We start from the raw sequence: 57,671 nt of genomic DNA, 5'->3' as shown, positions 1-57,671 counted from the left end.
GCGAACCGCAGTGCGGATGCTTTCAGGAACGCTGTCCAGATTGGAGATCAGATCCTCCAGGCTCTTGCTTTGCAGTTCAGGAGCGCTCTCCAGAGCTGCGTTTAAGTTCGTTACATATGTGTTATGGTGACGATCATGGTGAATTTCTACTGTCAGTGCATCAATGTGCGGTTCCAGTGCGTCTTTTGCGTAAGGAAGTTCTGGTAATTGAAATGCCATAGTAAAATCCCTCCTGGTTATATGGTTGGGTAAGTGTTCCTATGTAATAATACCCTCGACAGTTATATTAAACCGCATTCAGCCTATTTTATCAACATTTTTGTTTGTAAAATAGCAAACTGGGCAATACGGCCTGGTAGATAGCATGTCCAAAAACCCGATTGGAATACACAATACATAGGTAATAAGAGGTAAATTGTGAACTTTAAAATGTAAACGCTTTATATACAGCGCTTACATGAGAAAAAGGGATGTATTCCGTCAAAAAGTATGGTTTAATGGTCAAGGAAGCAGAAATTTCGGCTTTTTTGTCGTCTGCTATAATCTGTCATGTCTATGACATGACGAACTTGAGGGCATACACCCTTTTCCTGTTCTTCATTTCATATATAGCAGATCGTATGCATTTTTATCATAATGCCTTGTGATTAACACCATGATAAGAAATTTAAGGATTTATGTAAAAATGACGGTGCTGTCTCAATTTTTTTATTATGCTTACGAAAAGGGAGATATTACTTATGCACGTTCGTTCCTTTCAATTAAGTGATGTGAACTCAGTAACGGCACTCATGCAAATTGCCTTGTCAGAGGAGTGCTACAAAGAGACGGTGAGTGCGTTTGCCCGTCAGCTTTCGTGGGATTCCGGTTTGATCATCGTTGCAGAAGAAGAGGGAGAGATCGTTGGTGCTTTGATCGGCACGATCGATCAGAATGATGGTTGTTACTATCGTATCGCTATTCACCCGGATCGTCGTCGGATGGGAATCGGCAAGTCGCTTGTGGAGTCCATGGAGCAGCGTTTTCAGCAACGTAAGGTTAGCCGTATTTGGGTAGCAGGGGACAAGCATAACAGTGCGGCCATGCCTTTGTACGAAGCGATGGGCTATGGAGCAAGCCAGATTTTACAGGCTTTTCAGAAGCTGAGTATTTTGGCGCCTCATTAATCGGGAATCGAAATAAAGAGAATTGAATAACATTAAGTATAATATTTACATTTAGAGCATATCTGAGTAACCGTTGCAATCGGGTACGGGATATGCTTTTCTATTTATAACAGGGTTGAGGAGGTTTAATTATGGACGCTTTGGCTCCTTCGTCAGGCCCGCTTCCCTCGCCGGAAACGTCCAAACAAGCAGGCCGCTCTGGTTACATACGCGATTGGTTAGTCACTCTGCTGATCGCCATGGTCGTCTTGCTGCTTCTGAACCTGTTCGTATTTAACTTGTCCACGGTCAGAGGACATTCGATGCAGCCGACGCTAATGGAAAGCCAGCATTTGTTCGTTAACAAACTGGTTTATAATTTTCATGATCCGGGCAGGGGGGACATTGTGATTTTAAAAGATCCTGATTCCAAGCTGTCGAGTCCAAGATTTTTAGTGAAGAGAGTTATAGGTATTCCCGGAGATGTAATCCGAGTTGAGCATAATCAATTGTATGTGAACGGTGAGCTACTAAATGAACCTTATACTAACTCTGACGTGGAGGATGGTGATTATGGTCCCTTTACGGTGGAGCCGGAGCACTTTTTTGTCATGGGGGATAATCGCCATACTGCAGCAAGCAAGGATAGCCGCTATTTTGGCAGCATTAAATCTCAAGATTTACTGGGACGTGCAGAATTTATATTTTGGCCCATATCTGAGTGGAAATGGCTATAGAGTAACTATAGTCTGAAATCAATGCGGAACACGTCCAAACCGATCAGGACCATGACGGAGCAGGCGGTTACCGATGAGGAAAGGAAGAGGATGATGAAAGAAGTGATGGTATATACCGACGGTGCTTGTTCGGGAAATCCGGGCCCTGGGGGCTGGGGGATCGTTTTGCTATATGGGGAGCATCGTAAGGAGCTGTCAGGTGCCGAGAAAATGACGACAAACAACCGTATGGAGATCAAGTCCGTGATAGAAGCGCTAAAGCTGCTCAAGGAGCCTTGCCATGTGAAAGTACACAGTGACTCTGCCTATGTCGTCAATTGCTTTAAACAGGGCTGGATTAAGAATTGGCTTCGTAATGGCTGGCGCAACAGTAAAAATCAGCCAGTGGAGAACAAGGAACTATGGGAAGAACTGTGGGAACTGATGGGTAAGCATGAGGTTGAATATGTGAAGGTTAAAGGGCACAGTGACAACGAACTGAATAATCGCTGTGATTTTCTGGCGACCAGTGCTGTTAAAAATTTACGGTAGCATCTGCTGCTATTTTCTGTTGAAATTTGAGATATGGGAATTTTGCAAATCCTCATATCTGTAATGATAAAAAGTGGAAGAGAGGTGAGTATCGGATGCAACGCGGATTGACTCAGGCGGCTGCCGGAACCGCTTCGACTTGGGCTGCGCTCAAGCAGGAAATTATTGAGGCAGCTCCAGGGCTGGGTATCGACTCCATCGGGTTCGCATCCGCCGACCCCTTTCTGTCTCTGAAAGCTATATTGGAAGAGCATCGTGCGAAAGGCTATGAATCCGGCTTTGAGGAGCCAGATATTGATAAGCGGATCTACCCGGAGCTGTATGGCTCACAGCCTGCATCTCTGATTGCTATTGCGGTGGCGTACCCTTCTAAAATGAAGGACCCGCCGAAGTCGGACAAGGGGAAGTACCGTGGTATTTTGGCGCGTTCAGCCTGGGGGAAAGATTATCATCTGGTACTACGCGAAGCGATGGGAAAGCTTGAGGCTTTTATAAGTGAGCGGGTGCCTGATGCCATATTGAAAAACATGGTGGATACCGGAGAACTGTCGGATCGAGCTGTTGCGGAGCGCGCAGGGATTGGTTTTAGCGGCAAAAATACGATGATGATTTCACCGACGCTGGGATCATGGATTTATCTAGGTGAGCTGTTGACGAACATTCCTTTCCAGCCAGATGAACCGGTAACGGATGGTTGCGGCGAGTGTACCAAATGTTTGGATGCCTGTCCTACGGGCGCGCTTGTGGGTCCTGGACAGCTGAATGCCCAGCGGTGTGTGTCCTTTTTGACGCAAACGAAGGGCTTTCTGGATGAGGAGTTTATGCGGAAGATAGGGAATCGGCTGTACGGATGTGATACCTGCCAAATGGTATGCCCCAAAAATCGGGGTCTCAACTGGGATCACCATCCCGAGCTTACACCCGATCCTGAAATTGTGAAGCCGTTGCTGCTGCCGTTACTGGATTTGAGCAACCGTGAATTTAAAGACCGATTCGGTCAAAGTGCAGCGGCTTGGCGGGGGAAGAAGCCCATTCAACGCAATGCGGTCATTGGACTGGGCAATTTCAAGGATATCAGCGCGGTGCCCAAATTAACGGAGGTTTTATTGGATGATCCGCGTCCCGAGCTGCGAGGCACGGCGGCGTGGGCTTTGAGTCGAATAGGAGGGGAAAACGCTATGACAGCGATCAAGCAAGCATCAGAGAAGGAACAACATGAGCAAGTACGCGAAATGATCGCGCAAGCGCATTCCAAACTAGAGGAACAAGAGCAGGCAGAACAGCAAAAGGCGTCTGAATTAATGATTGAGGACTCGCAGGGTCCAACTACGATTTATTATGATGAAATGGAGACACCTGTGGGCACGTTGACGCTGTGCGCTACAGATCGGGGGCTGTGCCGAATAGACTATGGCGTTTTTCATGCGAGGGAAGCACTGCTTCAGCAATGGGCCCGGACATGGATTGGGGAATATGTCTATGTGCAGGAACCTGACAAACTGCGCGAAGCCGCAGATCAACTGCGTGAATATTTTGCGGGAGAACGACGGGAATTTAGTATAGCCTATGATTTGAGAGGGACTCCTTTTCAAGAACAGGTATGGCGTGCACTGCAAAATATTCCGTACGGGCAAAGTGTGTCCTACAAAGATATTGCGGAATCGATCGGCCGAGCCAAGGCGGTACGTGCTGTTGGGGAAGCAAATAATAAAAATCCGTTACCCATCCTGTTTCCATGTCATCGGGTATCGGGTGAAAACGGAAGTTTGGTCGGTTATGCTGGAGGCTTGCCAGTCAAGACGAAGCTGCTGGATTTGGAGAAACAATAAGGACATATGTTTGCAAAAAGTGATTTGCTAGCTGTCCCATGTTTTGCTATGATAGGTTCGTGCAATTCAAGATGTTTCATATAAATATACAGAGGTGACGACTTCGTGGTGTGGAATATTGTCATTCCGATTATTACCCTGATTGCTGGTTTGGTTGGGGGATTTTTCATCGGTGCTTATTATCTTCGTAAACAGCTTGAAAAGATGCAAAACGACCCTGAAACGCTGCAAAAAATGGCCAAACAGATGGGTTACAACCTGAATGGGAAACAAATGCAAAAAGCCCAGCAGATGATGAAGAACCAACAGTTCTCCAAAAATCAGCCTGGTCCGCGTAAAAATCAGGGCCGTCGGAAATAATGAGCAACGTGAGCACGGATGCCGCATGAGGTTGCTGCATAGAGGAGGATTACTGTGGCTGGCGTAAAAGATTATATTAACCGCAAAGCTGCGGATAACCGGGATAAAATCGAGTACCATGTGGAGCAGATTTTACAACTGATCGGTGAGGACCCCAAGCGTGAAGGGTTATTGGAAACACCGGCACGCGTTGCGCGCATGTATGAGGAAATATTTGCGGGTTATGAGGTTGATCCCCGGGATGCGTTGGGTGTGACATTTGACGAGAATCACGAGGAGCTTGTGATCGTGAAGGACATCGTTTATTACAGCCAGTGTGAACACCATATGGCTCCTTTCTTCGGAAAAGTGCATATCGGCTATGTACCCAGCGGCAAAATTGTAGGACTGAGCAAGCTTGCACGTCTGGTAGAGGCAGTGACCCGCCGATTGCAGGTACAGGAGCGTATTACTTCACAGATCGCTGATATTTTAAATGAAGCAGTCTCCGCTCACGGGGTTATGGTGGTCGTGGAAGGCGAGCACCTGTGCATGTGTGCAAGAGGTGTCAAAAAGCCTGGTAGCAAAACGGTAACGTCTGCGGTACGTGGTACGTTTCGTGATGATGCAGCACAGCGCGCAGAATTTCTGTCGCTGCTCAAGGATTGATCGAACATCGCAAGACGTTTATGTGATGAACAAAAAAAGGGTGGTTTACGCATAGGCGTAGCCACCTTTTTTTGTTAACATCAGAAATAGAGACGACGGGATAGCCGCCTTAAAATACAATTAGCCTATGGATAACAGTTATTTTTACAGATAGGGGATAACGTATGGAGAATGTACATAGATCAACAGAAAAAACAACAGCTTTGCCTGAGTTGCAGTGGTTTGAAGCGCCACTCGCGGCCACTCAGGAGGACGTTTTGTCTCCGCTGGCTTGGGAGGAGCTGGCCTGTCGGCAAGTAGGGAAAGGAGCTGCACCCATTTTGCATCTATGGCGGCATCCGTCAGCGCTTGTGATCGGTCACCGGGACCGCAGGCTTCCCTACGCCCCACAGGCGATGGAGCGAGTGCGCAGCGCGGGAACCTCGGTATGCGTACGCCCCTCGGGTGGAGCAGCCGTCATGCTGGACAGGGGGGTGCTGAACCTGTCCTTGATCCTGCCGAATCCACAGCGGGCCATCAGCCTGCATGAGGATTTCCGGCTCATGGCAGCGCTAATTGCCGATGCGCTGGTTCCGTGGTCTGGCGAGGCGCAGACCGGAGAAATTCCCGGGTCCTTCTGTCCCGGGGATTACGATGTCAGCGTCCGAGGCCGCAAATTTTGCGGCATTGCACAGCGGCGCCAAGCCAAGGCGTATATCATCACAGCTTTCGTGATGATTGAGGGCAGTGGTGTAGAGCGTGCACAGGCGGTACAGGAGTTCTACACAGAGGCAGCCGGGGACACGTCGGCAGGCGTGCAGCAGCAGGATTACCCCCGGGTGAATCCAGCAACAATGGGTAGCCTGGCAGAGCTGGCTGGAGTGCCGTCTGTTGAGGCGTACACGGCATCTCTGCGCCGTATCGTTGAGAGCCGGACAGCCGTTTTACCTGCCGCTGGCTGGCTGGTACAACCGGAAGAATTGACCGAACAAATGGCAGCACTCAGAGAGCGATACGATTTGCAGGTGTAGTTTTTCTTTAGCTTAGAAGCTTAGAAGGGTTGCCATCTCAGTTTGGAGGCTTGGGTATAGCGCTCTGCAACCTCTGGCCAGTTAACGACATGCCACCAATCTTCAATGTATTTGTTGCGTTCGGCCTGATGCTTTAAGTAATATGCATGTTCCCATACATCTAGCGCTAGCAGCGGAATGGACTCCCATTGAGTCAGATTCTGGTGCTTTTCGGCCTGCAAAATTTCAAGTCGTCCCGCGCGTGGACTCCATACCAGGATAGCCCAGCCGCCACCCTCGACCTTTTCGGCTGCTGAACTGAATTGCTTTTTGAATGCATCGTAGCTGCCAAAATCCTTTTTAATCTGTTCAGCCAGCGGTCCGCTTGGGTTTCCACCACCTTGTGGACTCATGATCGTCCAAAAAAGAGTATGCAGATAATGGCCTGCGCCGTTGAATGCCAGTTCCCGTTCCCAATGCTTTACGAGGTCAAAATCACCTGTTTTTCGAGCTTCTTCCAGCTTCTTTTCCGCTTTATTCAGGTCATTCACATAGCTCAAATGATGCTTGTTATGGTGAATACGCATTGTTTTCTCATCAATATACGGTTCAAGCGCATTATAGGGGTAAGGGAGCGGCGGTAGCCGATGTCCCCCAATAGGAACCGACCGGCCGATTGTGGTTTTTTCCGTTGCCGAAGGTTGCGCCTGGCTGGACTTGACGCCTTTAGTCGTCCATGCGCCTTCTCCCCTTATGTCTGCCTGCCGTTCTCGAAGTTCTTCCTCTGGGTAATTCTCACCCTCTGTAGCTACATGATACAACCTAGCAGCCCTTGCGATGGAGCCAGGTTCCTGAAAGGGGGTTGTCGAGATCAGGAAATATTGGCTTTCATGTGCCGCGTGTAATACAACTCCGGCGGATTTTGGTTGCTGACGCAATGCATGACTGTGCTCGCTTAGCAGCCCGAGCTGCCGTACATACTCCTGTGACTGACGGTTTGCGGTTTGCAGCAAATCGTCCAGTCGACGATTTAATTCTTGTGAGTCAAGCTGAGAGTTTGAGGCTGACTCTGACAATGGCATTTTTACAGATGATGATGTGTCTAATCCCCTTGACTGTTTAGAATGTTCAGTGAATTCGTGTGTATGTGCTTGTGGAGCAGCTGACATCTGTTTCCATTCCTGATGCCACGCCTGATCTGCCGGATCGAGTGCGCTCCGTTGCTCTTCAAGCAACTCTATGGCGGTGCGTTCCGTCTGTTCGAATACAGTCCGCCAATCATCCAGCAGCCGTACATAAGTAGGCTCCAGTCCCTCGGTAGCGGATTTAATCACTTCCACATGCCAACTTTCCTGCTGCTTCCAATGCCGAATTTCCTCCAGCACACGTAAGGGCAGGAAAGACCCATAAGTACTCAGCATCGTATTTTACCTCCCGTATCCCACTATGGCTATCCGGCCGATCTGGCAGATCTGCCCTGGATGCATACGTACCCAGTATATTCACTGTCTCATCGGAAATATGTCTATGAACTCCCTTAATCCGGTCACATCTGTTAGGTAAAACAATGAATACCCATGGAACACGAAAAAGAAGCCCAGCTACGGCACGGGTTAAGTGTCCATAGACAGGCTTCTTCAAGGGGAAGAATAGAATATAGTTCTTCGAAAAATAATTTTTTACTTCGTATTCGTTTGTTTGTGGGCATCAGCGGTGGTTTTCTTGTCCTCCAGCTCCTGTACACTGCTTAGAAACGTCGATACCCGTCGCAAATATTCACGCGGGTGCTCTCTGAAAATAAGCTCATGTATCCCGTTTTTAACAATCCATACACTGGAAAGCGGGTTGGTTTGATTGGCAGCGAGCTTTTCCGCAATAGGATAAGGAGCTTTTTCATCCTGTGTACCATGCACAAACATGATCGGGAACGGGTAGTTTTCCTTTTTAACCTCCTGATATGGAATCTGATGCAAGCTGGTGCCGTTCAAAATTGGAAACAGCAACTCCAGAATTTCCAAAGACGGATGTCTTGGCAGATTAATTTGATTGTGAATGTTATGGTACAGCGTATCCGGTTCCAGCAGGAAGGTGCTGTCCAAAATCATTGCGTCCACATCTTTGGTTTGCAAGCCCGCCTGAAGAGCGGTGCCTGCTCCCATGGAGAAGCCCCATACGATAATCTCCGATGAGCCGCGTTGCTTCGCAAGCTGAATTGCTCCGAGGAGCTGTTGGGATTCTGCTTTGCCTCCGGTTGCGACTGCTTTGCTGTTTTGTGACGCAAATCCATAATCGAACATGACCACATTAAAGTTCAAACTGTGGGCATAATGCGCCAGATCATACATGGGAATCCAGCTTTCTTCGCGGTTAGCCCCATAACCATGGCTGAAAATAATCGTTTTCCGCGATTGATCCGCCGGGATATACCAGCCTTGTACCATGCGGCTACCATCCTTGGCAGGGAAGCTAACTTCCTCATAAGGCATGCTTTTGGCCTGCATCGGATTAGAGTACAGCGGTGCAACGGTGGGATTCGTAAGTACCCATGCGATGTAAGCATGCAAGGCAATAAAACAAAACAACAGAAAAAAGACGACCGACAGCAGCAGAGCAATCACAACGTGCTTGAACCGCAGCAGACGGGGATTAAAGAGTGGGGTGGACGGCTCCTGAACAGCGGTCTGTAGCTGAGCGTTGCGCTGGGATGTCGAAATCATGTAAGAGCCTCCTTATATAAAATTGATCTTCGTTTCATAGAATTTAGGTATAATTCCACTTGAAAATAGTAGTGTAGATCCGTATAGATACCTATTATCGTATGATGGGGATTATCCAAAGTCAACGCCTGAACCGGAAAAGTAAAAATGATGCAAAGAATTGTCGATGTTTGTTCTCGTTCTGTAATATGGTTGTCACAAAAACATCGGTTTACAGTAGCCGCGACTATTCTATATAATTTATGTAACCATGTTTCATAGTGTGAAACGAATATGGATACAAGAGGAGCGGTTCACGATGGAAGACCGTAAATTAACCGTTCGCGCTGTAGAGCGTGCACTTGATATACTGCTGTGTTTTACCGCAAATTCGGATCTTGGCCTGACGGAGATTGCCTCCAAAATTGGTCTACATAAAAGCACGGTTCATCGGCTGCTGACTACGTTGGAGGATCGGGGCTTTGTCGTTCGGAATGCCGAAACGGAAAAATATCGACTTGGCTTCCGTATTTGGGAGCTATCCACGCATTTGTCCCAAAGTGACGAGCCGGCGGTGTTGTTACAACCTGCAATGGAAGGACTACGTGACCGTCTGGGCGAGACGGTCAGCTTGTACTTACGGGACGGCAGCATGCGTATTCGCATACAAGCCGTGCAGAGCAATCAGGCGATCCGCAGGGTTGCGCCTGTAGGTGCGCGTATGCCGCTGGCTGTAGGGGCCTCCAGCAAGGTGCTGGCGGCCTTTATGCCGCCGCAGGAGCTGGAAGCCCTGCTAAGCGGGGATGAATGGCCGCCCTCAGTAGACCCGGAGGTCTATAAAGCTCAGCTGCAGGACATTCGCGAGAAGGGCTATGCGACCAGCTATGAAGAACGGGAGCCAGGGGCTGCTGCTGTGGCAGCGCCAATTGTGAACCGGAAGGGACAGGTCACTGCGGCTTTATCTGTATCTGGCCCGGTCAGTCGACTTGCACCCGAGACGCTACATGACTTTGCTCCGATTTTGATCGAAGCGGCGAAGGAAATGGGGCTTATGCTTCCGTAATAAGAATGAACACAGTTGAAGCAAGCAGAGTGATTTGATGGAGAACGTCTCCTTGGTAAAGGGAACCTAAAAGGGTTGCCAAAGCCATAAATTTGAAGTAGTCTGGTAAGGAAGGCGGGATGTCTGTTATATCCGCCTCATGTGAATAAAGTATCACAGTTACTGGGGGAGCCTGTAATGCCGGGCTGAGATGGAATCGTGCAAGATTCCGGACCCTTTGCACCTGATCTGGATCATACCAGCGTAGGGAAGTAATCGGCCATTGAAATGTATACGCGGCTGCTGTCTACGGTGACGCATTGGAATATCATTATTCCACATGCGTACTGTCTGGATAGCTGCCTCGTTAGATTAGCCGGTTCCCTGGGGAACCGGCTTTTTTGCATAGATCAGCGCCACCCTGGGAATGGTTCCGGATCGGTGTGTCATTTCATCGAAACGGGAGGAATGGACAATGAAGCCGACAGAAGCAGAAGGAACAAAAGGAACAGAATTGAAATCAGCAGAAGTAAGATTGGTAGGAACAAAAGAAGTTGAGGTAGAGAAGACAAACGGGGAGCAAGCCAGTGGGGTAACGCCCTTTCCAGGAAGCCGTAAGGTATATATTCAAGGCTCGCGGCCGGACATTGCCGTGCCAGAGCGCGAAATTGCTCTTCATCCTACACATACGCCGCAGGGCACGGAGCATCATGAGCCATTGCGTGTATATGATACAAGCGGTCCCATGACCGACGAAGCCTATCAGGTCGATATCCGTCAGGGCCTGCCTCCATTCCGGCGAGCTTGGGCCCTGGAACGGGGCGATGTGGAGGCTTACGAGGGACGCGCCGTCAAGCCGGAGGATAATGGACTGAAACCTGGCTCCAAACGGGAGACAGTGGAATTTCCCGGCGTGACCAACCGTCCGCTTCGTGCTTCGCAAGGGCGTACAGTGACGCAAATGCATTATGCGCGGCAAGGGATCATTACGCCCGAAATGGAATTTGCGGCGATCCGCGAAGGGGTGGAGCCTGAGTTTGTACGGCAGGAATTGGCGGCTGGACGAGCCATTTTGCCTTCGAATATCAATCACCCGGAAAGTGAGCCAATGGTCATTGGGCGTCATTTTCACGTGAAGATCAATGCGAACATTGGTAATTCTGCGGTTACCTCCTCCATCGAGGAGGAAGTGGAGAAAATGACTTGGGCTGTGCGTTGGGGCTCGGATACGGTTATGGACCTGTCCACAGGCCGTAATATCCATACAACACGTGAATGGATCATTCGGAATTCTCCTGTACCGATTGGGACTGTGCCGCTGTATCAGGCACTTGAAAAGGTAAACGGTGAAGCAGAAGCGCTGACGTGGGAGTTGTATCGCGATACGCTGATTGAGCAGGCGGAGCAGGGAGTGGACTACTTTACAATTCATGCGGGTGTATTGCTGCGGTATATTCCGATGACGGCGAATAGAATGACGGGAATTGTGTCCCGGGGTGGGTCAATCATGGCAGCCTGGTGCCTTGCGCACCATCAGGAGAATTTTTTGTATACACATTTTGAAGAAATTTGCGAAATTATGAAAGCCTATGATGTGGCCTTTTCTCTCGGGGATGGTCTACGTCCGGGTAGTATCTATGATGCGAATGATGAAGCACAGTTTGCAGAGCTGGAAACGTTGGGCGAGCTAACGCAAATCGCATGGAAGCATGATGTTCAGGTCATGATTGAAGGGCCGGGACATGTCCCTATGCATAAAATCAAAGAGAATGTGGATTTACAAATGGAGATTTGTAAGGAGGCTCCTTTCTATACCTTGGGACCGCTCACGACGGATATTGCCCCCGGATATGATCATATTACCTCAGCCATCGGGGCGGCGATGATCGGTTGGTTCGGGACGTCCATGCTGTGCTATGTTACGCCCAAGGAGCATTTGGGTCTGCCCAATAAGGATGATGTCCGTGAGGGTGTCATTACCTACAAAATTGCGGCACATGCTGCCGATCTGGCGAAGGGGCATCCACGAGCGCAGCAGCGGGATGATGCTTTGTCCAAGGCGCGCTTTGAGTTCCGCTGGCGGGATCAGTTCAATCTGTCGCTTGATCCCGAGCGTGCCTTATCCTACCATGATGAAACGCTACCGGCAGAGGGCGCCAAGGAAGCACATTTTTGCTCGATGTGCGGCCCTAAATTTTGTAGTATGCGTATCACTCAGGACATTCGCGCCTATGCAGCGGATAAGGGGCTGGACACTCAAGAAGCAGTAGCCGCGGGGATGCGCGAGAAGGCAGAGCAGTATCGGGATGGAGGTCAGTAAAACGAACGTGGGAGTTTAGGGACAAATGAATTAAAAAAGCCGTGGTTCTCTACAGTCGATGTAGGAAACTACGGCTTTTTAGCTTATGTAAAGCGGATCATGCAACCGGATAAACGGCGCCTTATTTTTTACCCATTTTTTCATTTAAAATATCCTGAAAGCTGAGCTTCTTCTCCGAGCTATCTTCTTTCTTCTGCATACTCACCGCGTTGGCACGTTGGTATTGGTGGTGAAAGGGCATCAGGGTGTGGACGGTTAAGTTCATTGTATTCATGTAGGTCATTCCTCCAATTCCATATTGTCAAATTCAGATTGAGTTGCTTAGGACGTCTGTATAGGACTATTTGTATGTACTTGATGTCGTAATGCTATGTAGGTTGCTTGGTAATGTTTCAATCATTATACCCACATTTTTTCAAAGTAAAACGCTTTTGACATAAAACAGGAAGATGGTCATATGTGTCCAAAATGTTGATTAGGAGGATGGTCGTTTTAGAGGAAAATGTGCCTAGGTCTAAAACAAGGGCTAGAGGCCCGTTTTCTTAGTTTAGCAGTCGGGATTGTGTTATTTTGTCGAATAACCTTGTAAAAGGACAATTTTGCGGAATCCAAGTCAGGATTGAGGCAGTCTGGTGGCGAATTAAAGTGTCAAAGTTGTATTGACTTTATGTTTGGTAGTAGATACCATGAACTGGTTGTCAGCGTATTTTGACAACAAGAGTCAGCCAATCCATCTGGCGATTCATCCTTTGAAATGTTAGAGAAAGGATTAGAGCATATATGAAAAAAAGTATTGCAGATATTGCATTTATTATTCTGGGTGCATTTTTTTTCGCACTAGCTGTTAATCTGTTTGTGATTCCGAATGAGTTTGGGGAGGGGGGCGTTACTGGCGTCACGATCATCCTGTACTACCTGTTTCAGTGGTCTCCCTCGATCGTCAATCTGGTGATTAATGGCTTGCTGTTGATTGTCGGATATAAATTTTTGGACAAGAGAACGACCCTGTACACTATAATTGCGGTCGCCTTTAACTCGCTGTTTTTACATTTAACGGTCAACTGGCGGATTGATTCGCATGAACCGACGATTAATGCTGTATTTGCCGGAGTTTTGGTGGGGGTCGGCATTGGCTTAATCGTACGGGTAGGTGGCACAACGGCAGGAACGGTCATTTTAGCCCGGATTGCCAACAAGTATCTGGATTGGAATATCAGCTATGGCCTGCTGTTTTTTGATTTGATTGTCGCGTTCTCTTCTTATTTTATTATTGGTCCAGAAAAATTGATGCTAACTATCGTTATTTTGTACGTTGGTACGAAGGTGATGGACTTCATGATCGAAGGACTGAACCCGAAAAAAGCAGTCATGATCATTTCGGAGCACCAAGATAAAATTGCCGAGATGGTCATTACGAAAATGGATCGTGGAGTTACCGTGCTGTCAGGCCACGGATATTACACTAAAAATCCAAAAGAAGTGCTGTATATCGTCATTAGTAAACAAGAGGTGTCAGCGCTTAAAAAGATAGTGAAAGCCATCGACACAGCAGCGTTTATCACCATTCATGACGTGCGAGACGTGTTCGGAGAGGGTTTTCTGGATATTTCGAAGTAACTCGCATGCGCGAAGGTAAGGTTATAAGAGAACATAGTTGGAAGTCGGTCCTGAGGGATCGGCTTTTTGTTTTTGTGATGTTTCTTCCATTTTTGGTATTGGAAAATATGCATAATAAAGAGAAATCACTCAATTCCTGTTATACGGAGGGTTTGGCGGGATGAAAAATAAGGGTAATTATGACGTAAGTTTCCTTGGCTGCTTTCGAATGAAAGCGCTTGGAAGAAAACGCATCGTATCTCTGCTTATATTTGGATAGCCTTTGGCTTAATCGGGATCGCTATAGGATTAGGACAAGAAGTTAATGTGTATATGGTGCTCGTTTCTTGTTTGCCGACGATGATTAGTTTTATTACTTCTCTCTTTCTAAGCCATAGGTATAAAAATATAGACTGCTGATATCTGTATAATGCAGATCGATTTAGCATATTAGGGGGATTTCTATGAGAAGTAAATTAAATTTTTCTAATGTATTGTCTTTTCTTATTTCTGTTTTGCCTTTCATTATCTACCTTTTCATGTATCCGAGAATGCCTAGGAATGTAGCAATCCACTACAATTTCAATGATGTGGCTGACCGTTTTGTTGACAAATCCTCCCCTGAGGTATGGTTGTTGTGTGGAATTAGCCTCATATCTTTTATAATTATGCTAACGCTTCAACCCTATCTCAGTCGTCAGTTCAAGAGCGAAGAAGGCTCTGTAATCATGGAAAGCCTGCCTGGTCTCTTCACACTCCTTATAACCCTAGTGTTCTCAGTTCTCGGCATATGTTTCCTTTTAAAAGCTTAAAGCATATAAAAAATCCCCTCTCAATTCGCAGTTTCCACTGCATTTGGAGGGGATTTCGTTATTTATACGCTCTTTACTCTTGAATCATCTGACGCAATACGGTTTGCAGAATACCACCGTTGTGGTAGTAGTCGATATCGACAGTGCTGTCCAGACGGGCAATGACCGGGAATTCGAACTTCGTGCCATCCTCGCGTTTAGCCACAACCGTAAGCTCTTGACCAGGCTTCACGTCATTGTTAATGCCGAGGATGTCAAAGGTTTCGCGGCCATTGAGGCCCAAGCTGGACCAGCCATAACCCTCCTGGAATTGCAGAGGCAATACACCCATGCCGACCAGGTTACTGCGGTGAATCCGCTCGAAGCTTTCGGCAATGACAGCCTTAACGCCCAGCAGAAGCGTACCTTTGGCCGCCCAGTCACGAGAGCTGCCTGTGCCGTATTCCTTACCAGCAATGACGATCAGGTTCTGATCGGCTGCCTGATATTTCATGGATGCATCATAGATGGACATTTCCTCATCCGTTGGCAAGTATTTGGTCACGCCGCCCTCGGTGCCTGGAGCCACATTGTTGCGGATACGGATGTTGGCGAATGTACCGCGCATCATGACCTCGTGGTTACCGCGACGTGAGCCGTAGGAGTTGAAGTCCTTGCGTTCCACGCCATGCTCCTTCAAATACAGTCCTGCGGGGCTGGAAGGGGCAATGTTGCCTGCTGGTGAGATATGGTCCGTCGTGACCGAATCATTCAACAGGGCAAGCACACGGGCATTACGGATTTCCTTGATATCTTGTACGCCATCCTGAAGTCCTTCAAAGAACGGCGGGTTTTGAATATAAGTTGAGTTTTCATCCCATTCATACAATTCGCCTTCAGGAACCGGAATGGAGTTCCATTTTTCGTTGGCAGTAAATACATTTTCGTATTTGCGACGGAACATATCCGGGCTGAGAGACAGGCTGATGGCTTCCTTGATTTCCTCGGAAGTGGGCCAGATGTCTTTCAGGTAGACTGGTTGATTGTCCTGATCGTAACCGAGAGGATCATTCACCAAATCAATGTTCACTGTGCCTGCCAGCGCATAAGCGACAACCAGTGGCGGTGAGCCGAGATAGTTGGCTTTGACCTGCGCATGCACACGGCCTTCAAAGTTCCGGTTGCCGGAAATAACTGCGCCAACCGTCAAATCATTGTCTGTGATGGCTTGACTCACTTCGTCAGGAAGTGGGCCGGAGTTACCAATACAGGTTGCGCAGCCGTAGCCAGCTACATGGAAGCCGAGGGCTTCGAGCGGTCCGATTAATCCGGCTTTTTGCAGGTATTCCGTCACGACGAGGGAGCCTGGTGTCAAGCTTGTTTTAACATAGCCTGGCTTTTTGAGCCCGCGCTGTACTGCTTTTTTGGCCAGCAAGCCCGCACCGAGCATAACGCTTGGATTGGAGGTATTCGTGCAGCTTGTGATCGCCGCAATAACGACTGCTCCTGTACCCAACTCGCTGGTGGAGCCGTCCGGATGGGTCAGCGGAATCTTCTGTGCGATTTTTTCATCGCTCAGTCCATAGCCGCCTTTGTCCACCGGGGTACGGATAATGCCTTCAAACGTTTCTTTCATGCGGCTAAGCTCAACACGGTCCTGCGGACGTTTGGGTCCGGCGAGACTCGGTACTACCGAAGCCAGATCAAGCTCAATCGTATCGCTGAACACAGGGTCCGGTGTATCGGATGTGCGGAACATGCCTTGGGCTTTGTAATATTCCTCTACGAGGCTTACTTGCTCATCAGAACGTCCGGTGCTGCGCAGGTAGGCTAGCGTTTCCGCATCGACCGGGAAGAAGCCAATCGTTGCGCCGTATTCCGGTGCCATGTTGGCAACTGTCGCACGGTCAGCCAAGCTGATGTTTGCCAGACCAGGCCCGTAAAATTCCACGAATTTGCCGACTACGCCTTTTTTACGCAGCATTTGCGTAACAGTGAGCGCCAGATCGGTGGCAGTAGAGCCTTCCGACAGGCTGCCTGTCAGTTTGAAGCCGATCACATCGGGAGTGACAAAATACAGCGGCTGCCCCAGCATACCCGCCTCTGCTTCAATCCCGCCGACACCCCAGCCTACAACACCCAGCCCGTTAATCATCGTGGTATGGGAGTCTGTTCCTACGAGGGAATCTGGAAAGACGACCGTTTCACCGTCAATGGTTTTGGTAGCGGCAACGGAGGCGAGATACTCCAGATTGACCTGATGGACGATACCGGTGGATGGCGGAACGGCCCGGAAGTTGTTGAACGCCGTTTGCGCCCAACGCAGAAAACGGTAACGCTCCTCGTTGCGTTCAAACTCTACATTAATATTGTAATCCAGCGCATCACGGGTACCGAAAGCATCGACCATGACCGAGTGGTCGATAACGAGATCGACGGGAACGAGCGGATTGATTTGCTTCGGGTCCCCGCCTGCTTTTTTCACCGTATCACGCATAGCTGCCAAATCGACAACCACCGGGACACCGGTAAAATCCTGTAGCACGATGCGTGCAGGAATGAACGGAATCTCCTTGTTGGTGTCCCGATCCTCAGCCCAGCCTGTCAGCTGTTGCACATGTTCTTCTGTAATGGCGCGACCGTCAAACTGTCGAACCGCGGCTTCCAGCAATACTTTAATGGAGAAAGGCAGCTTGGCGATACCGCCTTTTCCTTGTTCCTCCAGTGCCTTAAGACTGTAGTAGCGATAAGGCTTCCCGTTAACTTCCAGACTACGGGCGATGGAGAATTGATCTTTTCCTGACATAAGTATTACCTCCTTGAAGTGGATGCTTGGGGGAAAATAGGGATGTCGTTTTTTCGACGTCTTGCACAGTTGGTTTAAATTGGTTGCGTTCTCAATTACATCTTCAGTGGTTCATAACGTGTTAGAGGTTGAGATGAATGTAATTTGTTTCATTAGATGAAACATGATTTCAAAATGATTGCTTTTGGATTAAGTATACCGTTTTCAGACGGTTCCGTAAAGTTTTTTTGGCCTAAATGATGCGTTGCAGATTGGAAAATAAAACGTTCCGCTCCCTCGCGTTTCGATGTTCATACCAAGCTTTAGAGATTCATACTTATAGATAGAGAGCATTTCAGACCAGAGAGGCAAGAAAGGAAGTTATACATCATTCCGGTTATCCCCGGAAAAGGATAGCGGGACGAATATGGAGGGATTGGGATGGGGGAGCGGGAATGGAAACAGGCCCTTTTTGCTTACGTGAATCAATACAATCGCAGTGAAGTGAATGGTGTACCGCAGCCGGATGAGTATCTGGAGGTGGGTCAGCGGATGGAACGAGCAGCACGTGCGGCCAGATTGGAGCAGTGGTACAACGAACGGGATGCTGTTCCCCTACGCAGCGAGACACGCGCCAAGCCGCTACGAATCGTGCAGGATACCCCGGATGAGGCTGTGGTAGATGTACAACTGCATGTCCGACTCTTTTATGAGAAGGGTGGGATGACTCACCGGGAGGATCGGATTGAACGGGAGCGTCTGACGTTCACACGCGAGGGTGAAGCCTGGCAGGTAGCGAGAATTGAGCGCGATCCGGCAGAAAGGAAGCCAGCGGGAGGAGAGGTTCCATTTGAACAGGCTTCGTTTAATCAAGGAGGAAATCTGCCGCTGCTGAATCGCGGTGTGCTGGGCTTCGGCTCATCAGCACGTCCCAGCCGATATCGCCGCGAAGAAGCAGCGGCCTATGCAGATCAGTGGTGGGATAGCTTCAATCCGGAGTTTGAAGGTTTTGATGTGGATTGCACCAATTATATCTCGCAATGCCTCTTTGCAGGGGGAGCACCGATCCACTATACTGGTAAAAGAGAATCGGGCTGGTGGTATAAAGGACGGGTCGCCGGAAATGAGCTGTGGAGCTACAGTTGGGCAGTTTCCAACAGTCTGGAGCGGTATTTGGGCTCCAGCTCATGGGGGTTAACTGCTGAGCAGGTGAGTCGCCCAGAGCAGCTCATGCTGGGGGATGTCATTTTTTACGATTGGGATGGTGACGGAACCTTCCAGCACAGCACGGTGGTCACGGCCTTTGATGCGGGCGGCATGCCGCTAGTCAATGCACATACGGTAAGCTCCAGACATCGTTATTGGGACTATAAAAATTCGTATGCGTGGACGGACAACACGGTATATCGCTTTTATCACATCGCCGACTATTTTTAAATGAGATGGTGGATAACAGGTACAGTGATGCAAATCAGTCACAATGACGAAAGCAGGAAAGCGGAGGATAGGCATGGCAAATCAAAAATTGACCGTAGGGCTAGTGTACGGTGGCAAATCGGGCGAACATGAGGTTTCGCTGCAAACGGCGTATGCGGTAATGAACGCTTTTAACTATGAGAAATACGAGATTATTCCTTTTTATATTACGAAGGCTGGCGATTGGCGTAGAGGGGCGCTATTAAGCGCTCCTCTGGCTTCTGTAGAGCAATTGAAGCTGGAACGCGCAGAGGGCGGCACCAAGGCGGCATTAGATACATTGTTCGGCAAGCTGTACGGAGAGCAGACGCTGGATGTGCTGTTTCCGTTGCTACACGGTACCTTTGGCGAGGACGGAACGATTCAGGGTCTGTTCGAAATGGCGGATATGCCCTATGTCGGTGCAGGAGTGCTGGCTTCAGCAGCAGGTATGGATAAAGGCGTCATGAAGAAGCTGTTTGAGCATGCAGGATTGCCGCAAGTGAAATACTGTTATTTTAATAGTACACAGTGGGCCCAAACCAGTCATGATCTGGTACGTAACATGGAAACCGAGCTAGGTTATCCTTGCTTTGTCAAACCGGCCAATCTGGGATCAAGTGTCGGTATTTCCAAAGCCAGTAACCGAGAAGAGCTGGAAAAGGCTGTAGATCTGGCTTTGCAATTTGACCTAAAGGTGATTGTCGAGGAGTACGTCGATGCCCGTGAGATTGAGGTCAGCGTACTTGGCAATGATGAGCCGATTGCCTCGGTACCGGGTGAAATTGTATCGTCGAGTGATTATTACGATTACGCTGCCAAATATACGGATGGCCAATCGGAAATGCTCATTCCGGCACCGTTGGATGAGGAAGTGGCAGATCGTATTCGTGAAGCCGCATTGCAAGCATTCCGTGCTCTGGAAGGCTGCGGGATTTCCCGTGCCGATTTCTTCGTCAGACGCTCGGACGGACATATCCTTATTAATGAAGTGAATACGATGCCTGGCTTTACACCGTTCAGTATGTATCCATTGCTGTGGAGAGAAACTGGCGTATCCTATGCAAGTCTGCTGGATCGCATGATTGCTCTTGCATTGGAGCGTTATGAGCGCAGGTCGGCACTGCACTACGAGAACTCATAAACGAAACAAAGGGGAGCTGATCACTCTCCTTTTTGTTCATATATATGGCATATCTTTGAGCACTGCACTAAACCCTTAATGATGAAAGGTGGCGGTTACACATGGGCTTTCAAACTGAATTTAACTCCGTGTGCAAATTCAAGAGCGAGCAAGAACTATACGAACTACTGGAATACGGACGTGGCAAAATGGTTAAATCCGGGCTGCGCGTGTTTCCGACAGGCCAGAAGGTCATCGCTTACAGCGTGGACAACGTGGCAGTAGCCATCGTGCAGATTATGGGCTGTATCGCCGAAATTAATTTCCAAGGCGATGAAGTGACCGAAGTTGAAATGATCCTCATTCGTAAGCTGAATGAAGAGGAATCAAGAATTCAGACCGCATTGGCGGATGAAATGTTTTTTGGAGCACAGCAGCAATCCTAGCTGTTTTCTTATTGCAATTTGTGCGATAACACCGAATCAGCAGGTGCTTTTCCGGGTATGATCAGTAGAAAAGGGTTTTAGGTCACTGAACGAAAGCGACCTTACCATCTACTGCGACTGCTGAAAGGAAGACACCCTATGATCGTAAGGTTCGGTTATGTAGCCATGTCGGTTACCGTTCAAAATGCATCCCCCTCTAAAACCATGACATTGAGCAGCTTTAACAAGATTGGAGACCGAGAAGCTGCAATCCGCAAGCTAGAACGGATAGCAGCCGAAAATCTCCATAATACTTTGAGGCTGCTGCGCCATAATCGCGCGAGTGATATCCAGGTCTATCGTTTCTCATCCAAGCTGATTCCGCTCGCGACCCATCAGGATCTGCGGGATTGGGACCCTTTTGAGGCGCTTGCTGCTGACTTTGCAGAGGTTGGGAACTATGTCAGGGCGAATAAGATGAGGGTATCGTTTCACCCCGATCATTTTACAGTGTTAAGCACTCCCCGTCCTGAGGTGTTGCAGAGCTCCATTAATGATCTGAAGTACCACAAAGCGATGCTGGAGGCCATGGGACTCGGTGCCGAAGCCAAAAACAACATTCATATTGGTGGTGCATACGGAGATAAGGTGACCTCAGGCCAGCGTTTTGTAGAGCAGGTTAGTGCTCTGGATCTTTCATTAAGAGAACGGTTAACGCTGGAAAATGATGATAAAACGTTCAATGCGGTGGAAACGCTGGAGGCTTGCAAATTGACGGGGTTACCGATGGTTCTCGATATTCATCATCAATGGGTGAATAATGAGGGGGAAAAGCCGTGGGAGCTATGGCCGGATATTTTGGATACCTGGAAAGGGGAATTGGCCCAAGCCGGATCTTCTGTGGATCATCCATTGCCGCCCAAAATCCATGCGTCCAGCCCCAAAAGTGAAAAAGATCCTCGGGGCCATGCGGACGGTGTTCTAGTGGAGCCGTTGCTTACCTTTTTGCGCAATATTGCCGGATATACGGATCGGATTGATGTCATGCTTGAAGCCAAACTTAAGGATGAAGCGTTATTCGGGTTGATGAATGAACTGCGCCTTCAGGAAGCTAATGGGGTTAAAGTGCTGGATGGAGCTTCCGTAGAAATTATGCCTTAGAAAGTAGCATTTTGCGGATAAAGCTCCCATTTAGAGAAACTTTATGCAGCTTATTGTGTATACTAGAATGTGTAAACTAGCAAACTTGTACTGAAACAGAGATGGTTAAGAGACTGTGTTGTAGAGCAGCTTCGTAAACCACGTAACAATGATATAGAAAGTAGAGTGAACACGTTGAACGAAAATGAAAACGAAAAGGTTCCCTATATCGTATCAGGAAAAAGCTATACTGCCGTGGCTATTAACGCGGCATCCAAAGCCGGGGAATGGATTAAAAGCAGGCTGGGAACTGTTGAACATTTGAATACCAAACAGTCTCCTACGGATCTAGTGACCGAGGTAGATAAAGGTGCAGAGCAAATGATTCGCAGACTGATTCTGACCCATTTTCCCGATCATACTATTTTGGGTGAAGAGAGTGTAGAGCCGGGAGCCGAAGCTTCGGCCCGCGCATTAGAGGCTGCCCGTGAACAGGAATATCTATGGATTATTGATCCGGTAGATGGGACTACCAATTTTGTACACAGTCTGCCGTATTACAGTGTGTCTATTGCATTGGCCCATCGTGGAGAGGTGATTGTCGGGGTTATTTATGATCCGTCCCGTGATGAAATGTTTGTAGCGGAAAAAGGAAAAGGCGCTTATGTACATGGCAATCGCATGCAAGCATCGAGAGAAGAAACACTGGGAGATAGTCTGGTGTGCATCGGCTTCCCGCCGGATCGTACGTATGCACAACCGCTAAATATGAAAATTACGCAGGTTCTTACACCTCAGGTACGCGGCATTCGGGCGCTGGGCTCGGCAGCATTGCATCTGGCTTATGTAGCATCAGGACGGCTGTCGGCTTATTGCGAAATTGGTTTGAATGCGTGGGATGTGGCAGCGGGCGCTTTGCTGGTACAGGAATCAGGCGGCACCATTACCGATACATTGGGCAGACCTTATGACCTGAGTGTACGGCATATTGCAGCGACGAATACAGCTATTCATTCTCAACTTATTCAAGTGCTGAAAGAAGCAGACGCAACCGGGTTATAATTCTACGTAGAACATCATCATGAAGGAGGAAATCGCGATGAGCCAATCCGAAGAATTGGAACGCCAGCTCAGTGAACTGCTGACGGAAGGCGAAATTCGTGAGAATGAGGCCCAGAAGCGGGAAAGACTCAGTCCTAAATATGAGGTGCGGGTTCAGACTCATATCGATCCCATTGTTGAGGAGACGCGTAAATACCGGAGTATGGCACGGGAACTTGATGACCGATACGACGAATATATGAGCAAGGCGGACAAATCGAAACCAACCGATCAACGCTAAGCAAATACAAATACCTCTTGCCGAATGACCAAGGCATGGGGTATTTTGTATGATATATAGAGTTTTCTCCATTTTGGGCTGGACCGGGCAGGATGAGCGAAGGAGGCGACATTCACTGATTACCTACTTTAAAAGCGCTTACAAAAATGCTGGAATCCATCATAAAATGGTACTGCTGATTACGGTGCTTATGCTGGTTAATTTTGCAGTTGTTGCAGTCATACTTAAGTACGTATTTCATATTTATGATAATCAAATGTACAAAAAAACATCCGAAGTACTCAATATTTCTTCAATCGGCATAGAAAATGAGCTGAAGGATGTGGAAAAAGTTACTTTCAAGGTAACAACGGACGAGCAGCTTCAACGTTATTTGCTGCAATTGGAAAAGGAAACGTCACCTTATACCAAAATGGTGCTGCGTAAAAAAATAACGAATAGGCTCGTCGCCTTTGCCGGCTCTGAGACCTATGTCTATTCTATGATAGTAATCGATAAAGAGGGACAGGTCATGAGCGCGGGCAACCGCGAAGGTATTCCCCAGGAGCTTCGATCCACCCTGTCGGAGCTGGCAGACGAACATGACGGTTCCAATGCATGGTATGCGGCAGGCCATTCCTCCTTGCTGGCCGCTCGGCAGTTCAAATCCTTTACCGATTCCAATTTTACACTGAATGGGCTCGGAACGCTTGCGATTCGTGTGCGAATTGACCGAATTGTAGCGGATCGTGTGCAGACCTCCGGCCGTGACGGACAACTGATGATTACAGATGGAAGACGGATGATTTATCCCGAAACACCACTTTTGAGTGAGAGTGATATTCAGGCCGAGCTTGGCCGAAAGCAGCCTTACGGGATTGCGACCTACTCAGGAGGAACCTTTTTCGCTGCTCAAATCAAATCCTCTTATACGGGGTGGACGTATTTGCATATGACCCCCTTCGATGATATGTTTCGCAGTATTACGATCATTAAAGAAGTTGTAAGCGCTATTTTTGTAATTATGCTTCTTATCGCATTGGCACTGGGGGCTAGGTTGTCAGGGAGCATTACCAAACCGATTGTTCAATTAATCCAGAACATGCGTAAAATAGAAAAAGGCGATCTCGACCGTTTGGAAGAAGAAGCACTTGGCGCCGTCCCCCTTTCCACACAGGATGAGGTAGGCTTGTTACATCGGACATATAAGAAAATGATTCGCCGCATTCGTGAGCTCATTAATGAGAATGTTGCCAAGCAGCTATTACTGCGGGAAACAGAGCTAAAGGCATTACAGGCACAGATTAATCCACATTTTTTATACAACACACTGGAATCCGTGAACTGGCTCGCCAAGGCCAATAAGCAGGATCAGATTTCAGAGATGGTGGAAGCACTTGCTTTTCTATTGCGTAGTGCGGTCAGTTTTGAAGAGCAGCTGATTCCGCTTCGAAAAGAACTGGATATTGTAAGGAGCTACGTAACGATCCAAAAAACACGTTTTGATGAACGTCTCGTTTTCCATCTGGATGTCCCGGAAGAACTGATGGATGCACAAATTCCGAAGCTAACGCTTCAGCCCTTGGTGGAGAATGCCATTCATTATGCGCTGGAGCCGCGAATTGAACCCTGTCGGATTGCTATTATTGTGAGAGAAAGCGAGGGGGCTTTATTTCTGCGAGTTGAAGATGACGGACCCGGAATGACGCCGGATTTCTTGGAAAAGCTGCGGAGCGGGCAGGTCATGACTCGTGGGCAGGGCATTGGACTTACGAATATTCAGGAACGGATTAACCTGACATTTGGTACACCTTGGGGGATAGAGCTGCATAGCGAGTCAGGAACAGGAACGTCGATTCATGTCTGTATTCCATATGTGAAAGGGGATCAGGGTCGTGTACAAGGTGCTACTGGTTGATGATGAGCGTATGATTTTGGAAGGCATATCACAGGTGGTTGATTGGGGGAAAGCGGGAACGAGATTGGTTGGTACGGCACGTAACGGGATTGAGGCTTATGATCAGATTCAGGCCAGCCCGCCTGATTTTGTGATTAGCGACATCTCTATGCCTGGATTGGACGGCATCGGACTGGTTGCCAAAACGACGGAGCATTTTCCAGACGTCCGTTTCATTCTGTTGTCTGGTTACAAAGATTTTGATTATGCCTGTCGGGCCATGCAATACGGGGTGAAGCACTACTTGTTGAAGCCATGCAATGAGCGGCAAATTCATGAGGCTCTGACCGAGTTGGGGCAGGAGCGGGAGGAGCAGGAAGAACGCAAGCAGTTTGTAAACCGGATGAAGCTAGATTTTCAGCGTATGCTGCCTCATGTGAAGGAACACTTTTTGAAGGAGTTTATTTCCTATAAAACTTACGGTAGCCGTGATATCGCATTTTATGAGCGATTATTCGGAATTGAATTGCAAGATAAGCAGGTTCGAATGCTGCTGCTGCGGGTGGAGGAATCCCATGAGCCGGAGCATTTGTTTGCATTGCAAAATATAGCGGCAGATTTGATGGATGATGTCTTGCTCAGTACGACCATGCAGGGGCAATTGCTCATCGTGCTGGAAAGTGAGGAGGATGACACGTCACGGTTTATGAAACAGATTGAAGCGGTACGTGCGACATTTCATCGCTTTTACAAGCTGGAGGTAACAATCGCAGTTAGTGAGTCGGATAGTATGCAGCATTCACGGGGGATGTACCGGGAGACACTGCATTGTATGAATCACCGTTTTTACACCGGGGAGGGCAGTTTGATTACGAAGGAGGATTTAGCGGCTGAGGATACCCGGGAGATGGCAGATTTGGAGCTGGACGAGGAGAAGTTCGGTCTGCTAATCAAGGCTGGAAATACGGTGGAGGTTGCACAGGAAGTGGATCGGTTGTTCGGTATTCTGTCCCGGATGAAGCTGGAAATCTCCGTGACCCGCTCCTATGTGCTTCAGCTCTATGCCGCTATGATCCGTATATGCCCTGAAGAAGAGCGTGCGGCGTTTACGAGCCGAATGGTGGTGCTGGCAGAGCAAAAAACGCTGGCATGTCTCAAATCTTTTGTACAGGAAGCTGCCGAACGAATGACCGCAATCTATTATAAAAGTAATGTGTATCGCCAATCTTCCACCGTTGATAAAATGATCACTATTATTGAGCAAAACTACAGAAAATCCGATCTGTCGCTGAACGGAGTGGCAGGTCAAATGCTGTATATGAATTCCGACTACTTAGGAAAAATTTTCAAAAAAGTGACAGGCGAAAACTTTTCACACTACGTCAATCGTTATCGGATCGAACGTGCGGCTGAGCATATTCGAGAGACCGGAGACGTGAAGGTGTTTGAGCTGGCCGAATGGTTCGGCTTCGGTGGGAACGCGCAATATTTTAGCCAGGTGTTCAAAAAGTGGGCGGGTATGACGCCTTCCGAGTACATTAAATCACATGAACGGGGATGAGCTGATGGCCCCACTGTTTTTTAAACCTAGGAAACCTGATTTGTGTATTCCAATGTTTCTCTGCTTTTGGGAAAATAACAACAGGAGCTAATGTAAACGCTATCAAAATTGCGTAAATGCGTTGTCACTCGTGATTTGGCTCCTTTCTAGAACAGCGAAAAGGGGAGAGATAGGTGGGCAAAAAGGGATGGTTTCTGATCATAGCGATGCTGCTCGTTTTGACGACGGCATGTAGCGGAGCGGACGGCGGCAGCAATTCGGGCACAAGTGCAGACGGGAAAGTAAAGTTACGTATCGCTTGGTGGGGATCGGATACGCGTCATGAATACACGCAGAAGGTCGTTGATTTGTATAAGCAGAAAAATCCAAATGTAACGATTGATGTGGAATATGCCTCTTTTGATGACTATTGGAAAAAGCTCGCCCCGCAGGCTGCGGCTAATCAGTTGCCTGATATCGTGCAAATGGACATTTCGTACATTAGCCAATATGCGAAAAATGGTCAACTGGAGGATCTCGCGCCTTACTTGAATCAAAAAATTCAGGTCGCTGATGTGACCGAAAATGTACTCAAAACCGGCGTAATTGCTGGAAAGCAATATGGTATCCCAACCGGTGTCAATGTTCTGGGTTTCCAGTATGACCCGGCGCTGCTCAAAAAAGCAGGCATAGACAAAATTCCTGACAACTGGACATGGGATCAATACAAAGAACTGGCTTTAAAAGCGGGTTCCAATAAAGTATACTTTGACAGCTCGATGGCTGCTGATATTTTCTTCCACTACTATTTGCGTACGCAAGGAAAGACTCTCTACAATGCGGAAGGAACAGGATTGGGGTATGACGATGATAAGCTGTTTGTTGACTTCTTCAGCGGATTGGCTGATCTGATTAAGAAGGGAGCGACCCCACCTCCTGAAATTATGAACCAGACCAAGGGGATTCTTGAGGAATCCGATATCGTAAAAGGAACAGGCATCGGCATTTGGCAGTGGTCCAATCAGTATGTGGGCTTACAGCAGGTTGTTAACCGCCCAATGGCACTGGCTCCAATGTTTGGGCCGAATATGGAAAAAGGAGTATACATGCAGCCTACGATGTACTGGACGGTTGCTTCCCGTTCACAGGTGAAGGATGAGGCCGCAAAGTTTATTGATTTCTGGATGAATGATGTAGAAGCGAATAAATTGATTAAAGGCGAACGGGGCGTGCCGATTTCCTCCAAAATCAAGGAGGCTGTTGCGCCAGAGTTAAGCGAGCCTACGAAGCAGGTGTTTGAATTTGTAGCTTCCATGGAGCCGAAGGCTTCTCCAATGAGCCCGCCGCCACCAGTCGGATCGCCGGAAGTGATTGCGACTCTGACCGATTATATTGAGCAGGTCAATTTCGGACAGATGACGGCTGAAGACGCAGCGGCCAAATTCCGGGCTGATGCGAATACTATCCTTGCGAATAACAAGCAATAATGAGTGCAATGAGACCTTTAGGGTATCTGACATCGTTTTAGCATAAGAACGACAAGATCGAAGGAACGTTTCGTTAAGTTAACCGTGCGTAGTCCAAAGCATGATTGCGCACGGTTGATTCGACGAACCAACTGCATAAGCACCCTTTGCAGACATCACAATAATATTCATATAACAACGAATTATTAACAACATAAAGTTTTTCTATTTCTTTAAATGCGACAGAAGGGAGGCTTGATGAGCTTGCGAAATCATCAGAGCTTGAAAGCCAATATGACCGGATATGCGTTTATCAGCCCGTTTATTGTGGGCTTTCTGGCGTTTACGTTAATTCCAATGTTTATTTCGCTGTATCTGTCCTTTACCACCTACAACCTTTTCACTCCGCCCAAATGGATTGGTCTGGGTAACTTCGAAAAAATGTTCACAGGCGACCCGAAATACTGGAATTCGATCAGGGTCACGTTTACGTATGTGCTGGTCGGTGTACCGTTGCGACTGATTTTCGCGTTGTTTGTGGCTATGATTTTGAATACCAAATCGCGCATGGTCGGCACCTATCGGACAATGTACTATCTGCCGTCGATTATCGGAGGTAGCGTTGCGGTATCCATTATGTGGCGGAACATTTTCAGTAATAACGGCATAGTGAACAGCCTGCTTTCGACCTTAGGGGCGACTCCGGTGAAATGGTTTGGTGATCCGGATGCTTCGCTTACGATGCTGATCACCCTGTCCGTATGGCAATTTGGCTCCTCCATGCTGATTTTTCTGGCAGGTTTGAAGAACATTCCTGTTGAATTGTACGAGGCGTCCAGTGTAGATGGCGCTAAGCCAGTACGAAAATTTTTCAGTATTACGCTGCCGTTGCTTAGCCCCATTATTCTATTTAATCTGATTATGCAGACGATCAGCGCTTTTATGACCTTTGTCCCGGCTTATGTTATTTCTAAGGGCGAAGGAGGCCCGATGGATGGAACGATGCTGCATTCACTGTATCTGTTCCGGCAGGCGTTTATGTTCAGCAACATGGGATATGCGGCAGCCATGGCTTGGGTCATGCTCATTATGATTGGGATACTGACAGCGATTTTATTTATAACCTCCAGATACTGGGTATTTTATGAAACGGAAAAGGGGCGCTGATACCGATGGCATGGAAAACAGTCAAATGGCCAATTTATCACATACTGGTTGCTGCACTGGCGCTCCTGATGCTGTATCCCGTTTTTTGGATGCTGTTCAGCTCGTTTAAAGAAAGTCGGACGATATTCGTCACGGCATCCTCGCTTTTCCCTACTGAATGGATCTGGCAAAACTATGTAACAGGCTGGAAAGGGACAACTGGCTACAACTTTGGCACGTACATTCTAAACTCGCTCACGATTGTGGTGATTTCAACGATTGGAGCTGTGCTTTCCTCTTCTTTGATCGCATTTGGCTTCGCACGCTTGAAATTCAAAGGGCGTAACTTGTGGTTTGCTTTGATGATGGTGACACTTATGCTACCAGGGGATGTGGTACTGGTACCGCAATATATTATTTTCACCAAGCTCGGTTGGATCAATACGATCTTACCGTTGGTGGTACCCTCCTTTTTCGGGATGCCGTTCTTCATCTTTCTGATGGTGCAGTTTATACGGACGATTCCAGCAGAGTTGGATGAAGCGGCGACGATTGACGGATGCGGCAAGTTCCGGCTGTATTTCAGAATTATTTTACCCTTACTCAAATCGTCGTTGGCTACAGCGGCAATCTTCTCTTTCTACTGGAAGTGGGAGGATTTGCTTGGTCCGGTACTGTATCTGAATTCGCCGGAGAAATATACCGTATCTATTGCACTCAAGATGTTCCTCGACAGCGAGTCGGCTTCCAACTGGGGAGGAATGTTCGCGATGTCTATCCTAAGCCTGCTTCCAGTTATCGCTGTATTCTTCGCATTCCAGAAGCAAATTGTAGAAGGAATGAGTACGAGTGGTTTGAAGGGGTAAGATCCAAAATCCATAGCGTGAGGATATGAAGCTTACGAGTGGAAATGGAAGGCATCCGGGTTTGTACGTTTGAATGGACGGGATTTGAGGGCGATGGCTGAGAGGTGAGTACATTGTGGAAGTTTGATTTTGGTCCGGGGGAGCCCGCGGATGGCTACAAAGGAGTGCCTCCCGATTGCTTATATACAACTGAACAGGGCTATGGCTTCGAGACTACGGAGCATGTGTACGGTCGAAAAAGGCAGAGTGCAGCCAAGGATGCACGCACGCGGCTACGAAGCAGCTTTTGTATTCCACTGAACGCTGCATTTGTTGCAGATGTGCCAGACGGGATATATCTCGTCACTATACTGGTCGGCGATTCGCAGGCGGAAACGCTCACGCGATTCAAGGCTGGTGAAGGCAAGCACATGCTGCCCCCAGTACACACGCTGCTGGGCCAGTTCACCGAAGCGCTGTTTGCGGTGCCAGTCCGGGGTGGCAAGCTACGCCTCACCGTGTCAGGCACCGCGCCACGGCTCAATGCGCTGGAGATTGCGCCAGCGCCACAGACCCTCCGGCTATTCCTAGCCGGAGATTCCACGGTTACGGATCAGGACGCATCCGGCTATCCGTATACTGGCTGGGGCCAGGCTTTGCCCGCCCTGTTCAAGCATGATGTCTGCGTGGATAATCATGCCGTATCGGGACGAAGCTCCAAAAGCTTCGTGGACGAAGGACGGTTGGGTGTCATTTTGGGCGAAATAAAGGCAGGAGACTTCCTGTTCATTCAATTCGGCCATAATGATCAGAAGCCTGATCCAGAGCGGGCTACAGAGGCTTTTACAACCTACAAGGAGAATCTGCGCCTCTACATCGACGGAGCGAAAAGCCATGGGGCCACCCCGGTACTGGTCACGCCCGTACATCGTCGCTATTTTAACGCAGATGGTACGCTATCTGACACACATGGTGACTATGTAACAGCGGTTCGTGAACTGGCGGAAGAAGCGAATGCGCCGCTAATTGATTTGTCTGCCCGCACGCAGGAGTTATATGAGCAGCTGGGTCCCGAAGAGAGTAAAGAGCTTTTTATGTGGCTGCTGCCTGGTGAATACATGAACTTTTCCGGCGGCTTAGAGGATAACACACATTTTCATGAGAATGGTGCGGTTCGTATTGCAGACATGGTGGTGGATGCTGTGAAGGAACTGGATTTGCAACCGCTGCGCATGTATTTACGTTGAAGTACGACCTTTTCATGTACGGGCGTCAAGGAGGTAACTCACGTGAAACTTACCAAAGGAGGAGACGTGGAAATGCCTGCATTGATTTTTGATGAAGAACAAGTTAAGCAGGTGATCGACCGGGTCGTAGAACGCACCTTTCAAATGCACTACAGCTGGGATTGGCCGGGTGGAGTCGCCTTTTACGGAGTATGCGAAGCGTATGAAGCGACAGGGAACGAAAAGTATTTGACCAAGCTGAAAGAATGGGTTGATGAAAATATTGAGGACGGACTTCCATCTCTCTCGGTGAACGGCGTTTCTGTCGGGCACTGTTTGTTGACGCTTTATCAGGCCACAGGTGAACAAAAATACCTTGATATTGCCATCGAGATGGCAGAATTTTTGGCCCAAAAAGCGGAGCGGTTTGCCGACGGCATTTTCCAGCATACGGTGAATTCACTTCATGATGTATTTCCGCAGCAAGCATGGGTGGATACGATGTTTATGGCCGGTTATTATTTGCTTCGTCTCGGTCATCTGTTGGGCAACAAGGAGTATTGGGAGGATGGGGTTCGTCAATATCACGGGCATGAAGAATTTTTGCAGGACCCGGATACGAATCTATATTATCACGGATGGGATCATGCGAATCAAAGCCGGATGTCAGGAATATATTGGGCGCGCGGCAATTCATGGGCAGCCCTCACGATGGCAAAAGCGCTGAAATTGGTGGAGGTGCAGCATCCATCTTATATGATCATTGACGGCTCGCTGCGTGACCAGCTCAATGCGCTGGTGCGGCTGCAATCCCCGGAAGGGCTGTGGCATACGGTGCTGAACGATGATACCTCTTATCTGGAAACGTCGGGCTCGGCAGGAATTGTGACTGCCTTGCTTATGCAAGGCAGATTGTTTAACAAATACACCCAAAAGGCGATCGACGGTATTCTTTCCCGCATTAAGGACGACGGCACAGTAACGGGGGTATCCGCTGGAACTGCTGTGATGAACGATATTGACGGCTATCGAAACGTTCCGTACAAACGCCTTCAGGGCTGGGGGCAGGGATTGGCGCTTGCTTTTCTGGCTCAACTGTTGCGTACCAAGGAGAATCCGTACGGCTAGAAGAAGGGGCATAAGCGCCAAAAAGTATGATGGGTAAAGGAGGCCACTAGTATGGGAAATGCTGAACTTTCTCAGGAAAAGGTAGCTAATCAGCCGCGAGGCAGCCTATTCTGGGTCATCCCCGATGGGTATATTCCACCGGAAAGCCGAGGAGAGCTGCTCAGTCATGAGAGTATATGCGTGCTGAATTGTGGGAGCCGTGTGGCAAATCTAAGTATAGACATCTATTTTGAAGACCGCGAGCCATTGGAGGGATTGATCGAGGTGGTGGAAGGAAGACGAACCCGTCATATCCGAACAGCCTCGTTGGAGAAATCCGGCGAACGGATTCCGGTAGGTATTCCTTACGCAATTACGGTCAATAGCGATGTGCCCGTCATCGTACAATATAGCAGATTGGACACGACACAGCCGGAATTGGCGTTAATGAGTGTCATGGCGTACCCGATTTAATCCGACGAAGACTAAGAAGTGAAAAAAGAAATCTCTCGGCTGGAATTGCGCAGCTGGGAGATTTCTTTTTTTTGCAGGCAATGTAGTGTTTATTTTTAGCCCGTTTTTTGTGATTTTGCCGAAGTTGTTTTGATCGGCGTGAAGTTTTTTCGCCCTCCGAAATTGGTACCCAGCACGCCGATAATGATCATCACAGCCCCAACAATGTGATAGTAGGCGAGCTGCTCCTTCAAAATGTAAGCACCGGCAATCATGGAAATGAGGGTGGATAAATTACCGATCACACTCATTTTGGAGGCTTCGATCCACTTCAAGGCAAAGCTCGATAACAGCGAGGTGACGAGGGTAGACAGAATGCCCAGATAAACCAGTGCCATCCAGTAACCAGGCTTCACCAGTGGAGCGGCATAGGCGTTCATGGAGCCGTCTATGGCATGGTATCCTAGTGCCACCACGTTAAAAACGATACATCCCAAAATAGAGGTAACGTAGGTCAATTCCATGGGGCTGTATTTTTGTGTTAAGGGTCGTGCCAGCACATTATAGCCGGATAGGCATATCGCAGAAAGCACGAGCAGAAGAATACCGCCATAGCTATTGGACGCTAGCGGTGCTCCGCTTTTCATCACAAATATAAAAACCACGCCAAAGACAGAGAGCAGTAAGGAAAGTTTTTGGACTACCGTTGTACGCTCTTTAATAAAATAGGAAGCTAACAGTAGCGTAAAAATAGGAACGGTTGCTTGAATAATTCCACCTTCCGATGAAGAAGTGCTCATCAGCCCGAAGGCTTGCAGTGGAAAATACACTAAAGGGGAGAGCAGCGCCAGTGGTAAAATGTGCAAAATGTCACGTAACTTGATGTTGAGCTTAATCCAACCGAGCAGCACTGGAACGGTCAAAGCGATAAATGACAGCGCAAAGCGGTGGGCGATCACATCCAGCGGGCTCGCCTCTGTGACTGTCAATTTTACAAATAAAAATGAAAATCCAAGTATAGCTGCATAGCTGAGAGCTGCCAGATAGGCGGCTCCATTTCTGGAACGACTGTGCATAATAAACCTCCGTAATCATGACCTTAACCTGTTGTTCTCTCAATATACCCGGATGGCATCATCTGATACAATCCATAAAATCTGCAACTGTACGGGTACAGTTGTCAAATAAAAAAAGCCGAAACGAAGTCCTAGAGGTCGGATACCCATCCCTAAGACTACTTCCAGCTCTTATCCTATTCATATTCTATCACTTACTGCTTAGTTTACTTACCTTGTGACATCGCCCGGAACGAATCGTCCGCCGCTTCCAGCGTAGCATCCACATCTTCGTCGGTATGCGCTGTTGTAAGGAACCAGGCTTCGTACTTGGATGGTGCCAGATGAATACCGCGATCCAGCATGTGACGGAAGAAGGATGCGAATGCTTCGCTATCCGTATCCTGCGCCTGTGCGTAATTCGTGATCGGATGATCACAGAAATGCGTCGAGAACGCTCCACGAATACGGTTGATCGTCAATGGCACGCCGTAGCGTTCAGCAGAGGACTGAATACCGTCCGTCAGTCTCACGGCCAGACGTTCCATCTCTTCGTACACGCCTTCCCCTTGAAGGACTTCAAGGCAGGCGATGCCTGACGAGATGGAAGCCGGGTTGCCGGCCATCGTACCCGCCTGATAAGCCGGGCCGAGTGGGGCAACCTGCTCCATGATGTGCTTGCTGCCGCCGTAGGCACCAATCGGCAGACCACCACCCATGATTTTGCCCAACGCGGTCAAATCTGGCTGAATCGCATCATGGTTGTCCAAACCTGCATACGTTTGGGTGGAACCGAAGTGGAATCGGAATGCGGTAATGACCTCGTCATAAATGACGAGTGAGCCGTTCGCACGCGCCATGGAGCAGAGCCCTTCCAGATAGCCTGGCTGCGGCATGACCATGCCGAAATTACCAACAATCGGCTCGACCATGACTGCCGCTACATCGTCGCTCCAACGCTCCAAGGCTTGGCGCAACGCGTCGAGATCATTGAATGGCACGGTAATAACCTCGCTCGCAATGTTGGTCGTAATGCCTGCACTGTCAGGTATGCCCAGCGTAGAAGGGCCTGAGCCTGCGGCTACAAGTACCAGATCCGAGTGACCGTGGTAGCACCCGGCGAATTTGATGATCTTGTTCCGCCCAGTATAGGCCCGTGCCACACGAATCGTCGTCATAACCGCTTCTGTGCCAGAATTCACAAACCGGACCTTGTCCATAGAAGGAATGGCCTCTTTTAGCATCTTCGCCAATTTGATTTCCAATGCCGTCGAGGTTCCATACAATACGCCATTCGCTGCCGCTTCGCTGATGGCCTTAGTAATATGGGGGTGAGCATGTCCGGTAATAATTGGGCCGTAGGCCGCCAAATAGTCGATATATCGATTATCATCCGCATCCCAGAAATGAGCGCCTTGGGCGCGTTTCATGAATACTGGAGCGCCGCCGCCTACAGCTTTAAAGGAGCGTGAAGGGCTGTTAACGCCCCCGACAATATGCTCCAGGGCTTCTTTATATAGTGCTTCGGAGTTTTCCCGTTTCATCATCAAAACTTCCTTTCCGTTCATTAAAATAGGGTATACACACGCCAAAGGGCAGCGTTCACGGCTGCCCCTGCATACATCATTATAGCTCTTTTTGACCTGTCTTTGTTGTTGATTGTGTGGAAGCATCCTCATTACTGGTTTTACTGCCCCCTGTAAAAGAAGCTTTATCCTTCTTGGTAGACGATGCACTGTCTGGCTGTTTCGTTTCGTTCTGATCCTTATTTTGTTCCTGTGTTTGTGAGGGTGGATTATTAAATATATCCTGCACATACGTTTTCAGTTCTTCCGGATCGCGGACAGTAAGAACTGCCGCGCCGCCCACATTCTCTTCTCCGAGCATCTTCATCGGTGGGACCTGCTCGCTGCCTGCAAAGTTGCTTTGGTACCCCACATTTGCCAGCTTCCACATATCGTTAACACTGAGATTCGTGTCGATGTACGGGTTAACCTGCTCTAAAATATTCGGCAAGTTAGCGATGGAAGTCGTGGTCTGCATTTTCTGGGCTACGGCTTCCAAGAATGCCCGTTGCCGTCCTGATCGGGAGAAGTCGGACATTGCATCGTGGCGGAACCGCACATATTGAAGCGCCGTGTTGCCATCTAGATGCTGCATGCCCTTTTTCAAATCAATATCGTACTGATGTTTATCCGCATTACTTGTATAATGCATATCCTTTTCCACTTCAAAATCAATCCCGCCTACGGCATCCACCAGTTTGATAAAGCCCTGGAAATCCGTGTAGACATAATATTGCACCGGGATGCCTAACAGGTCGCCAGCCGTCTTCATGGCCGTGTTGGGTCCGTGAGTAATGGCAGTGTTAATTCGATTTTTTCCGTAGCCGGGAATATCCACGTACGTATCACGCAAAATAGAGAACAGGTGGATTTTTTTCTTAACGGGGTCCAGTGATACAACCATCATGCTGTCTGATCGGGGGACTTCCCCTTTCTGGATACCGCGCCCATCGACACCCATCAGTAAAATGTTAACCATATCGGTACCTTCCCACTTGGGTGGTTCTGGCGTACGAACCTGATCGACCTGCTTTACATTTTTGAAGGGGGAGTTAGCGCCCTCTTTATGCAGATTATCCAGCTGATTATAAATGGATGTAAAATAGTACACGGCAAAGCCGACAATCGCGACGATTACCACGGCTAGAACCGACCATATCGTCCTTTTGGTTCTGCTTGTCATGGATGCTCTCCCTTTCGCTTTTCAGTTCATTACATTATAATTTCTTTTTGGAGCACAATCAATTTAACTATGGATTTTACAAATCCTGATTGAGAGGTATAACATGCTGGCAATTGATGTGCAGGATCTGCGCAAAACATTTAAGGTTCAAAAAAATCGCGAGGGCTTAAAGGGTGCCTTCCTTGATTTATTCGCCCGCGAATACAACGAGGTAGCCGCGGTCAAAGATATATCTTTCCGTATTCCGCAAGGAGAAATATGCGGTTATATCGGTGAGAACGGCGCCGGAAAGTCCACCACGATTAAGATGCTGACAGGCATTCTCGTGCCGACATCGGGACATCTCAAGGTGGGCGGTTATGTCCCTTATGAGGAACGCGAGAAATTTGTAGGCAACATTGGCGTTGTTTTCGGTCAGCGCAGTCAGCTTTGGTGGGACATCGGTGTGATCGAGTCTTTTCAACTACTGCGGAAAGTATATCAGGTTCCGGCTACGGACTTCAAACGTAGGCTGGATGAGCTGGTAGAGAGGCTGCAATTGCAGGATCTGCTAAGCCGCCCGGTACGCAAGCTTAGTCTCGGGCAAAGGATGCGCTGTGAGCTGGTAGCTGCCTTGCTGCACAATCCGTCTATTGTTTTTCTGGACGAGCCGACCATTGGGCTTGATATTATGGTGAAATCCGAAATTCGTGAGTTTCTGAAGGACATGAACCGGGATCACGGTACGACTATTTTGCTGACGACCCATGATTTGCAGGATATTGAAGCGCTGTGCTCGCGCGTCATTATGCTGGATGATGGAAATATCATTTATGATGGTGGTCTGGAGGATCTGAAGGCGCGTTGGGGGACAGGTCGAGAAGTACGGTTCCAGTTTGGCACATCGACCCAATTGGAGCAATTACAGGCATGGACTGCTGATATGCCACTGGCTTGGACGATGGATAATGATTTGGCTGCCAAAGTATGGATTCCTCTTCATATTAATGTATCGGATGTGCTCGCTTGCGTAGTCGGTCGCACGGACATTACGGATATCAAAATCATTGAAACCAACACGGATGATATCGTCCGCAGTATCTATCAGTCTGGTTCGGCTGAACGCCAGGGCAATCCGATAGTGGAGGCCAAAGTTCATGCTTAGCGTATACACCGATTTTATTCGTATCCGATTTCTCACGATGCTTGCGTATCGTGTGAACTATTATTCAGGAATCCTTATTTATTGCATGAATATTGGCGTGTATTATTTCACATACAAAGCGATATATGGCGATGCGGGTAGCATTGGAGGCTTTACCGCTGCTCAGATGACGACGTATGTAGCAGTATCGTGGATGGCGAGAGCTTTTTATTTTAACAATCTGGATCGTGAGATCTCGACGGATATACGTGATGGAAGCATTGCCATTCAGATGATTCGACCTTATAACTATGTACTTGTTAAATTTATGCAAGGACTCGGCGAGGGAATGTTCCGTTTTCTGCTGTTTATGATTCCAGGCATGGCGATTGCGATGCTGTTATTTCCGGTAAAGCTTCCCACGGATCCGGTAGCCTGGGTTGGTTTTCTGGTCATGCTGTTTTTTAGCTTTATGATCAACACTCAGATTAATATTATTACGGGATTAACGGCCTTTTTTATCGAAAATAATGAGGGCATGATGCGTATGAAGCGCGTAGTTGTAGATCTGTTTTCTGGGTTGATTTTGCCAATCAGTTTGTTTCCCGGCTGGCTGGCGACGATCGCCCAATGGATGCCGTTTCAGGCGATTACCTATTTGCCGGGTTCTGTATTTACGGGACGTGTAAAAGGCGTGGGCATCTGGAATGTACTGGGTATCCAAATCATTTGGCTGGTCGTTCTGCTCGTGCCGATGATCATCATTTGGCGACTGGCGCGCAGACGTCTGTTCGTGCAGGGAGGGTAAGCCGATGATGTACTATTTGGGTCTCATTAGCGAATATTTGAAAAATTACATGAAGTCACGGCTCACCTATCGGGCTGACTTTTGGGTAGAAGTGATTTCAGACCTGCTGTTTCAGGCCACGAATCTTATTTTTATCCTGGTTATTTTTATGCATACAGACAGTTTGGGGGGCTGGAGTGAAAATGAAGTCGTGTTCGTTTATGGATTTTTCATGGTTCCTTACGGACTATTCAGCTGTTTTGTCAACCTTTGGAACTTTAGCGAACGTTATATTGTGAAAGGTGAGCTCGATCGGGTAATGACTCGTCCTGCATATAATCTGTTCCAGATTTTCCTTGAAAATGTGGACCCGCCAGCGTTGGTGGGCTCAGTGATCGGTCTGATTATTATGGGGATCAGCGGGGCACAGATGGACTTGGCTATGGAGTGGTGGTTCGTACCAGCGCTGATCGTTTTGAGCCTAAGTGCCGTAGCAATCTATACAGGCATTTACACCATATTGACTTCTCTTTCATTCTTTTCGGATGCCCCCACTGGAATTATTCCGCTCATGTACAATATTCAGGGCTACGGACGTTATCCGGTGACCATCTATAACCGTGCCATTCAGGTTGTGCTGACTTGGATACTACCTTTTGCTTTTGTTGGTGTATATCCAGCCTCCCTATTCCTCCACCGAGAGGACATGCGCCATATGGCTCTCTTAACTCCTGTGATGGGGATTGTCTTTCTGACCTTGGGCTTACTGGCATGGAACTGGGGAATTCGCCGCTACAGAGGGGCAGGCTCGTAGGTCAGATCACATAAGCCCCCCACAAGATAGGAGATGATAAGATGTCCACGATAACTACCGTTATTGGGCAAGAGGCACCGGATTTTGAATTGCCTGGGAGTGAAGGAAAGCGTGTCAAGCTGTCTGATTATCGAGGCAATAGGGTGTTGCTGTATTTCTATCCCAAGGATTTGACCTCTAGCTGCTCGACCCAGGCTTGTGATTTTCGGGATAAACATACGGAGTTTGAAGGCTTGAACACGGTGATTTTGGGGATAAGCCCAGATCCACTCAAGCAGCATGACAAGTTTATTGCAAAGTACGGACTCCCTTTTCAGTTGTTATCTGATGAAGAGCATCAGGTCGCTGAGACGTATGGTGTATGGCAGCAAAAACAGATGTACGGCAAGCAGTACATGGGTATTGTTCGGTCTACGTTCCTTATTGATGAAAATGGCATTTTAGTTCATGAATGGCGTGGTTTAAGAGTGAAAGGGCATATTGATGCTGCGCTGGCATACATTCAGGATATGGCGTAAGTGAAGAACAAAGAAAACCTTTTGAAATCGGATTATGCTTTTTTAAGCATCGGTTTCAAAAGGTTTTTGTTAATTTTTAGATGCGTTTTGTCGATGCTTCCACTTTTGCTTGCAGAGATAAACACCCCATAAAACAAGCGGAATGATCAAGCCGTTGGTATAATGCCAAGTAGACATGGGATAAACCAGAGTTCTTACATAATAAATCACATTTGGGGTTATCGAAATGGTCATGCCAAACACAAGCCCTCCTGCGGGGATGACAAAGGGACGGATATTAGAAATTCGGAATAGTTGGGTTGTTCCGAAGGTAAACGCGTAAAAGAAAATGACTCCCTTGAAAAAAGCGGCCAGTGCCCAGGTTAATGAGACAAGCGACTCAATGCGTGTAATATAATTCAGTTCATTGATTTTTGTTGTAAGTGCAGAAGAAATGTATGGACTGTAGTTGGTCACAAAGGGCCCAATGATAAGGAGGGAGAGCAGTAAAAAGAGGGTAATCAGCACTCCGCCTATGAGCGACGCCAGCAGCATATCTCTTTTAAAGTGGCCTCTTTTGTTTACAAAAGGAAATACCATGAGCATGATAGACATGCTGGCAAAAGGCATTCCCGCGCCTGGAACCATCCCTTTAGCAACAGGAGCGAGCCCGTTTTCCAAAACAGGCCGTACATTAGAAAGCTGAATTTGTGGCAGGAGTGCCAAGATCAGACCACAGAAGATGAGTACATACACAGGTAGCAAAATCTCGCTAACCCGACTAAAGGCTTCAATTCCCGCTAGCGCAGTAAGCACCAGTAGTGAAACTTCCATCGCCAGTAGAACGCTCAAAGGGGTTTCTTCAAATAATTGTGTACTCAGAAAATCTCCTACCTCTCTCGCATTAAGGGCGGTACCCATAAAAAAATAAAACAGATACCAGCAGGAAACAATAGATCCGAACACAGGTCCCAAAATTTTGCGGATGGCTTCAATAAGCGAAAGATTCGGGTAGAGCTCATGAACGCGAATAAGTACATAAATGATAACTAAGCCCAACGGGATAGATAATATAGAGCTGATCCAGGCATCCTGCTGAGCAATATGTGTAATGATAGTCGGATAGATTAAGAGCATATCCCCGATTAAACTCAGGAACATCAGGACAGTCACTTGCCGAACGCTAATACGTGCTTTTTTTAACATGTGGCTGCCTCCTTTCTAAAAACCAAATATATTTGACACAAAAGCGTTAACAGGGTTATAGATGGTTTCAATCAGAATCAGCGGGCTTGGCGTAACCTCTAATTTTGCAGCAAGAATACTAAGCCATGTGCCTAATCCGAGCATAATGATATACACGAACATATCCTTAAAGCGATGCTTTCGGTACAAGCCTGGTAAATCTTTGGCAGCAATGGCTAGACCGATACAGATAATGACAATGGTGATCAGCATGTTAAGGCTCCTTCCGTTAAGGGTGAGGGTCAACCAGGTCCCAGGCTGTGACGGCCTTTCGATCTAAACTTGTATACGACAAGCAGCAGCAAGGGAAGGACCACGGAATCAGTCAAATCCCAATAAATCCAGGCGTGAACGATCGTATCCAGATAATAAGTAATGTTGGGTGCCGACACGATAATCAGACCAAACAGGATCATGAAGCTAGGGCCCAGAAAAGTCCGTACATTGTCTAAACGCAGTAGCTGAGTCATCCCTAAGGTAAAGGCATAAAAGTGTAAGATGGTTTTAACAAAAGTAGTGATAATCCAGGCTGTGCTCATCAGGGATTCAACCCTCTGTAAGAAGTTCCCTATGTTAATTTTTTTAGATAGCGTATAAGAGGTATACACGCTGTGTTCGGTTACAAAAGGGCCCAGAACCATGAGAGAAACCAGGAGTAGTACGCTTAACAGAACGCTGGCAGTAAGGCCGGCTAGTAAAACTGATTTTTTTAGACCCGGTTTTTTGCTTACATAGGGGAAAATCATGAGTAAAAAAGCTAATTCTCCGAAGGGGTAGGAGAGCGCAAATATGCTGCCTTCCATAATCTTAGGAATACCTTGCTCCATAATAGGCTTAAGCTGCTGACTTTCACATTGGGGAAGCAAGCACAGGATTAAAAACAAAGCGAAAGCCAAGCACAATGGAAATAAGATTTGAGCCGTACGGGCAATAGGCTCCAATCCCATATACATCCCCCACATCAGCACAAGGATTAAGAGTAAATTGATAACGGGAAGAGGTGTCATCACATAGGTCTGGCTGTTCATAAAATCTCCAACTTCTCTTAAATAAATCGCTGAATTCATCATTAAATGGAACAAATACCATATTGAGATGAGGGCGCCTAGCCACGGACCCAAAATTCGCTGGCAGAGCTGAATAAAGGTAAGTTCAGGGTATAGCTGGTGTACCCGCAGGAGCAGCAGCAGTACAGCTAGTCCTGCGGGGATGCTTAGAAATGAGCTGATCCAGGCATCCTGCTTGGATATGCTAGTAATGAGGGAGGGATACACCAATACGCAGTCTCCGATAATACTCAAAAATACGAGTACGGCTATATTTGTAATGCTGATACGCCCTTTCTCCTCCACCCAGCTCACTCCTTCATTTCTTTTTGGAACGATTCAAACAAAGAACCAATTTTTTTGATCGTCGTCTTTGCCTTATATTCAATCTGTAAGTCCATAAATGGATTTTCTTTTTCTTCTTTTAGTCTTTTCCAAAGCTCTGGTTTGGACTGGTGGATCAGCTGACCAAAGCCGAAAATGTCTGATTTAAACTCACGACGAACAGTCTCTACGGAATGCTTCAAAATTTCAACGATTTTTTCATTGCTTGCGGCCTCAATTTCTTTAATATCAGCCATACTGCTTAACTTCATATGCTTACAATTGACCTCTCGTACAGTGCTGTCGTTGGTAACGGATATGGAGATAACAGGTTCTCCATCGCGAATGATCACTTTTTTTTGGGTTTCGCTGTTCAAGGTTAATAAGGCGATATTCCCCCCTCCCTGACAGTCGACGTGTCCTGTAGTTGATTCCACTGTATTCCGAATGTAATTAAACCCTTTGCTGTCTTGTTCATTGATCCAGCCCAGCAAGCGGTCTTTTTTTAAGACACCGATACCGGAGAACCTCAGTATGGTTCCAGGAGATATGCTTTTGGTGTCATCTATACCTTTTTCATTAGACGATTCTATATCTCCCAAAGCTTCCAAAGCGGGCAGAGTGGACTGGATGTCAGGATTAGCCAAGTCGCTCAGCAGTTGATCCATGGTTACTTTGGTGGCAGGAGCCCATGTTTTGGTTAACGTATCCAATGAAGCAAACATTTTATTGGCCGGTAACTTTTCAAGTGGAGTGGGGATCTTTAGCATCGTGGAAGCCTTGTTATCTTTGGCTATCGCAATATAAAAGTCACTTCTAGTAAAAGGCTCTCGCATCAAGGCTTCAATCGCATCAGAAATTCCTCTTCTCGCATACTCTTCACCTAAAATCAGCATACGAATATGAGATAAATAGATGATTCGCGGGCTTGTATCCGTCATTTTTTGAATAGCCTCTTGAATTGTGGGCGCAGTGGCCTCATAAGTAACGACGGGCGAGCCTGCACTTGGTGAAGATTTGGAAGCTACTGCCGAAGGAATAACCACCTGAGCCGTCACCTGATACTGGTCACCTTCCATATCCACTCCGATCCCAATAGCGATGCCCAGCTCGTTTAATTCTTTGCGATCCCAGCATCCACCCAATAGTAAAGCAATCAGCCCCCAGACGATGAGCAAATGTATGGTCTGCTTCATGGTTGATCCCTTCTGGTTTTTGATTTATTGCCAATCCGTCTTTTTTTCGTTTTTTGGCGGATCGTATTTTGGATAGAAATGGATTGAGGCCGTGTCGTCATGCGAGGCCAAGGTAGGCGAAACAGCGTATCTTTCATATCGCTTTCCACATAGGGACCAAACGGGCTCATATAAGATACTCCAAACGATCGCAGACTGGTTAAGTGCAGTAAAAGCACGATTAAACCCATCAATATTCCAAGAAGCCCGAAGGCTGCGGCTAGCATCATTAAGGCGAAGCGTATAATACGAACCGCTATCGACAGGCCGTTTTCTGGAATAACATAGCTGGAGATGGCGGTGATTGACACGATAATGACCATAGCCGCCGAGACAACCCCCGCATCCACGGCTGCTTGCCCAATAACCAGTGTCCCTACAATAGATACAGCCTGTCCGACTGTCCTCGGAATTCTGACTCCTGCTTCACGCAAAATTTCATAAGTAATTTCCATGAGCATCGCCTCGATAAAGGCTGGAAACGGTACGCCTTCCCTTTGTGCTGCGAGACTGACCAATAAGTTTGTAGGAATCATCTCTTGATGAAAGGTAGTTACCGCAATATAAACTGCTGGTGCAAGCAAAGCGATAAAAAAGGAAAAGAAACGCAGCAAACGCAGCAAAGTGCTGATGTCAGCACGCTGGTAATAGTCCTCCGCCGACTGGAAAAATTGAACGAACAATGCGGGTATCAACAGTACAAAGGGGGTCCCGTCCACCAAGATAGCGATTCGGCCCTCCAGTAGGCTAGCAGCGACCGAATCCGGGCGCTCGCTGTTATAAATGGTGGGAAACGGGGTGAAGGTTTCATCCTGAATTTCCTCCTCGATGTAACCCCCTTCCAAAATCCCGTCAATATCAATTCGGTCCAGACGTTCTCTCAGTTCCTGAATAACTCCTTCGTCAGCAATCCCTTTGACATACATCACGGCCACATTGGTATGAGTCACTTGGCCGATCTGTCTTGTTTCCATCCAGAGACGCGGATCGCGGATTCGCCTACGAATTAGGGCAGTATTGGTACGCAAATTTTCGGTAAAAGCCTCCATTGGACCCCGTACGACACTTTGGGATTGGGGTTCGCTGACACTGCGATCCTCCCAACCGACCGCATCAATCCATATGCCCTTTGCGTATCCGTCCAGCAAAATGATAATACCGCCAGATAGCATCTGGTTGAATAAGGCATCCATTTCGTCCACACTACCTGAGTTACCTGCAATCAAAACTTGATCCTTTAAATAGTCGAACGGTTCCGCACCCTCCGGTACATGATGCTCGTTTACCCGCATTAATGAACGTAGAACGGAATCATGGAGCAATTGAGTGTTAATCAGACCATCGATATAAAACAAAGCTGCTGGCCATTTTTGCATCCATAATAGCTCTTTAATGATTACATCTCCGCTGTTTCCAAAGGAGCTTTCGATATGGTTTACATTATCCCTCAAGTTAGAGGACACATGAGTAAGTGGACAACTTTTATTCTGATTTGGCATACGTAAAATCCTCCGATATTGGAGTTTGTTGGCTTAGTATGCTCTGAATATATGAATTTATGCCTTGACGATTATAGAGCGATTTTTATAAATTAGATATATAACTAATTAGATTTATGTATAATGAATGAACCCTAAGTATCGGAGTTGATTAAAATGGTAGATAGACAATACAGGAAGTTATTTGCCGCAGGTATCATTAACGGAATGGGAGACCGATTCTGTCAGATCGCTTTGTTGGCTTTAATTTATCGGCTTACCGGTTCGGGATTCAGTGTGGGTATCCTGCTGGGATTGCGGGTGATTCCTTTTTTAGTCCTGTCACCTGCGGCGGGCGTGCTTATTACCCGCATATCCCGGCGTATGCTTATGATGACCACGGATCTTTTCAGAGGCTTGGCAGCCCTTGCCTTTTTAGGTGTTCATAGTCCTGAGGACATATGGATCATTTATGGAGTCAGTACCCTGCTAGCCTGCGGAGAAGCTTTGTATGCTCCTGCTCGTAAATCATCCATTCCGCTGCTTGTTCGTCCCTCCAAATTATTGAAGGTGAACAGTCTTGAGCAGGTGATGAGCGGGCTGGTGCTGGTCGTTGGTGCTGCTGCCGGAGGCATCATATCTGCTCTCTTTGGACCACAAGCTGCATTTATATTGAACGCAGCAAGTTTTTTTGCCGCAGGTTTGATCGTTCGCAATATTGCATTTCCACCTGTCATGAAGGAGAAAATAAGCAGGGAGGATCATCCAAACCGGAGCAGATCGCGAATGTTGGACTGTATTCGTGCATCCGTTCCTCTCCAAGTTGTTGTTGCATTTGAGTTGCTGGTTCCCATGCTCAATGGCATTGATAATGTTCTGATTAGTGTATATGCAGTGCAGGAATTCAGGCTGGGCGATGCCGGAATCGGATTGTTTTACGCCGCTTTGGGCGCGGGTCTGGTTGCCAGCTATGCAATAGGATATTTATTCAGTGGTTCTTTGTTGAAGGGAGGACTGGTATGCCTTTTGTTGGAGGGGATTTTACTTATGGGTTTAAGCGGTATTTATCACGCATGGGCGGCGGTTGCTATTTACTTCTTAATTTCGTTGGCTGGCGGGGTAGGGGCCATTTGTCTGGATACATTATTAATGCGGGAGACCCCATTGTATTTACAGGGTCCATTGTTGGGCATGCTGACGGCGTGGAGCCAAGGTACCATCGGATTGTCTATGTTTGGAGCAGGGGTGGCGATTGAAATGATGGAGCCGCGTATGTTGGGTTGGGTTGGAGGCGCGGGATTTGTGGTGATATCTATCGTGATTTCGATGTATTATGCAAGGATTCGTAGCCGTAAGGCAGCAGGAGTTTGACTACTTCAAGTCATCCTTGTTGCTGGTTTTCACCGATTTTTCAGATTTGCGTAGCGAGCTAAACAGGGAGCTTCTCCACCGGTAAATAATATACAGCAGGATTATGAACCCGACGACTCCCGCAATTCGCAGCGCATACAGCTCTACCAAATGGAAAATGGCATCCCATTGGGGACCAAATAGCTTGCCGATGCTTAGAAAGAGGATGACCCAGAATAAAGCGCCGCTGTAAGCATACAAGACAAATTTACGGAAAGAAAGAGCAATAATCCCGGCAAAATAACCGGTAAAATGCCTGACACCGGGGATAAAATATCCAAGGAAGATAAGCCAGTATCCATATCGTTGGAACCATTTTTGTGTTTTCTGAAGCTTGTCCGGCGATAACAAAACCCATTTACCGTATTTCTGAATAAAGGGGAGTCCAGCCCATCTTCCAATAAAGTAGGTAATAGTCATACCGAGGGTTGTGCCCAGAAAAGCTAGTAGCACCAGTTTACCGAAATCCAAGGTACCGGCATAGGAGAGATATCCCGCATAAGCCATTGTGGTTTCCCCGGGAAATGGTAAAGCAATAAACTCAAGCAGCAAGCCGAAAAAAAGGACGCCGTAGCCGTATTCTTCGAACAATTGCGCGATCCACTTCAGCACATCCATCGTTTACACTCCTACGAACAGATTGAGTATTTTAGAATCAATTCATTTTAACAATCTTTTCATGCCCACTCAACTCCGGTTGATTTCTTGACGTCTTGTTTTATCGTTGCGTATAATGAAACGAACAATTGAGGGAGGCACGGTAATGAATAAGCCTAATGAAATCGTTGTAGTTCTTGATTTTGGAGGACAATACAACCAGTTAATCGCAAGAAGAATTCGGGATCTCGGCGTATATAGCGAGCTCCTTCCATACAATACGCCTGCGGAGAAGCTGAGAGAGCTGGCGCCAAAAGGGATTGTTTTCTCAGGCGGACCTTCCAGCGTATATACAGACAATGCTCCTCAGGTGGATCGGGCAATTTATGATCTTGGCATCCCTATCTTTGGTATTTGTTATGGCATGCAACTGATGGCTCACCAACTGGATGGTAAGGTAGAACGTGCGGGCAAGCGTGAGTATGGCAAAGCAGACGTGCAATTCAATCAGGATGCCCGCTTGGCTAAAGGATTGGATTCTCGTCAAACCGTATGGATGAGTCATGGGGATCACGTTACAGATCTGCCGACTGGCTTTACACTGGATGCAGGAACAGAGAGTGCGCCGATTGCCGCGATGAGTAACCTGGAGCGGAATCTGTATGCGGTGCAATTTCATCCAGAGGTGCGTCATTCCGTTCAAGGTAACGAGATGATCAGCAACTTCCTTTATGAAGTGTGCGGTTGTGAAGGCAACTGGACCATGGAGTCGTTCATTGAAGATCAGATTCGTGAGATTCGTCAACAGGTAGGCGACAAGAAAGTATTGTGTGCCTTAAGCGGTGGCGTGGATTCTTCCGTTGTAGCGATGCTCATTCACAAAGCGATCGGTGACCAACTGACGTGTATGTTCATTGACCATGGATTGCTGCGCAAAGGTGAAGCCGAAAGTGTAATGGAGACGTTCGTTGGTAAATTTGATATGAAAGTTGTCAAAATTGACGCACGTGAGCGCTTCTTGTCCAAGCTGGCAGGAGTCGATGATCCAGAACAAAAACGTAAAATCATCGGTAACGAGTTTATCTATGTGTTCGAGGAAGAATCTTCTCAATTTGACGATTTTACTTTCCTGGCACAAGGTACGCTGTATACGGATATTGTAGAGAGCGGAACAGCAACGGCACAGACCATTAAATCTCATCATAATGTGGGTGGTTTGCCAGAGAACATGAAGTTCAAGCTGATCGAGCCGTTGAATGCTCTGTTCAAGGACGAAGTGCGTAAAGTCGGCGAAGAATGTGGATTGCCAGCTGAGATTGTATGGCGTCAACCATTCCCAGGTCCGGGTCTTGCCATTCGTGTGCTGGGTGAAGTGACAGAGGACAAGCTGACGATTGTTCGTGAGTCGGATTACATTTTGCGCGAGGAGATTGCTAAAGCCGGTCTGGACCGGGAAATCTGGCAATACTTCACCGCTTTGCCGAATATGAAGAGTGTTGGTGTTATGGGCGATGCTCGTACGTATTCTTACACTGTAGGTATTCGTGCAGTAACCTCCATCGACGGTATGACAGCAGACTGGGCGCGTATCCCTTGGGATGTGCTGGAGAAAATCTCCGTACGGATCGTAAACGAAGTGGATAACGTGAATCGTATCGTGTACGATATCACCTCCAAACCACCAGCAACGATTGAGTGGGAATAAACGCGGGAACTCCCGCCCTGTAATCACAAACCTTTTGAGATTCACCAATACAACATCAGGACTCCTCCGCATCGGCCGAAATATCGCTGTGCGGCAGGAGTCTTTTTTACGGATTCAAGGTCGAACATCTGCTCCCACTCCAAAATGAGAGCGGGGAAGAGAGTATTTTTATGGGTCAAAATCAAGGAACCCCAGTTATTTTCAACGGATAGGAGGTCAAAAAAGAGGAGATATTATTCAATAATAATGTCTTCTTTTTTATATGACTTTATCAGCTTCAAGCTTTTTTATGTTATCCTCCAATGGTGTCATGTTTTGATACTAATATATTTTATAATATACCTAGAATAAAGTGTTACATATCCCGTTTCATTAAACGCTGTTCTAAGGAGAATAAAGAGATGAAAAAATTATTTTTGTCGTCCTCATTTAAGGATGTTGCACCATGGTTAGTCCATTTCGCCGGTGAAAACTTGGAAGGAAAAAAAGTCACCTTCATCCCAACCGCAAGTATTCCAGAGGAAGTTAAGTTTTATGTGGAATCAGGAAAAAAAGCATTAGAGAGTTTAGGATTAGTCGTGGATGAAATCGAAATAAGTACAGCAACCTGGGATGAAATAGCGAGTAAAATTAGAGGGAATGACTATATTTATATTACCGGAGGCAACACATTTTATTTACTTCAAGAGTTAAAAAGAACTGGGGCTGACAAAATCATTGCTGAAGAAGTTAATGCAGGGAAATTGTATATAGGCGAATCTGCCGGTTCGTTGATTTTATCACCGAATATCGAATATGTTCAACTTATGGACGATGTTCAGGAGGCCCCTGCATTAGATTCCTTTGCTGCGCTAGGGGTCATTGGATTCTATCCAGTCCCCCATCATACGAACATTCCGTTTAAAAAAGCGGTGGAGAACATCATTGAGGAATATGGCAGCCAATTAAATTTATATCCAATCAGCAACGCCGAAGTTATTTTGGTTGAAGGTGACAGGATAAAAGTGGAGCACACATGACTTCATTAAAAAGGTAGCACAATATAAAGAACCTTTAACTCCACGGGACTGACCCCCGTTTGTGAGACAGGGATCAAAACACCTTTCAAGTTTAAGCAGCCTGTCGTCGGAAATCTACCGGCGACTGGTTATTTAGTTTCGTTTGAATCCGAATTGAGTTATAGTAGGTGACGTAGTCTCGAACGGTCTGTACAACGATTGCAGTCGTTGTACAGATGAGATCTTCGAGGTAGAACGTTTCAGACTTTAGTGTGGAATGAAACGATTCGATGGGGGCATTATCAGCGGGCGTTCCTTTTCGGGACATGCTCATGGTAATGCCTTTTCCCTTTACTGCAGCTTGATAAACCTGTGACGTATATACGCTTCCTTGGTCGCTATGAAGCAGCATGCTTGTCCGTTTTGGAAGTTGATTCAGCGTATCCAAAACCAAGGACGTGTCTTGCTTGTCCGCTATACTGTAAGCCACAATCTCCCCATTGTACAGATCTAGAATGCTAGAGAAGTACAACATTTTTCCGCCAAACGGTAAATAGGTGATGTCCGTGACGAGCTTTTGCAGGGGCGCCTCTGCATGGAATTGCCGCTTCAGCAGATTTTCTGCCGGATAAGCGGGCTGCCCAGTGATCTTTCGTTTTTTCATCCTCACGCGGCACTGTAGCCCCTCACGCTGCATAATCCGCTGAACCCGTTTGTGATTCATTCTTTGCTCTGCCCGAAGGAGTGCGGTGATTTTCCGGTAACCATACCGAAATTTATGATGGATGCAAAGCCCCCGGATTTTCTCCACCGTAGCATCTGTGTGCTCTGTCTTCACGGCTGCTTTCCAGCGGTAGTAGGTCGCTCTTGCGATCCCGAGCCATGTACAAGCCTCAGACACCGTCACTTCGTCTCGAATGGATTCGACCCAAGCAACGGCAACTTCTGGTTCCACCTCCTTTCCAGTTCCTTGTACTTTTTTAGTAGGTCCAATTGCTGCTTCAGGAATCGGTTCTCCGCCTTTACTTTTTCAAGCTCCGAAGAGTGCTCCGGACCTTTTCCGTAGCTGTATTGTTTACCCACAGGTTGCTCCAGGCGATGTACTTCACCTTTTCGATACCACCTCATCCATGTTTTTAGTTGTGTCTTATTCCGTATTCCCAACTGCTCCATAACCTCTCTTACCGGAACTCTTGCCAATCTCATTTCAATAGCTTTCATCTTCACTTCTACTGGATAGCTAACTCTCGTTGCCAACGTAAAAACACCTCCAAGGTTATCTCCATATCTTACGACATGGCTTGATTCTCTTGAAGGTGTTTTGATTTGTCTCACGTTATGGGGTCAGTTCCCCACATCTATCGTGGTGTTGAAGGTTCTTTTTATATAATTCTACCTTACCATACGATCTTTTTCCCAGTTGCAGCCGATTCCTCAATGCGGTCCAGTAGCTGATGCAGCTTTAAGGCATGGTTGAAATCGGGAGCGAGACGGGTGTGTGTCAAAATATCCTCGGCAAAAACATAATGAGCCTTGGCTACATTCAGGGTTACCCCTTGTTTTGGGAAATCCAGGCTTGTATTAGGCTCTCTAGTTATACTTATTTGTTCAAAAGAGCCATTAGGACCATGACTCTGCGTACTGCTTGGATCGTACACAAGTTTTTCGAGCGTTAGATTCCCAAATTGAACATGCCCAAGCGAAGGATTCTGTGTCAAACGCAAAATGCCCTTTTTCCCCTGAATCTCTATCTCAAACTTAGAATTCACTCCACCTTGAATGTGAACGGATACCGGTACTCCTTTTTCCAACAGCCCGTGAATCAAAATCTGATCGGCTGTATCCTTGGAAATGACTTCACCCGTTTCCTGAATAGTGGCTTCGTTATAGCGGGATGATGTGATGGCCGATAACTCGCGGAATTCGCCAACGATGTATTGCAGCGCATCTAGGGAATGCCCGCCATTAATCGTGAGCAGATTAGCCCCATTGGCTCTATTCAGCAAATAAGCAGTGTCCGGATTTACTTGTCCTCCTTTGCCGGGAGTAGCTACTTGCATATGACAGGATATAATTTCACCAATCTCTCCGCCCTCTACGAGTTTTTTCATCGTTTGCACTTCAAGATCCTGTCGTGCCTGCAAGCCGACGGTATGATGAATGCTTGCCAATTCCGCCGCCTTGGCCATTTTAGCAGCTTCCGCAGTGTTTGCCCCCAAGGGCCATTCACAAAAAATATGCTTTCTCTCTTGAATTGCCGCCATCACCGCCTCGTAATGATGGGGAACTTTTATGCTCACCACGACCATATCCACATCCTCGGAAGCTGCGAGCTTTTTGGCATCATCAAAAGCCAGTGCCGCGCCTACTTCTTCTGCGCTTTGTCGCGCACTCTCCATACGAGAGGTACCGACGGCAGTGATATCCAGGTTCAAGTGCTTGAGCAAAGCCGGAATATGGGTTTGACTGGCCCATTTATTATTCATCGAACCTCCTACGATACCTACACGAATCTTCTTTTTGATCATGTTGCCATACCTCCTGAGTTTTTAAAATGAGGGTGGAAAATAGCATCCAAGGCCAATATAATACATTTAACTCATAAATAATAATGCTTGTTTATGATATAGATATCATTTTATTTGATGGGAGGTGAAGAAATGGATATTGAAAATATGCAGGCATTTGTTTCGGTGGCAGAGCTGAGAAGCCTGACAGAAGCAGCTCAAAAGTTGAATCACCTGCAATCGAATATGACGGCCAAAATAAAGAAGCTGGAGGCTCATTACGGCACAGCGTTATTTTACCGAAAGCCCCGTGGTATGGAGCTGACACCTTCAGGAGAAATCCTATATGCTCAGTTCAAGCAAATGTTGTTGCTATGGCAAGACACGGAGATGAAAATGAGACCGCAGGAGGAAAAGCTGCGCATCGGTACGATGCAGTCCATTGTTGCGGGGGAAACAACAAGGGCGCTTACGAAGGTATACGAGCTGTACCCGCAGGCCTCGGTTACATTAAAAACCGGAACCACCACGGAAATGGAGCGATTGATCCTCGACGGCGAGCTCGATATTGCTTTTGTCACAGGGTATCCCACCAACCCGTATATTCATTATCAAAAAATATGCCGTGAAGAGCTGGTGCTGGTGGGGAAAGGTATACATGAAGGCTCGGATCTCAAACAGGTGCTGCAAGGAGCTTCTATTATCATATTGTCGGATGGCTGCCTGTACCTATCGCATTTAAAGAAGATGTATCAGGACATGCAATTGACCCATGGCGAGGTGGTGGAGGTCGGTGTGTTTGATACGATGGTGGAATTTTCCTTGATGGGAATGGGAATCACCCTTATGTCTAAAAGGCTTGCGCGGCAATTCAAAGTAACATCCTATTTGCCCGCTCCCCCAACCTTCGGCTACATGGATACATATTTAATAACCCGGCCAAATCACGAAATGACAGCGATTGAACATAAATTTATCGAAATCAACAATACGATCTAATAGATAGGAGAGACATCGAATGACAATCAATCAAGGCAAATACCAAGGCAGCCATGCTGTATTTCTGGGCGATAGCATTACGTTTGGATATGAATTGCGTGATGGAGAAAAGCCTTACCCCCACCTTGTGAGCGGCGCACTGGGATTCCTAACCTTTGAGAATCACGGCATATCCGGCAGCAGTGTAGCCAGCGGCGGTTTTGAACCGATGTGTGAGCGTTATGAGAAAATGAACCCTCACGCGGACGTAATCTTTTTTATGGGGGGAAGAAACGATTTTTCGATGGGAGAAATACCGTTCGGTAGCTTGGATACGCCATCGACAGAAACGCGTACGTTTTATGGTGCGCTCAAGCATATTGCCGAAGGATTAATTAACCGTTATCCGGACAAGCTGATCGTCTTTTTGACTCCGCCTCACGGATCAAGTGATACGGTTCCTGAGCATCTGCCTAATGCCATTACTGGTCAAGTCTATAGCGCGTATGCACAGGCTGTGAGAGAAGTGGCCTCACTTTATTCTTTCCCGTGCTGCGATCTGTGGAATATCACCGGAATTCAACCACTATTGCCTGTACATAAACAAATGTACTTTACAGGGGAAAATGGTGTTCCTGACGGCCTGCACCCGAATCAGGCAGGCCACGAGCGGATGGCGGCCCGTATTATCGGATTTATGAATACACTGTAATTTGGACCATTTCATCGTTTTATTGAATGACCCTACTAACTACAAGTTCTAGAATGCTCAGGCTATCCGCTTAGCTTGAGCTTTTTTTTGTGAATGTAGGATTTGTATATACTTGTCTCAGACTTGTTTATTTCTAGTGACGGTGTATAATACTTGATATATCAATTGATGGGTCAAGCATTAGAAGGAGGGTTTGTCATCGAACATTGCTCTGAAAGAAGCCAGTTGTTTTATCGCATGCATCTTTTGTGTAAAGAAATGAATAACGCTTTTGAAGCACAATTAAAAACCAGTTTTACCAAGGTCGAAATTTTGTATCATATTGATCATCGTCAGGAACTAAGTCAGCTAGAGCTCCAACATCTGCTCGTTCTGGATGGTGCAGCAGTGACCCGACATCTGAGAAGGCTGGAAGAGGAAGGTCTGATTTTACGTAGTAAAAAAGAGCAGGATAAGCGTGTGACCTATATACGTTTGACCGAATTAGGGGTTCAAGAGCTGCAAGTTTTGTCAGAGCAAAGACAAGCCTTTCAGGAAAAGCTGCTATGTAAGTTTACAGATGAGGAAATTGTGGTTTTGACAGATGTGCTACAACGTATGTCTAGCAATGTAAAGAATATGTAAATGTGCGAGGAGGAAATGAATATGAAAGCCATCGTTATAGATCAGTATGGAAGCAAGGATGAATTGAAAGAAAGAGAAGTGCCTACTCCTACACCACAGGCTCACCAGGTTGTAGTCAAAGTGGCGGCTACCTCCATCAATCCAATTGACTGGAAGCTACGTGAAGGTTACTTAAAACAAATGATGGATTGGGAGTTCCCGATTATTTTAGGCTGGGATGTAGCCGGTACTATTTCGGAAGTAGGCAGCGAGGTCACCGATTGGAAAGTGGGAGATGAAGTGTTTGCACGCCCGGACACCACCCGATTCGGTACTTATGCCGAGTATACCTTGGTGGATGATCATCTGCTGGCACGTAAACCCGCCTCAATTTCTTGGGAGAAAGCCGCTTCTGTACCTTTGGCGGGGTTGACTGCTTGGCAGGCGCTCTTTACACATGGTCAACTGACCAAAGGGGAAAAAGTATTAATCCACGCAGGTGCAGGTGGCGTAGGTATGTTTGCTATCCAGTTTGCCAAACAGGCCGGAGCCTATGTCATTACTACAGCCAGTGAGCGTAATCATGAATTGCTTGCTTCATTGGGAGCCGACCAAATCATTGACTATCGTACAACTCGTTTTGAGGAAGTTTTATCTGATGTGGACGTGGTGTTCGATACGATGGGTGGGGATGTTCAGAAAAACAGCCTTAAGGTAGTGAAAAAGGATACCGGACGGATCATATCCATTGTCAGCAATTTTGACGAAGAGTTGGTGAAGGAGTACAACGTAACAGCCCAAAATATATGGCTGGAGCCCAACGGACAGCAACTACAGGAAATTGCCGATCTGTTGGAGCAAAAGAAAGTAAGATCGGTAGTAGGAGCTACGTTTCCTTTTTCACAAAAAGGTTTGTATGACGCACACGCTTTAAGCGAAACCCACCACGCTGTTGGTAAAATTGCAATAACCTTCTCATAAGGACGCATACACATATACAGCATGAAAGGAATTGCACGATGAAGATTTTAGAAGATTATTTTCACTACTATGATCTATCGTTTATCTGGAAAATATACCGGACTCAGCGAATGCCTTTGATAAGTACAAAAATATCTGATTCCTCTAAATGATAACCCGTCAGCTGCATAATAGCTTGCGGGGTTTCTGTTTTCCGAACAATACATATGTGTTTAATTTGTAACATTCGCTTTTTCTGTTGACAAGCAGTAGGTGAGAGCCTAAAATAACGAATGTAATAATATAGCGCATATGAATGCGAATATTACTTCAAACGAACGACAACAATACGAGTATGCTTTGCGTAGGAGGAATTACGACTCATGGAGCGTTTCTTTAAATTAAAGGAACATGGCACGAACGTCCGCACAGAGATTATTGCGGGGATTACTACTTTTATGACCATGGCTTATATTCTGGTGGTCAACAATACCTTTTTAGGTCCGACTGGAGCAGGTATGCCCAGTGAAGCTGTCTTTTTTGCGACGGCGGTAGGTGCAGGTTTGGTTACCATACTGATGGGGCTATTCGTTAATGTGCCGATCGGCATGGCGCCGGGTATGGGCTTGAATGCTTATTTTATGACTGTAGTCCTGAGTTCCAATGGCATGATTACTTGGCAAGCGGCACTTGGCGCTGTATTTATATCCGGTATCGTCTTTCTGATTTTAACCGTGACACGAGTAAGACAGATGCTGCTTGTTGCAGTTCCGGAAAATTTAAAGACAGCCATTACAGTGGGTATCGGTTTGTTTATTACGATTGTCGGCTTCAAGCTTTGTAATCTGGTTATGGTGAGCATCGTTCCAGGGACAGATGTTGGTCAACCGGTTCCGGGTCATGCTTTTAATTTGATTCTGGGAAGTCTGGTACATCAAAAGGATGCACTGCTGGCGCTAATCGGATTGCTTATTATCGCAGCACTGATGGTCGTTCGGGTCAAAGGTGCATTGCTGATTGGGATCGTAGCTACTACATTAATCGGTATTCCGATGGGAGTAACAAATCTGAGTAGCTTGACAACAGGCAACTGGATTCCTGATTTCAGTAATTTGGCTGTAGGTCAGTTAGACTTGAAAGCAGCTTTGCATATCGGTCTATTTGATATCATTTTCATCTTCACATTTGTAGAGTTGTTTGATACGTTCGGTACCTTGGTAGGTACGGCTACGCGCGCGGGTATAATGAAAGATAAGAAAAAAGGCGAGAAAATTATCGGTAAAGCGATGCTGGTGGATGCAGTTGGGGTAAGTACTGGTGCAGTATTGGGTACAAGTACGATTACAGCATTCGTAGAAAGCTCCGCAGGGGTAGAGGAAGGCGGACGTACCGGACTGACTGCTGTAACGACAGGTGTTCTGTTCTTGTTGGCCCTGTTTATTGCACCGTTGGCTCTGGTTGTGCCTTCTGCCGCTACTGCTCCAGCTCTCATTATCGTTGGGGTCCTAATGATGAGTCAGGTTCGCAATATCGACTGGGACAACTTCCTGTTGGCGTTTCCTGCATTTTTGACCATCGTGCTGATGCCTTTCACAGGTGGAATCGCGAATGGTATCTCTGCTGGTATTCTGTCTTACGTTGTGCTGGCTGTGTTTAGTAACCTGTTTACCAGCAATAAAGTTAAAATTCACTGGCTCATGTGGGTGCTTGCTATTATTGTAGTGATCCGCTTTGCCTTTATGGGCTCCGAATAATCAGTAGATATAGAACAAAGAACCTCTTTCCTGTTGCTTAAGGGAAGAGGTTCTTTTTTTGTAGTTAGACGCAGATAGATACAAAGGAGCTATTATATAGAAGGAAAACGAATAATAATAAAGTATTGTGAAACCTTATCTAATAAATGCTTGCAAAAAGGATATGTATATGGTATATTCTAATTCCGGCCAAGAAATACAATATTGTGAGCGAGTGTTACAAAAAAAGATTTCAAAAAATGCTTGCAAAGTTGGTTCGGACATGATATGATATAAGAGTTGATGAGGCGACGAGCTGAATCGATAAGAAAAGAATATTTGATCTTTGAAAACTGAACAACGAGTGAGTAAAATGATTTTGTTCGCAAAATCAAACAAGAGATATTTTATCTCGTCAGTTTCAACATGAGCTTATCGCTCTTTCTATAAACCAACTTCGGTTGGTCTTTAATGGAGAGTTTGATCCTGGCTCAGGACGAACG

54 protein-coding genes and 1 riboswitch (1 of these 55 running past the window's edge) are annotated in these 57,671 nt (G+C 47.1%); of the genes, 38 read left to right on the top strand and 16 right to left on the bottom strand.

What is annotated here, in order from left to right; all coding sequences use genetic code 11:
- Positions 1-219: the start of a superoxide dismutase gene (locus tag NLX78_RS18590; RefSeq protein ID WP_023986992.1), read on the bottom strand. Its footprint begins 396 nt before the window's first position; 219 of the gene's 615 nt are visible here — the first part of the coding sequence; its start codon is at positions 217-219; the stop codon falls past the left edge of the window.
- A gap of 521 nt (positions 220-740) precedes the next feature.
- Between NLX78_RS18590 and NLX78_RS18585 the strand changes: the two genes are divergently transcribed.
- The 7 genes from NLX78_RS18585 (at position 741) to NLX78_RS18555 (ending at position 6,260) form a co-directional block, all read left to right on the top strand.
- Positions 741-1,166 (top strand): GNAT family N-acetyltransferase, encoded by a 426-nt coding sequence (locus NLX78_RS18585; RefSeq protein ID WP_254351217.1) that lies wholly within the window; start codon positions 741-743, stop codon positions 1,164-1,166.
- A gap of 131 nt (positions 1,167-1,297) precedes the next feature.
- A complete protein-coding gene (gene lepB / locus NLX78_RS18580) occupies positions 1,298-1,882 on the top strand; it encodes a signal peptidase I (RefSeq protein WP_165178993.1) in 585 nt (194 codons plus the stop codon).
- A gap of 93 nt (positions 1,883-1,975) precedes the next feature.
- A complete protein-coding gene (gene rnhA / locus NLX78_RS18575) occupies positions 1,976-2,413 on the top strand; it encodes a ribonuclease HI (protein WP_023986996.1) in 438 nt (145 codons plus the stop codon).
- 95 nt (positions 2,414-2,508) lie between these two features.
- Complete coding sequence (queG, locus tag NLX78_RS18570) at positions 2,509-4,242, top strand: tRNA epoxyqueuosine(34) reductase QueG (RefSeq protein ID WP_254351216.1); 1,734 nt, start codon at positions 2,509-2,511, stop codon at positions 4,240-4,242.
- A 105-nt stretch (positions 4,243-4,347) separates the two neighbouring features.
- Positions 4,348-4,602, top strand: coding sequence for a YneF family protein (locus NLX78_RS18565; RefSeq protein ID WP_013308742.1), 255 nt, complete (start codon positions 4,348-4,350; stop codon positions 4,600-4,602).
- A 54-nt stretch (positions 4,603-4,656) separates the two neighbouring features.
- The gene (gene folE, locus NLX78_RS18560; protein WP_013308743.1) at positions 4,657-5,250 is read left to right on the top strand and encodes a GTP cyclohydrolase I FolE; all 594 of its coding nucleotides are present in this window, start codon (positions 4,657-4,659) and stop codon (positions 5,248-5,250) included.
- A gap of 164 nt (positions 5,251-5,414) precedes the next feature.
- Positions 5,415-6,260: a lipoate--protein ligase family protein gene (locus NLX78_RS18555; protein ID WP_254351215.1), complete on the top strand. Its 846-nt coding sequence runs from the start codon at positions 5,415-5,417 to the stop codon at positions 6,258-6,260.
- Positions 6,261-6,280: 20 nt separating this feature from the next.
- Here the strand turns inward: NLX78_RS18555 and NLX78_RS18550 are convergent, their stop codons facing one another.
- The gene (locus NLX78_RS18550) at positions 6,281-7,660 is read right to left on the bottom strand and encodes a Fe-Mn family superoxide dismutase (RefSeq protein ID WP_254351214.1); all 1,380 of its coding nucleotides are present in this window, start codon (positions 7,658-7,660) and stop codon (positions 6,281-6,283) included.
- Between the two features lie 258 nt (positions 7,661-7,918).
- Entirely contained in the window at positions 7,919-8,956 is a 1,038-nt protein-coding gene (locus NLX78_RS18545) for an alpha/beta hydrolase (protein WP_235307240.1), read from the bottom strand.
- 298 nt (positions 8,957-9,254) lie between these two features.
- Between NLX78_RS18545 and NLX78_RS18540 the strand changes: the two genes are divergently transcribed.
- A complete protein-coding gene (locus NLX78_RS18540) occupies positions 9,255-9,998 on the top strand; it encodes an IclR family transcriptional regulator (RefSeq protein ID WP_061831535.1) in 744 nt (247 codons plus the stop codon).
- A gap of 154 nt (positions 9,999-10,152) precedes the next feature.
- Positions 10,153-10,265, top strand: a riboswitch (TPP riboswitch).
- A gap of 187 nt (positions 10,266-10,452) precedes the next feature.
- Positions 10,453-12,297, top strand: coding sequence for a phosphomethylpyrimidine synthase ThiC (gene thiC / locus NLX78_RS18535; protein ID WP_254351213.1), 1,845 nt, complete (start codon positions 10,453-10,455; stop codon positions 12,295-12,297).
- A gap of 121 nt (positions 12,298-12,418) precedes the next feature.
- Here thiC and NLX78_RS18530 read toward each other — a convergent pair whose 3' ends face one another.
- On the bottom strand, positions 12,419-12,571 hold the full coding sequence (locus NLX78_RS18530) for a hypothetical protein (RefSeq protein ID WP_010348453.1): 153 nt from the start codon (positions 12,569-12,571) through the stop codon (positions 12,419-12,421).
- 506 nt (positions 12,572-13,077) lie between these two features.
- On the opposite strand from NLX78_RS18530, the gene NLX78_RS18525 reads away from it, so the two are divergent.
- From NLX78_RS18525 to NLX78_RS18515, 3 genes are all read left to right on the top strand, one after another.
- Positions 13,078-13,914 (top strand): YitT family protein, encoded by an 837-nt coding sequence (locus NLX78_RS18525; protein WP_023987004.1) that lies wholly within the window; start codon positions 13,078-13,080, stop codon positions 13,912-13,914.
- Positions 13,915-14,112: 198 nt separating this feature from the next.
- On the top strand, positions 14,113-14,313 hold the full coding sequence (locus tag NLX78_RS18520; RefSeq protein WP_302057438.1) for an SdpI family protein: 201 nt from the start codon (positions 14,113-14,115) through the stop codon (positions 14,311-14,313).
- A gap of 44 nt (positions 14,314-14,357) precedes the next feature.
- Positions 14,358-14,705, top strand: coding sequence for a DUF1648 domain-containing protein (locus tag NLX78_RS18515; RefSeq protein ID WP_061831537.1), 348 nt, complete (start codon positions 14,358-14,360; stop codon positions 14,703-14,705).
- A 73-nt stretch (positions 14,706-14,778) separates the two neighbouring features.
- Here NLX78_RS18515 and acnA read toward each other — a convergent pair whose 3' ends face one another.
- Positions 14,779-17,490 carry an aconitate hydratase AcnA gene (gene acnA, locus NLX78_RS18510; protein WP_254351212.1) on the bottom strand — a complete coding sequence of 904 codons (2,712 nt, stop codon included), beginning with the start codon at positions 17,488-17,490 and terminating at the stop codon, positions 14,779-14,781.
- A gap of 420 nt (positions 17,491-17,910) precedes the next feature.
- Between acnA and NLX78_RS18505 the strand changes: the two genes are divergently transcribed.
- The 14 genes from NLX78_RS18505 (at position 17,911) to NLX78_RS18440 (ending at position 32,634) form a co-directional block, all read left to right on the top strand.
- On the top strand, positions 17,911-18,906 hold the full coding sequence (locus tag NLX78_RS18505; RefSeq protein WP_254351211.1) for an amidase domain-containing protein: 996 nt from the start codon (positions 17,911-17,913) through the stop codon (positions 18,904-18,906).
- 73 nt (positions 18,907-18,979) lie between these two features.
- Entirely contained in the window at positions 18,980-20,068 is a 1,089-nt protein-coding gene (locus NLX78_RS18500) for a D-alanine--D-alanine ligase (protein ID WP_039270664.1), read from the top strand.
- A gap of 101 nt (positions 20,069-20,169) precedes the next feature.
- Positions 20,170-20,493, top strand: a complete 324-nt coding sequence (locus tag NLX78_RS18495) for a hypothetical protein (protein ID WP_254351210.1) — start codon at positions 20,170-20,172, stop codon at positions 20,491-20,493.
- 138 nt (positions 20,494-20,631) lie between these two features.
- On the top strand, positions 20,632-21,633 hold the full coding sequence (uvsE, locus tag NLX78_RS18490; RefSeq protein WP_254351209.1) for a UV DNA damage repair endonuclease UvsE: 1,002 nt from the start codon (positions 20,632-20,634) through the stop codon (positions 21,631-21,633).
- Positions 21,634-21,807: 174 nt separating this feature from the next.
- Positions 21,808-22,674: an inositol monophosphatase family protein gene (locus tag NLX78_RS18485; RefSeq protein WP_254351208.1), complete on the top strand. Its 867-nt coding sequence runs from the start codon at positions 21,808-21,810 to the stop codon at positions 22,672-22,674.
- A 37-nt stretch (positions 22,675-22,711) separates the two neighbouring features.
- Positions 22,712-22,954 (top strand): hypothetical protein, encoded by a 243-nt coding sequence (locus tag NLX78_RS18480; protein ID WP_029515768.1) that lies wholly within the window; start codon positions 22,712-22,714, stop codon positions 22,952-22,954.
- Between the two features lie 166 nt (positions 22,955-23,120).
- A complete protein-coding gene (locus NLX78_RS18475; protein ID WP_254351282.1) occupies positions 23,121-24,851 on the top strand; it encodes a sensor histidine kinase in 1,731 nt (576 codons plus the stop codon).
- Positions 24,829-26,391, top strand: a complete 1,563-nt coding sequence (locus NLX78_RS18470; protein WP_254351207.1) for a response regulator transcription factor — start codon at positions 24,829-24,831, stop codon at positions 26,389-26,391. The genes NLX78_RS18475 and NLX78_RS18470 overlap by 23 nt, the downstream gene beginning before the upstream one ends.
- 173 nt (positions 26,392-26,564) lie before the next feature.
- Positions 26,565-27,857 (top strand): ABC transporter substrate-binding protein, encoded by a 1,293-nt coding sequence (locus NLX78_RS18465; protein ID WP_069291103.1) that lies wholly within the window; start codon positions 26,565-26,567, stop codon positions 27,855-27,857.
- A gap of 237 nt (positions 27,858-28,094) precedes the next feature.
- Positions 28,095-29,003 carry a carbohydrate ABC transporter permease gene (locus NLX78_RS18460; protein ID WP_023987015.1) on the top strand — a complete coding sequence of 303 codons (909 nt, stop codon included), beginning with the start codon at positions 28,095-28,097 and terminating at the stop codon, positions 29,001-29,003.
- Between the two features lie 5 nt (positions 29,004-29,008).
- On the top strand, positions 29,009-29,848 hold the full coding sequence (locus NLX78_RS18455) for a carbohydrate ABC transporter permease (RefSeq protein ID WP_023987016.1): 840 nt from the start codon (positions 29,009-29,011) through the stop codon (positions 29,846-29,848).
- Positions 29,849-29,961: 113 nt separating this feature from the next.
- Positions 29,962-31,074 carry a rhamnogalacturonan acetylesterase gene (locus NLX78_RS18450; RefSeq protein ID WP_254351281.1) on the top strand — a complete coding sequence of 371 codons (1,113 nt, stop codon included), beginning with the start codon at positions 29,962-29,964 and terminating at the stop codon, positions 31,072-31,074.
- A 72-nt stretch (positions 31,075-31,146) separates the two neighbouring features.
- Entirely contained in the window at positions 31,147-32,181 is a 1,035-nt protein-coding gene (locus NLX78_RS18445) for a glycoside hydrolase family 88/105 protein (RefSeq protein ID WP_254351280.1), read from the top strand.
- A 51-nt stretch (positions 32,182-32,232) separates the two neighbouring features.
- The gene (locus tag NLX78_RS18440; RefSeq protein WP_254351206.1) at positions 32,233-32,634 is read left to right on the top strand and encodes a sensory rhodopsin transducer; all 402 of its coding nucleotides are present in this window, start codon (positions 32,233-32,235) and stop codon (positions 32,632-32,634) included.
- 95 nt (positions 32,635-32,729) lie between these two features.
- Here NLX78_RS18440 and NLX78_RS18435 read toward each other — a convergent pair whose 3' ends face one another.
- The 3 genes from NLX78_RS18435 to NLX78_RS18425 form a co-directional block, all read right to left on the bottom strand.
- Positions 32,730-33,689, bottom strand: a complete 960-nt coding sequence (locus NLX78_RS18435) for a DMT family transporter (RefSeq protein WP_254351205.1) — start codon at positions 33,687-33,689, stop codon at positions 32,730-32,732.
- 206 nt (positions 33,690-33,895) lie between these two features.
- Complete coding sequence (locus NLX78_RS18430) at positions 33,896-35,212, bottom strand: glutamate-1-semialdehyde 2,1-aminomutase (RefSeq protein WP_302057436.1); 1,317 nt, start codon at positions 35,210-35,212, stop codon at positions 33,896-33,898.
- Between the two features lie 82 nt (positions 35,213-35,294).
- A complete protein-coding gene (locus tag NLX78_RS18425; RefSeq protein WP_250259420.1) occupies positions 35,295-36,416 on the bottom strand; it encodes an LCP family protein in 1,122 nt (373 codons plus the stop codon).
- A 103-nt stretch (positions 36,417-36,519) separates the two neighbouring features.
- Here NLX78_RS18425 and NLX78_RS18420 point away from each other — a divergent pair, with 103 nt between their 5' ends.
- From NLX78_RS18420 to bcp, 4 genes are read left to right on the top strand one after another with little or no spacing between them, the layout of a single operon-like run.
- Complete coding sequence (locus NLX78_RS18420; RefSeq protein WP_028540997.1) at positions 36,520-37,560, top strand: ABC transporter ATP-binding protein; 1,041 nt, start codon at positions 36,520-36,522, stop codon at positions 37,558-37,560.
- On the top strand, positions 37,553-38,347 hold the full coding sequence (locus NLX78_RS18415; protein ID WP_053324641.1) for an ABC transporter permease: 795 nt from the start codon (positions 37,553-37,555) through the stop codon (positions 38,345-38,347). The genes NLX78_RS18420 and NLX78_RS18415 overlap by 8 nt, the downstream gene beginning before the upstream one ends.
- 4 nt (positions 38,348-38,351) lie before the next feature.
- The gene (locus tag NLX78_RS18410) at positions 38,352-39,140 is read left to right on the top strand and encodes an ABC transporter permease (RefSeq protein ID WP_080710685.1); all 789 of its coding nucleotides are present in this window, start codon (positions 38,352-38,354) and stop codon (positions 39,138-39,140) included.
- Positions 39,141-39,181: 41 nt separating this feature from the next.
- Positions 39,182-39,658, top strand: coding sequence for a thioredoxin-dependent thiol peroxidase (gene bcp / locus NLX78_RS18405; protein WP_235307248.1), 477 nt, complete (start codon positions 39,182-39,184; stop codon positions 39,656-39,658).
- A gap of 69 nt (positions 39,659-39,727) precedes the next feature.
- Here bcp and NLX78_RS18400 read toward each other — a convergent pair whose 3' ends face one another.
- Genes NLX78_RS18400 through NLX78_RS18380 form a run of 5 tightly spaced genes read right to left on the bottom strand, consistent with a single transcriptional unit; the run spans position 39,728 to position 44,986 of the window.
- Positions 39,728-40,843: a GerAB/ArcD/ProY family transporter gene (locus NLX78_RS18400; protein WP_254351204.1), complete on the bottom strand. Its 1,116-nt coding sequence runs from the start codon at positions 40,841-40,843 to the stop codon at positions 39,728-39,730.
- 15 nt (positions 40,844-40,858) lie between these two features.
- Complete coding sequence (locus tag NLX78_RS18395; RefSeq protein WP_039270687.1) at positions 40,859-41,095, bottom strand: hypothetical protein; 237 nt, start codon at positions 41,093-41,095, stop codon at positions 40,859-40,861.
- 29 nt (positions 41,096-41,124) lie between these two features.
- A complete protein-coding gene (locus NLX78_RS18390; RefSeq protein WP_254351203.1) occupies positions 41,125-42,234 on the bottom strand; it encodes a GerAB/ArcD/ProY family transporter in 1,110 nt (369 codons plus the stop codon).
- A 5-nt stretch (positions 42,235-42,239) separates the two neighbouring features.
- On the bottom strand, positions 42,240-43,448 hold the full coding sequence (locus NLX78_RS18385; protein ID WP_250267454.1) for a Ger(x)C family spore germination protein: 1,209 nt from the start codon (positions 43,446-43,448) through the stop codon (positions 42,240-42,242).
- Entirely contained in the window at positions 43,445-44,986 is a 1,542-nt protein-coding gene (locus NLX78_RS18380) for a spore germination protein (RefSeq protein ID WP_069291113.1), read from the bottom strand. Before NLX78_RS18380 ends, NLX78_RS18385 begins: the two co-directional genes overlap by 4 nt.
- 156 nt (positions 44,987-45,142) lie before the next feature.
- Between NLX78_RS18380 and NLX78_RS18375 the strand changes: the two genes are divergently transcribed.
- Positions 45,143-46,336 (top strand): MFS transporter, encoded by a 1,194-nt coding sequence (locus tag NLX78_RS18375; RefSeq protein ID WP_250259414.1) that lies wholly within the window; start codon positions 45,143-45,145, stop codon positions 46,334-46,336.
- Here the strand turns inward: NLX78_RS18375 and NLX78_RS18370 are convergent, their stop codons facing one another.
- Positions 46,337-46,993, bottom strand: a complete 657-nt coding sequence (locus NLX78_RS18370) for a DedA family protein (RefSeq protein WP_250259413.1) — start codon at positions 46,991-46,993, stop codon at positions 46,337-46,339.
- 145 nt (positions 46,994-47,138) lie between these two features.
- Between NLX78_RS18370 and guaA the strand changes: the two genes are divergently transcribed.
- Both guaA and NLX78_RS18360 read left to right on the top strand, forming a co-directional pair.
- Positions 47,139-48,677: a glutamine-hydrolyzing GMP synthase gene (guaA, locus tag NLX78_RS18365; protein WP_013308777.1), complete on the top strand. Its 1,539-nt coding sequence runs from the start codon at positions 47,139-47,141 to the stop codon at positions 48,675-48,677.
- A gap of 401 nt (positions 48,678-49,078) precedes the next feature.
- Positions 49,079-49,696 carry a Type 1 glutamine amidotransferase-like domain-containing protein gene (locus NLX78_RS18360; RefSeq protein ID WP_254351202.1) on the top strand — a complete coding sequence of 206 codons (618 nt, stop codon included), beginning with the start codon at positions 49,079-49,081 and terminating at the stop codon, positions 49,694-49,696.
- 91 nt (positions 49,697-49,787) lie between these two features.
- Here NLX78_RS18360 and NLX78_RS18355 read toward each other — a convergent pair.
- Positions 49,788-50,932, bottom strand: a protein-coding gene (locus NLX78_RS18355) for an IS3 family transposase (RefSeq protein WP_254351201.1) whose coding sequence is annotated in 2 segments (ribosomal slippage) — positions 49,788-50,659 and positions 50,659-50,932 — 1,146 coding nt in all. Because the reading frame shifts where the segments join, the coding sequence is not laid out codon by codon here.
- Between the two features lie 140 nt (positions 50,933-51,072).
- Complete coding sequence (locus NLX78_RS18350; RefSeq protein WP_254351200.1) at positions 51,073-52,203, bottom strand: Gfo/Idh/MocA family protein; 1,131 nt, start codon at positions 52,201-52,203, stop codon at positions 51,073-51,075.
- Positions 52,204-52,335: 132 nt separating this feature from the next.
- Here NLX78_RS18350 and NLX78_RS18345 point away from each other — a divergent pair, with 132 nt between their 5' ends.
- The 5 genes from NLX78_RS18345 to NLX78_RS18325 all read left to right on the top strand — a co-directional run bounded on the left by NLX78_RS18345 (position 52,336) and on the right by NLX78_RS18325 (position 57,189).
- Positions 52,336-53,181, top strand: coding sequence for a LysR family transcriptional regulator (locus NLX78_RS18345; RefSeq protein WP_254351199.1), 846 nt, complete (start codon positions 52,336-52,338; stop codon positions 53,179-53,181).
- Between the two features lie 19 nt (positions 53,182-53,200).
- A complete protein-coding gene (locus NLX78_RS18340; RefSeq protein WP_250259406.1) occupies positions 53,201-53,872 on the top strand; it encodes an SGNH/GDSL hydrolase family protein in 672 nt (223 codons plus the stop codon).
- 153 nt (positions 53,873-54,025) lie between these two features.
- Positions 54,026-54,496 (top strand): MarR family winged helix-turn-helix transcriptional regulator, encoded by a 471-nt coding sequence (locus NLX78_RS18335; protein ID WP_160788983.1) that lies wholly within the window; start codon positions 54,026-54,028, stop codon positions 54,494-54,496.
- Positions 54,497-54,517: 21 nt separating this feature from the next.
- Positions 54,518-55,456: an NADP-dependent oxidoreductase gene (locus NLX78_RS18330; protein ID WP_254351198.1), complete on the top strand. Its 939-nt coding sequence runs from the start codon at positions 54,518-54,520 to the stop codon at positions 55,454-55,456.
- Between the two features lie 362 nt (positions 55,457-55,818).
- Entirely contained in the window at positions 55,819-57,189 is a 1,371-nt protein-coding gene (locus tag NLX78_RS18325) for an NCS2 family permease (RefSeq protein ID WP_023987039.1), read from the top strand.
- The last annotated feature ends 482 nt before the right edge of the window (positions 57,190-57,671 follow it).

Origin of the sequence: Paenibacillus sp. Lou8.1 (genome assembly GCF_024213565.1) — a bacterium.
Classification (GTDB): Bacteria; Bacillota; Bacilli; order Paenibacillales; family Paenibacillaceae; genus Paenibacillus; species Paenibacillus polymyxa_B.
The sequence above is the reverse complement of the archived record's forward strand: the minus strand, read 5'-3'. Positions and strand labels throughout refer to the sequence as shown.

Excerpts from the sequence above, each read along its gene's own strand:
- thiC (WP_254351213.1), top strand. The coding sequence starts at position 10,453 with ATGAAGCCGACAGAAGCAGAAGGAACAAAAGGAACAGAATTGAAATCA.
- NLX78_RS18415 (WP_053324641.1), top strand. The coding sequence starts at position 37,553 with ATGCTTAGCGTATACACCGATTTTATTCGTATCCGATTTCTCACGATG.
- NLX78_RS18400 (WP_254351204.1), bottom strand. The coding sequence starts at position 40,843 with ATGTTAAAAAAAGCACGTATTAGCGTTCGGCAAGTGACTGTCCTGATG.
- NLX78_RS18455 (WP_023987016.1), top strand. The coding sequence starts at position 29,009 with ATGGCATGGAAAACAGTCAAATGGCCAATTTATCACATACTGGTTGCT.
- NLX78_RS18545 (WP_235307240.1), bottom strand. The coding sequence starts at position 8,956 with ATGATTTCGACATCCCAGCGCAACGCTCAGCTACAGACCGCTGTTCAG.
- NLX78_RS18515 (WP_061831537.1), top strand. The coding sequence starts at position 14,358 with ATGAGAAGTAAATTAAATTTTTCTAATGTATTGTCTTTTCTTATTTCT.
- NLX78_RS18360 (WP_254351202.1), top strand. The coding sequence starts at position 49,079 with ATGAAAAAATTATTTTTGTCGTCCTCATTTAAGGATGTTGCACCATGG.
- NLX78_RS18420 (WP_028540997.1), top strand. The coding sequence starts at position 36,520 with ATGCTGGCAATTGATGTGCAGGATCTGCGCAAAACATTTAAGGTTCAA.
- NLX78_RS18495 (WP_254351210.1), top strand. The coding sequence starts at position 20,170 with ATGGGCTTTCAAACTGAATTTAACTCCGTGTGCAAATTCAAGAGCGAG.
- NLX78_RS18345 (WP_254351199.1), top strand. The coding sequence starts at position 52,336 with ATGGATATTGAAAATATGCAGGCATTTGTTTCGGTGGCAGAGCTGAGA.
- NLX78_RS18410 (WP_080710685.1), top strand. The coding sequence starts at position 38,352 with ATGATGTACTATTTGGGTCTCATTAGCGAATATTTGAAAAATTACATG.
- NLX78_RS18325 (WP_023987039.1), top strand. The coding sequence starts at position 55,819 with ATGGAGCGTTTCTTTAAATTAAAGGAACATGGCACGAACGTCCGCACA.
- NLX78_RS18445 (WP_254351280.1), top strand. The coding sequence starts at position 31,147 with ATGCCTGCATTGATTTTTGATGAAGAACAAGTTAAGCAGGTGATCGAC.
- NLX78_RS18395 (WP_039270687.1), bottom strand. The coding sequence starts at position 41,095 with ATGCTGATCACCATTGTCATTATCTGTATCGGTCTAGCCATTGCTGCC.
- NLX78_RS18375 (WP_250259414.1), top strand. The coding sequence starts at position 45,143 with ATGGTAGATAGACAATACAGGAAGTTATTTGCCGCAGGTATCATTAAC.
- NLX78_RS18440 (WP_254351206.1), top strand. The coding sequence starts at position 32,233 with ATGGGAAATGCTGAACTTTCTCAGGAAAAGGTAGCTAATCAGCCGCGA.
- NLX78_RS18480 (WP_029515768.1), top strand. The coding sequence starts at position 22,712 with ATGAGCCAATCCGAAGAATTGGAACGCCAGCTCAGTGAACTGCTGACG.
- uvsE (WP_254351209.1), top strand. The coding sequence starts at position 20,632 with ATGATCGTAAGGTTCGGTTATGTAGCCATGTCGGTTACCGTTCAAAAT.
- NLX78_RS18380 (WP_069291113.1), bottom strand. The coding sequence starts at position 44,986 with ATGCCAAATCAGAATAAAAGTTGTCCACTTACTCATGTGTCCTCTAAC.
- NLX78_RS18350 (WP_254351200.1), bottom strand. The coding sequence starts at position 52,203 with ATGATCAAAAAGAAGATTCGTGTAGGTATCGTAGGAGGTTCGATGAAT.
- queG (WP_254351216.1), top strand. The coding sequence starts at position 2,509 with ATGCAACGCGGATTGACTCAGGCGGCTGCCGGAACCGCTTCGACTTGG.
- NLX78_RS18385 (WP_250267454.1), bottom strand. The coding sequence starts at position 43,448 with ATGAAGCAGACCATACATTTGCTCATCGTCTGGGGGCTGATTGCTTTA.
- NLX78_RS18525 (WP_023987004.1), top strand. The coding sequence starts at position 13,078 with ATGAAAAAAAGTATTGCAGATATTGCATTTATTATTCTGGGTGCATTT.
- NLX78_RS18555 (WP_254351215.1), top strand. The coding sequence starts at position 5,415 with ATGGAGAATGTACATAGATCAACAGAAAAAACAACAGCTTTGCCTGAG.
- acnA (WP_254351212.1), bottom strand. The coding sequence starts at position 17,490 with ATGTCAGGAAAAGATCAATTCTCCATCGCCCGTAGTCTGGAAGTTAAC.
- NLX78_RS18435 (WP_254351205.1), bottom strand. The coding sequence starts at position 33,689 with ATGCACAGTCGTTCCAGAAATGGAGCCGCCTATCTGGCAGCTCTCAGC.
- NLX78_RS18430 (WP_302057436.1), bottom strand. The coding sequence starts at position 35,212 with ATGAAACGGGAAAACTCCGAAGCACTATATAAAGAAGCCCTGGAGCAT.
- NLX78_RS18500 (WP_039270664.1), top strand. The coding sequence starts at position 18,980 with ATGGCAAATCAAAAATTGACCGTAGGGCTAGTGTACGGTGGCAAATCG.
- guaA (WP_013308777.1), top strand. The coding sequence starts at position 47,139 with ATGAATAAGCCTAATGAAATCGTTGTAGTTCTTGATTTTGGAGGACAA.
- NLX78_RS18370 (WP_250259413.1), bottom strand. The coding sequence starts at position 46,993 with ATGGATGTGCTGAAGTGGATCGCGCAATTGTTCGAAGAATACGGCTAC.
- NLX78_RS18425 (WP_250259420.1), bottom strand. The coding sequence starts at position 36,416 with ATGACAAGCAGAACCAAAAGGACGATATGGTCGGTTCTAGCCGTGGTA.
- NLX78_RS18505 (WP_254351211.1), top strand. The coding sequence starts at position 17,911 with ATGGGGGAGCGGGAATGGAAACAGGCCCTTTTTGCTTACGTGAATCAA.
- NLX78_RS18540 (WP_061831535.1), top strand. The coding sequence starts at position 9,255 with ATGGAAGACCGTAAATTAACCGTTCGCGCTGTAGAGCGTGCACTTGAT.
- NLX78_RS18550 (WP_254351214.1), bottom strand. The coding sequence starts at position 7,660 with ATGCTGAGTACTTATGGGTCTTTCCTGCCCTTACGTGTGCTGGAGGAA.
- lepB (WP_165178993.1), top strand. The coding sequence starts at position 1,298 with ATGGACGCTTTGGCTCCTTCGTCAGGCCCGCTTCCCTCGCCGGAAACG.
- NLX78_RS18340 (WP_250259406.1), top strand. The coding sequence starts at position 53,201 with ATGACAATCAATCAAGGCAAATACCAAGGCAGCCATGCTGTATTTCTG.
- bcp (WP_235307248.1), top strand. The coding sequence starts at position 39,182 with ATGTCCACGATAACTACCGTTATTGGGCAAGAGGCACCGGATTTTGAA.
- NLX78_RS18530 (WP_010348453.1), bottom strand. The coding sequence starts at position 12,571 with ATGAATACAATGAACTTAACCGTCCACACCCTGATGCCCTTTCACCAC.
- NLX78_RS18585 (WP_254351217.1), top strand. The coding sequence starts at position 741 with ATGCACGTTCGTTCCTTTCAATTAAGTGATGTGAACTCAGTAACGGCA.
- NLX78_RS18460 (WP_023987015.1), top strand. The coding sequence starts at position 28,095 with ATGAGCTTGCGAAATCATCAGAGCTTGAAAGCCAATATGACCGGATAT.
- NLX78_RS18475 (WP_254351282.1), top strand. The coding sequence starts at position 23,121 with ATGGTACTGCTGATTACGGTGCTTATGCTGGTTAATTTTGCAGTTGTT.
- NLX78_RS18330 (WP_254351198.1), top strand. The coding sequence starts at position 54,518 with ATGAAAGCCATCGTTATAGATCAGTATGGAAGCAAGGATGAATTGAAA.
- rnhA (WP_023986996.1), top strand. The coding sequence starts at position 1,976 with ATGAAAGAAGTGATGGTATATACCGACGGTGCTTGTTCGGGAAATCCG.